44 protein-coding genes (1 of these 44 running past the window's edge) are annotated in these 57,671 nt (G+C 54.2%); 24 read left to right on the top strand and 20 right to left on the bottom strand.

Going from position 1 to position 57,671, the window contains the following annotated elements:
• The 7 genes from F3J44_RS21165 to F3J44_RS21135 form a co-directional block, all read left to right on the top strand.
• Positions 1 to 207, top strand: the end of a protein-coding gene (locus tag F3J44_RS21165; protein ID WP_167275684.1) for an ABC-three component system protein. 1,731 nt of this gene lie to the left of the window's left edge; 207 of the gene's 1,938 nt are visible here — the last part of the coding sequence; its start codon lies off the left edge, out of view; the stop codon is at positions 205 to 207.
• Between the two features lie 2 nt (positions 208 to 209).
• Positions 210 to 803 (top strand): ABC-three component system middle component 1, encoded by a 594-nt coding sequence (locus tag F3J44_RS21160; RefSeq protein ID WP_167275681.1) that lies wholly within the window; start codon positions 210 to 212, stop codon positions 801 to 803.
• Positions 800 to 3,793 (top strand): AAA family ATPase, encoded by a 2,994-nt coding sequence (locus F3J44_RS21155; protein ID WP_167275679.1) that lies wholly within the window; start codon positions 800 to 802, stop codon positions 3,791 to 3,793. The genes F3J44_RS21160 and F3J44_RS21155 overlap by 4 nt, the downstream gene beginning before the upstream one ends.
• A gap of 237 nt (positions 3,794 to 4,030) precedes the next feature.
• Positions 4,031 to 4,486 (top strand): hypothetical protein, encoded by a 456-nt coding sequence (locus tag F3J44_RS21150; RefSeq protein WP_167275676.1) that lies wholly within the window; start codon positions 4,031 to 4,033, stop codon positions 4,484 to 4,486.
• A 68-nt stretch (positions 4,487 to 4,554) separates the two neighbouring features.
• On the top strand, positions 4,555 to 5,307 hold the full coding sequence (locus F3J44_RS21145; RefSeq protein ID WP_167275673.1) for a hypothetical protein: 753 nt from the start codon (positions 4,555 to 4,557) through the stop codon (positions 5,305 to 5,307).
• Complete coding sequence (locus F3J44_RS21140) at positions 5,307 to 5,963, top strand: hypothetical protein (protein ID WP_167275670.1); 657 nt, start codon at positions 5,307 to 5,309, stop codon at positions 5,961 to 5,963. Before F3J44_RS21145 ends, F3J44_RS21140 begins: the two co-directional genes overlap by 1 nt.
• A gap of 447 nt (positions 5,964 to 6,410) precedes the next feature.
• The gene (locus F3J44_RS21135; RefSeq protein ID WP_205300039.1) at positions 6,411 to 6,635 is read left to right on the top strand and encodes a helix-turn-helix domain-containing protein; all 225 of its coding nucleotides are present in this window, start codon (positions 6,411 to 6,413) and stop codon (positions 6,633 to 6,635) included.
• A gap of 70 nt (positions 6,636 to 6,705) precedes the next feature.
• On the opposite strand, the gene F3J44_RS21130 is transcribed toward F3J44_RS21135, so the two are convergent.
• Complete coding sequence (locus F3J44_RS21130; RefSeq protein WP_167275665.1) at positions 6,706 to 7,710, bottom strand: DNA-binding protein; 1,005 nt, start codon at positions 7,708 to 7,710, stop codon at positions 6,706 to 6,708.
• A 178-nt stretch (positions 7,711 to 7,888) separates the two neighbouring features.
• On the opposite strand from F3J44_RS21130, the gene F3J44_RS30405 reads away from it, so the two are divergent.
• Positions 7,889 to 8,836, top strand: a complete 948-nt coding sequence (locus F3J44_RS30405; protein ID WP_167275662.1) for a tyrosine-type recombinase/integrase — start codon at positions 7,889 to 7,891, stop codon at positions 8,834 to 8,836.
• Between the two features lie 42 nt (positions 8,837 to 8,878).
• On the opposite strand, the gene F3J44_RS21120 is transcribed toward F3J44_RS30405, so the two are convergent.
• The gene (locus F3J44_RS21120) at positions 8,879 to 10,294 is read right to left on the bottom strand and encodes a hypothetical protein (protein WP_167275659.1); all 1,416 of its coding nucleotides are present in this window, start codon (positions 10,292 to 10,294) and stop codon (positions 8,879 to 8,881) included.
• 287 nt (positions 10,295 to 10,581) lie between these two features.
• On the opposite strand from F3J44_RS21120, the gene F3J44_RS21115 reads away from it, so the two are divergent.
• The 6 genes from F3J44_RS21115 (at position 10,582) to F3J44_RS21090 (ending at position 20,485) form a co-directional block, all read left to right on the top strand.
• The gene (locus F3J44_RS21115; RefSeq protein WP_167275657.1) at positions 10,582 to 11,082 is read left to right on the top strand and encodes a DUF1353 domain-containing protein; all 501 of its coding nucleotides are present in this window, start codon (positions 10,582 to 10,584) and stop codon (positions 11,080 to 11,082) included.
• 92 nt (positions 11,083 to 11,174) lie between these two features.
• Entirely contained in the window at positions 11,175 to 12,518 is a 1,344-nt protein-coding gene (locus F3J44_RS21110; RefSeq protein WP_167275653.1) for a PIN domain-containing protein, read from the top strand.
• A 467-nt stretch (positions 12,519 to 12,985) separates the two neighbouring features.
• On the top strand, positions 12,986 to 15,295 hold the full coding sequence (locus F3J44_RS21105) for an AAA family ATPase (RefSeq protein ID WP_167275650.1): 2,310 nt from the start codon (positions 12,986 to 12,988) through the stop codon (positions 15,293 to 15,295).
• Entirely contained in the window at positions 15,292 to 17,163 is a 1,872-nt protein-coding gene (locus F3J44_RS21100) for a UvrD-helicase domain-containing protein (protein ID WP_167275647.1), read from the top strand. Before F3J44_RS21105 ends, F3J44_RS21100 begins: the two co-directional genes overlap by 4 nt.
• A gap of 2,035 nt (positions 17,164 to 19,198) precedes the next feature.
• Positions 19,199 to 19,393 (top strand): hypothetical protein, encoded by a 195-nt coding sequence (locus F3J44_RS21095; protein ID WP_167275645.1) that lies wholly within the window; start codon positions 19,199 to 19,201, stop codon positions 19,391 to 19,393.
• A gap of 684 nt (positions 19,394 to 20,077) precedes the next feature.
• Positions 20,078 to 20,485, top strand: a complete 408-nt coding sequence (locus F3J44_RS21090) for a helix-turn-helix domain-containing protein (protein WP_167275643.1) — start codon at positions 20,078 to 20,080, stop codon at positions 20,483 to 20,485.
• Between the two features lie 64 nt (positions 20,486 to 20,549).
• Here the strand turns inward: F3J44_RS21090 and F3J44_RS21085 are convergent, their stop codons facing one another.
• Genes F3J44_RS21085 through F3J44_RS21070 form a run of 4 tightly spaced genes read right to left on the bottom strand, consistent with a single transcriptional unit; the run spans position 20,550 to position 28,028 of the window.
• On the bottom strand, positions 20,550 to 21,542 hold the full coding sequence (locus tag F3J44_RS21085; protein WP_205300038.1) for a hypothetical protein: 993 nt from the start codon (positions 21,540 to 21,542) through the stop codon (positions 20,550 to 20,552).
• A 2-nt stretch (positions 21,543 to 21,544) separates the two neighbouring features.
• A complete protein-coding gene (locus F3J44_RS21080; RefSeq protein WP_167275641.1) occupies positions 21,545 to 25,852 on the bottom strand; it encodes a hypothetical protein in 4,308 nt (1,435 codons plus the stop codon).
• Positions 25,853 to 25,855: 3 nt separating this feature from the next.
• Entirely contained in the window at positions 25,856 to 26,584 is a 729-nt protein-coding gene (locus tag F3J44_RS21075) for a hypothetical protein (RefSeq protein ID WP_167275640.1), read from the bottom strand.
• Complete coding sequence (locus tag F3J44_RS21070) at positions 26,571 to 28,028, bottom strand: hypothetical protein (RefSeq protein WP_167275638.1); 1,458 nt, start codon at positions 28,026 to 28,028, stop codon at positions 26,571 to 26,573. The genes F3J44_RS21075 and F3J44_RS21070 overlap by 14 nt, the downstream gene beginning before the upstream one ends.
• Positions 28,029 to 28,172: 144 nt before the next feature.
• On the opposite strand from F3J44_RS21070, the gene F3J44_RS21065 reads away from it, so the two are divergent.
• Positions 28,173 to 29,060: a YafY family protein gene (locus F3J44_RS21065; RefSeq protein WP_167275636.1), complete on the top strand. Its 888-nt coding sequence runs from the start codon at positions 28,173 to 28,175 to the stop codon at positions 29,058 to 29,060.
• Between the two features lie 37 nt (positions 29,061 to 29,097).
• Here the strand turns inward: F3J44_RS21065 and F3J44_RS21060 are convergent, their stop codons facing one another.
• From F3J44_RS21060 to F3J44_RS21050, 3 genes are all read right to left on the bottom strand, one after another.
• Positions 29,098 to 29,307 (bottom strand): hypothetical protein, encoded by a 210-nt coding sequence (locus F3J44_RS21060; protein ID WP_167275634.1) that lies wholly within the window; start codon positions 29,305 to 29,307, stop codon positions 29,098 to 29,100.
• Between the two features lie 402 nt (positions 29,308 to 29,709).
• Positions 29,710 to 30,051: a hypothetical protein gene (locus F3J44_RS21055; protein ID WP_167275631.1), complete on the bottom strand. Its 342-nt coding sequence runs from the start codon at positions 30,049 to 30,051 to the stop codon at positions 29,710 to 29,712.
• A 479-nt stretch (positions 30,052 to 30,530) separates the two neighbouring features.
• Complete coding sequence (locus F3J44_RS21050; RefSeq protein ID WP_167275628.1) at positions 30,531 to 34,055, bottom strand: NACHT domain-containing NTPase; 3,525 nt, start codon at positions 34,053 to 34,055, stop codon at positions 30,531 to 30,533.
• A gap of 379 nt (positions 34,056 to 34,434) precedes the next feature.
• Here F3J44_RS21050 and F3J44_RS21045 point away from each other — a divergent pair, with 379 nt between their 5' ends.
• From F3J44_RS21045 to F3J44_RS21025, 5 genes are all read left to right on the top strand, one after another.
• The gene (locus F3J44_RS21045; RefSeq protein ID WP_167275626.1) at positions 34,435 to 34,779 is read left to right on the top strand and encodes a hypothetical protein; all 345 of its coding nucleotides are present in this window, start codon (positions 34,435 to 34,437) and stop codon (positions 34,777 to 34,779) included.
• 278 nt (positions 34,780 to 35,057) lie between these two features.
• On the top strand, positions 35,058 to 35,606 hold the full coding sequence (locus F3J44_RS21040) for a VWA domain-containing protein (RefSeq protein ID WP_205300037.1): 549 nt from the start codon (positions 35,058 to 35,060) through the stop codon (positions 35,604 to 35,606).
• 345 nt (positions 35,607 to 35,951) lie between these two features.
• Positions 35,952 to 36,389 (top strand): GNAT family N-acetyltransferase, encoded by a 438-nt coding sequence (locus F3J44_RS21035; RefSeq protein ID WP_167275623.1) that lies wholly within the window; start codon positions 35,952 to 35,954, stop codon positions 36,387 to 36,389.
• 239 nt (positions 36,390 to 36,628) lie between these two features.
• Entirely contained in the window at positions 36,629 to 38,095 is a 1,467-nt protein-coding gene (locus F3J44_RS21030) for a toxin-antitoxin system YwqK family antitoxin (protein WP_167275620.1), read from the top strand.
• Between the two features lie 361 nt (positions 38,096 to 38,456).
• On the top strand, positions 38,457 to 39,002 hold the full coding sequence (locus F3J44_RS21025) for a hypothetical protein (RefSeq protein WP_167275618.1): 546 nt from the start codon (positions 38,457 to 38,459) through the stop codon (positions 39,000 to 39,002).
• Between the two features lie 40 nt (positions 39,003 to 39,042).
• On the opposite strand, the gene F3J44_RS21020 is transcribed toward F3J44_RS21025, so the two are convergent.
• On the bottom strand, positions 39,043 to 39,678 hold the full coding sequence (locus tag F3J44_RS21020; protein WP_167275615.1) for a hypothetical protein: 636 nt from the start codon (positions 39,676 to 39,678) through the stop codon (positions 39,043 to 39,045).
• A gap of 705 nt (positions 39,679 to 40,383) precedes the next feature.
• Here F3J44_RS21020 and F3J44_RS21015 point away from each other — a divergent pair.
• Complete coding sequence (locus tag F3J44_RS21015) at positions 40,384 to 42,009, top strand: AAA family ATPase (RefSeq protein WP_167275612.1); 1,626 nt, start codon at positions 40,384 to 40,386, stop codon at positions 42,007 to 42,009.
• On the top strand, positions 42,002 to 42,835 hold the full coding sequence (locus F3J44_RS21010) for an HNH endonuclease (RefSeq protein ID WP_167275610.1): 834 nt from the start codon (positions 42,002 to 42,004) through the stop codon (positions 42,833 to 42,835). The genes F3J44_RS21015 and F3J44_RS21010 overlap by 8 nt, the downstream gene beginning before the upstream one ends.
• Positions 42,836 to 44,230: 1,395 nt before the next feature.
• Here the strand turns inward: F3J44_RS21010 and F3J44_RS21005 are convergent.
• The 3 genes from F3J44_RS21005 to F3J44_RS20995 all read right to left on the bottom strand — a co-directional run bounded on the left by F3J44_RS21005 (position 44,231) and on the right by F3J44_RS20995 (position 46,179).
• Positions 44,231 to 44,635 carry a hypothetical protein gene (locus F3J44_RS21005; protein WP_167275607.1) on the bottom strand — a complete coding sequence of 135 codons (405 nt, stop codon included), beginning with the start codon at positions 44,633 to 44,635 and terminating at the stop codon, positions 44,231 to 44,233.
• A 441-nt stretch (positions 44,636 to 45,076) separates the two neighbouring features.
• Positions 45,077 to 45,406, bottom strand: coding sequence for a hypothetical protein (locus tag F3J44_RS21000; protein WP_167275604.1), 330 nt, complete (start codon positions 45,404 to 45,406; stop codon positions 45,077 to 45,079).
• Between the two features lie 47 nt (positions 45,407 to 45,453).
• Positions 45,454 to 46,179 carry a metallophosphoesterase gene (locus tag F3J44_RS20995; RefSeq protein WP_167275602.1) on the bottom strand — a complete coding sequence of 242 codons (726 nt, stop codon included), beginning with the start codon at positions 46,177 to 46,179 and terminating at the stop codon, positions 45,454 to 45,456.
• 300 nt (positions 46,180 to 46,479) lie between these two features.
• Between F3J44_RS20995 and F3J44_RS20990 the strand changes: the two genes are divergently transcribed.
• Positions 46,480 to 46,962: a helix-turn-helix domain-containing protein gene (locus F3J44_RS20990; RefSeq protein ID WP_167275599.1), complete on the top strand. Its 483-nt coding sequence runs from the start codon at positions 46,480 to 46,482 to the stop codon at positions 46,960 to 46,962.
• Positions 46,963 to 47,166: 204 nt separating this feature from the next.
• On the opposite strand, the gene F3J44_RS20985 is transcribed toward F3J44_RS20990, so the two are convergent.
• Positions 47,167 to 47,655 (bottom strand): hypothetical protein, encoded by a 489-nt coding sequence (locus tag F3J44_RS20985; RefSeq protein ID WP_167275596.1) that lies wholly within the window; start codon positions 47,653 to 47,655, stop codon positions 47,167 to 47,169.
• Between the two features lie 248 nt (positions 47,656 to 47,903).
• On the opposite strand from F3J44_RS20985, the gene F3J44_RS20980 reads away from it, so the two are divergent.
• Positions 47,904 to 48,380: an XRE family transcriptional regulator gene (locus tag F3J44_RS20980; protein ID WP_167275594.1), complete on the top strand. Its 477-nt coding sequence runs from the start codon at positions 47,904 to 47,906 to the stop codon at positions 48,378 to 48,380.
• A 1,336-nt stretch (positions 48,381 to 49,716) separates the two neighbouring features.
• On the opposite strand, the gene F3J44_RS20975 is transcribed toward F3J44_RS20980, so the two are convergent.
• The 6 genes from F3J44_RS20975 to F3J44_RS20950 all read right to left on the bottom strand — a co-directional run bounded on the left by F3J44_RS20975 (position 49,717) and on the right by F3J44_RS20950 (position 56,996).
• On the bottom strand, positions 49,717 to 50,748 hold the full coding sequence (locus F3J44_RS20975; protein ID WP_167275591.1) for a hypothetical protein: 1,032 nt from the start codon (positions 50,746 to 50,748) through the stop codon (positions 49,717 to 49,719).
• Between the two features lie 26 nt (positions 50,749 to 50,774).
• Entirely contained in the window at positions 50,775 to 51,473 is a 699-nt protein-coding gene (locus tag F3J44_RS20970; protein ID WP_167275589.1) for a hypothetical protein, read from the bottom strand.
• Positions 51,470 to 52,390 (bottom strand): TniB family NTP-binding protein, encoded by a 921-nt coding sequence (locus F3J44_RS20965; RefSeq protein ID WP_167275586.1) that lies wholly within the window; start codon positions 52,388 to 52,390, stop codon positions 51,470 to 51,472. Before F3J44_RS20965 ends, F3J44_RS20970 begins: the two co-directional genes overlap by 4 nt.
• A 6-nt stretch (positions 52,391 to 52,396) precedes the next feature.
• Positions 52,397 to 54,244 (bottom strand): Mu transposase C-terminal domain-containing protein, encoded by a 1,848-nt coding sequence (locus F3J44_RS20960; RefSeq protein ID WP_167275583.1) that lies wholly within the window; start codon positions 54,242 to 54,244, stop codon positions 52,397 to 52,399.
• An 858-nt stretch (positions 54,245 to 55,102) separates the two neighbouring features.
• Complete coding sequence (locus F3J44_RS20955) at positions 55,103 to 56,230, bottom strand: hypothetical protein (RefSeq protein WP_167275581.1); 1,128 nt, start codon at positions 56,228 to 56,230, stop codon at positions 55,103 to 55,105.
• 16 nt (positions 56,231 to 56,246) lie between these two features.
• Positions 56,247 to 56,996 (bottom strand): hypothetical protein, encoded by a 750-nt coding sequence (locus F3J44_RS20950; RefSeq protein WP_167275578.1) that lies wholly within the window; start codon positions 56,994 to 56,996, stop codon positions 56,247 to 56,249.
• Positions 56,997 to 57,671: the final 675 nt, after the last annotated feature.

Genomic DNA, 57,671 nt, shown 5'->3' with positions numbered 1-57,671 from the left:
CTGGATTCCGGGATGGCTGATGATCTTGAAACTGGTAACAGCATGGCGGCTGAGCGCCAGCCCAGGTTGCTGGTGACACGATTTGGGGTGCTCAAGCACCTGCGTACCGGGACGCTCGCCCAGCTACAGCAGCAATTCAGACGTCATTGGGCTGCTTGGCGCGCTGCGCGCGAAGCAGCGATCGAAGCTCATGGGGAAGGACACTAATCATGCTGACACTGCAGGAAGTGGCTAGCGCAATCATTCAGCGTGTGGAAGGTCGGTATGACGTGTGTCCCCGGGACGTAACAGAGCTGATGCTGCCCGAGGTCGACTACAACTCGCAGGTTCTCCGGCTAAAGCGCTCCCACAACGAACGGGCGGGCTGGCGGACGGTTTTGCTGATTGAGCTTCCACTGACGGCCCTGCAGGCAGCCAACCAGTGGGCCGCCGATGTCCGTGATGTGCTGCCGGAGCCCGAGACTGCAGACCTCTATATGTTCCTGATGATCAGTGATATCGCCAAGGATGACGCTGCTCGGATTGAGACGGATGACAGGTTTTGCCGCAAGATTGTTGTGCGCGAATTTGAAACAGCTGGTGATTTTCTAAACCGGACATTCCTGGCGGCCTTGGATCCTGCTGGCGATATCGAGACACTGAGCGATCCTTTGGTGTCGGCACTGAGCACTCTGTCCAATGCACACCCTTGGTCGGCTCCCCACATCGCTACTTGGAAAGCGGAGCTTTTGACCAACCAAAACGGAGCGGATGTGGTGCGTGTTCTTAGTGATTTGCTGGGCAAAGTCGAGGTTCAGTCGTGAGCAAGTTGAATTCCATCACCCTGTCAAACCTGCGCAAATTCGGGTCGGACGTCACCATCGAGCTGAGTCCCGGAGCGACTATTTTGCTCGCACCCAACGGCACTGGCAAAACGACGGTATTCGAGGCGATCGAGTTTGGCCTAACCGGAAAAATTGCGCGTCTCCGTGACGACCTTGCTCACATCATTCGTGATGATCAGGCGGCAGCAACAGTCAGTCTGAATTTTTCTGAGCTAACTGCGACATCATGTGTGACTGCAGCGGGCAAGGTCAGCCGGGACGGAGACTTGAGCAGCGTCTTCCCTAATGTGTCCGCAAATGACATCCCATTCTTGCTGCGTCTAACCCACCTCTTGGATCAGAGGGAGAACGGGTGGATCGTTAATGCTGAAGAAAAGGAAGCCGGTTCCCAGCTGGCGAAGCTGCCGATTGGTCGCGACGGTTCTAAAGCTCGCGCCAACCTCGCTGCAGTAAGACGGTCGCTGACGGAGCAAAAAACCCGTGCGGAAGAGGTGTTGATCGGGCATGAGACTGATTTGAACGAGTGGGCTCGCCTACTTCAGGAGCGTGACATCGCTGCTGCCGGTGCAGTAGGTGCATTACGCCCCCGTGATCGAATTGCTGACATTATCTCTGACGCTGCAAACCAGACGCAAAGCCTTAGCCAGATTCCACCTGGCTTGTTGACCGGGCCTGTAAGCCAAGAGGGGCTGACGATTGCACATTCCGCACTGTCCGAGATTTTGCAAGGGAAGGTCGAGCGGACTCGGGCGCATATTTCAAATCTTGACCTGGTAAACGATCTTGTTGAAAGCTTTGTTGCAGCGCAGGAGCAGCTCGAAAAGCTCAATGAAGACCTCACGGCAGCGAGCCAGACGCTCGATAACCACGCGAACACGAGGGCCAACGGCAATGCCGCATTGCAGGAGCATCAGGCCAGTATTCACTCAGCGCAGCAAGAACTTACCAGCATCGGTCAGCAACTTGAGCGCCTGATTGGAGAAACCACTGCAAAACAGGAAATCACTCACCGAAATGACGCGTTGACGTCAGCGATTGCTGCCCTACGCAAGTCTGAAGATGATTTTCGTGTACTTCGAGAGCAGCATGAGCGCAACCAACGCGTTCGCAACCAGCATGCTCAGATTGACACGCAGCTGCATGGCATTAACCAGTCCGAGCAGCGCCTGGAGACGGGTCATCTAATGCTTGCCGACTGGCAGGCCACTGAACAGCGGATCAGCGAGGTTACTCAGCAAATCACCGCGCTCGAAGTGCTCATCGATAAACAGAGTGTCGATCGGGATGCCAAACGTTCCTCGTTTGAAACATGTAAAGCTGCGGAGGCCGCTGCCCGATCTCATTATGAGATGCTCAGTTCTTCCGCCGACGCAATCCGTCAGGCCGTTGCATCCATAGCGCAGCATCTTCCCGGTGACCAAGATCAATGCCCGCTTTGCCTGGAACCGCATGGTGCAGCCAAGCTTCAGTCCCGCGTGGCTCAAGCCCTTGAAGCGATCAATCCGAGCTTGACTGCAGCTGAGCAGCAATTGCGAGCTGCGGTGGAAGCGTTGACAGCCAGTGAGGGCGAGGCTGGGAAAGCGCAGCAAGCACTAGACGTCAGCCTAGGGGGATTGGGTGCTTTGGAGTCCAGTCTCCAGGATCTGGGACGGCAAGTTACGCAGTTTCGTACCGATCCGGTTTTGGCTAGTGACTCGCTCCCATTGGCCAGGGAGTCGCTCAGGCAGCAACTCGATAGTATCGCTCCAGCCAAAAAGCGTTTGACTGAGCAGCGAGAGGCTTTGGACGCTCTCCCTACCCCTGAAGCTTTTGAGCAAACCGAGGGGGCCTTCAACTCGGCACAGCACATGCTCGACCTGGCCCGAGCTCAACAGAGCGAAGCAGCTACGCGACTGGAACAAGCAGTTGCTGCGCTGGCCGCGCTCACCTCTGGTGAACCGCTGGCTCGTACGCTTGAGCAACTCACTGCGGAAAAAGCGCAGCTGGAACAGCAGATCAGCGATCTGAATGGGAAAGTTGAGACTGTGCAATCCGCCCTAGACACCCAGCAGCATCAGTTGGTTGTGTCATCAACCGCCGTCCAGGGGATCGAGGAAGAAATCAGAAGGGTTCAAACGCTCCTTCTTCAGTTCCGGGCGAGCTGGCAAGAGCAGGAGTTTACCGGCGACCCACTTGCGGAGGCTGCGCAGGCTCGTGAAGCGGCGCTGCGCGCTACGTTGCCCCTCCTCGAAGGGTATGTTTCAGCACTCGAAGGCATTGGGGTGGAGATCTCTGCTTGGGCCAAGCTGAATGAATCACAACTGGCCCAGCGGTTGATTGATGCTCAGCGTCTTGACCGATCAGAAGAGGCCTTCGAAGCGTTCCTCAATGACAGCATCAGCGCGGCACGCTCCAGCTTCTTGCGGTTGTCGACGATCTCGGACGCGATGGACTTGCTGGACGGCTCACTCAAGAAGGAAATTGAGAACGTTCAGAAGCATGTCGGCAAGGTAGTGCCCCGCTGGCAGGCTCTGCTCAAGCGTGTCGTGCGAGAGTCCAGGTTCCACGAGGCAAGCCTGAAGTTTTTCAACTCGTACAACAAGGATCGTGCCGGCGTTTCGGTACCGCTTGGCAATAAGGCGGTACCGGTACCGGACATCGCGAGTGAGGCACAGTTGACGGATCTTCAGCTGACCTTCTTGCTCTCAATGGCGATGAGCCATCAGTGGTCTCCTTGGAAAGCACTGTTGTTGGATGACCCTACTCAGCACCACGACCTGGTTCACGCCTCTGCGGTTTTCGATTTGCTACGTGACTACATCGTTGATCATGGGTTCCAGGTCGTGATTGCTACCCATGATGCTCTGCAGGCGCGTTACTTCCTGCGCAAACTGCAAAACGACGGGATTGAGGCCAAGATCTGGACGCTCGTCCCGACTGAAAATGGGGTCACCGCGCAAGCAGGAAGTTGGAAGCCGCGCATCCAATAGCTCTCAGGCAGCTATTTAAGCGCGAGCCAAGCCGCGGCGGGGGCTTGGTTTCGGGCTGCGTGAGGAGGCTGTCAGTAGCCGCTGAAGTACGAGACGATGTGGCCAGTGCCCCTGCTTTTTTTGTCGGCGCCAGCAGGCTCCGCTGGTTCTGGCAGTGTGCTACATTCCGCCTCGCCGCAACCACGGCCTGCACTTCGTGAGCCCAGGAAATTTCGCCTAATACGACGGATCGTACCAATGTCATTTGTCATACCTATCGTACTCTCACTGCTCACCAAGCCATTCCTTCGAAGTCGTCTCTGCCAGGGGCAGTACGGCTTCGTTGCGACATATTTTGGCTGGGGCGTTTTAGGAACGATTGGTCTTTCGATCGGTGTGTTTTGGCTGCTTGGGCCGATTTTCTTTGAGCAAGACCATGGCAGAGGGGATAGAGCCCTGTCAGTGACGTTCCGTGTCTGGAGCCTCATTACCACGCTTTACATGTTGGGGATCGCCGTAGGACTGAATCACATTCGAAAAGTGAGTAGTTCCTCCCTCCTGAACCTCTACATCATCCTGCTGATCGTCTGCACGGCATTGCTGTTTTTGACCAGCCTGGCAGCTGCAGCGGTCTACTGGATCATCTACGCAGTGACAGTCGTTGTCGTACACAAGATCAGTGACGGGCAACGTGCGCCAGCACCAGAGAAATAGATCGCGGCATCAACCCGGTCTGGATGAATGCAGATCACCCCTTCCCTCCTGCTCAAGACAGTAATGACATGCTGCACTCTTTTCGGCGAAACAAAAGTCACCTCTACAAGCGTTATCTTGGACACCGTGAAGAGGGTGAGAAGCGCGTTTGTGAAGAAGATGAAATCACGGCGCTTATCGCCGGCCCTTTGGACTTCCTGCCTCCAGACGCGAGTGGCGCGTTCTGGGGTGCACTAATCGAAAGTGACGTTGGTGTAGACCTGCCCCTCCCCACTGGTGCAGTCAGCTATCTGCGAATGGATTTCTGGCCGAAACGATCGGTTGAGCCTGATCTGCTGGTTGAGATGGGTTGGTCAGCCGGGGAACGTCGAATCATTGTCGTTGAGTTCAAATGGCGTGCTCCCCTGGGTACCGATCAGCTCCATCGGCAATGGAATGAGTTTCTGACTGACGCTGAGCGCGAAGTCGCTTACCACCTCTTCATTGGGCCCGAATTGAGTGTTGGCCTCAACGCCCTGGGGCAGAAGGATATTTGGAATGGCCGGCTGATCCTGCGGTCGTGGCTGAACGTGCTTCAGATCCTCAACGAGCTGGATTGCTCGACCTACCCCGGATTAAGCAAATGGCGAGCCCAAGTCACCAGCTTCCTTGGCCAGCTAGATATCAAGCGCTTCCAGGGTTTTCATCAACTGGCACCTGCGGCAATAGCTGCACGCACGCACGTGTTCTGGAATCCGCTGAACGGCTTCGACACGAAGGCTCCAGTTGTACCTGTTGTGCTGAACCCCAAGCCTAATCATTTCCTATGGAGTTCTCAGTGATGTCGTCATCCCCCATCAGCATCGGAGCGTCAATTACCGATGCGGTGAAATTCATGTCGAAGGTTGCTGGAGAATGTGAAACCCTGGCTGATCTGGTCAAGCAGGAAATCAGTAAGGCTTTGTTGACGCCTGAGCTTGCTAGGTACGTCAAGCCGAGCGGTACCTGGGTTACCTCCCGAACGAAGGATGAAGACGGCTGGGTATTCACGGGCATAGGTATTTCATTGCCCATTGCATCCAAACCTAAGCGGTCGACCACCAGCCACATTGTTGTTCAGATCAGTCTGGCGGGTGAAGGTATTGAGGCGCTTGATAATCGAGAGCCCTTGGTACACATCGGCCAATGGGGATGGCCGATCGACTTCGTCGAAGTACAGATGGGCTTTCCTTGCGATCCGGTTAGCGGTTACGACCTGAATCTGGAGAGCGGCCAACTGTTTAGGTGGGTGCACGCGGAGTATGACAATGAGTGGTGCTACAGTGTGCGCTTGACGGATATCAACTGTCCGGAAGACGTGAAAATCAACATCATCAATCCACTCAAGTCGCTGCTTTTGGGGGCTGAAGCTTCGCAAGCCCTAGCCGGGACTTGCGCTGTGCGGTATGTCGGGATTGGCGAAAACTCTGGTCAGTATCAAGTGTTGCCTCGTCAGTGAGGACACGCGCAAGCGGGTAACGCCGATCTCCCGCGCCAGCTGCAAAATCGGAGTCGCCTAGACTCGTTGGAGCCCCTCACGGAGTGGATCTGTGACGTTCATGTACAAGCGCCCTCCTTGAGCGACCCATGCGAGATCGCTTAGCGACTAGCGGCATCAGCGAAGGAGTACATTTGTACTCGACTCATAATTTCGCTTCTAAAGGAGGTTTCCATGACTTCCCTGCCCTCCCTCAGATCCTCGTCTAGGTAACGCGCGGTGCCCGATCGCCTATCCGCAACGCAGTGCGCTTAATGGGCGGCAACAAAGCCTCGCCTGGGTCGCAACGACTCTACAACCCTGCGCACGCTGGCAAAAACTAAGCTATGGCTTCGATTTCCTTTCACTTATTAGCGAGTGAATGTATAAACTAAGCTATAACTTAGTTTTCTCATGGAGGTGCCCTGCGTGGCCACATTGATACAACTGCGCACCGCTGGAGACGTTGGAGTCGCGGTTCGGCAGGTTCGAAAGCAGCAGGCAATCATCCAAACCGATCTCGCGGACATTGTCGGCAAGAGCCATGTCCTCCTCAGGGACATCGAAACGGGGAAAGGCACGGTTGCTATCGCCAGCGTGCTAGAAGTGCTGAACGAGCTTGGTATACGGATCTATGCTGAGTTACCTGAATAACAGCCCTTGGCATCTGCGCCAGCTCCTCCTGTGAGCGACGGCAGTCATCGATCGCGACAAATCGGCAGCATCACGAGGGTTTTGCCACAGAGCCAACTCTCTCGGACTCGGCCTCCTTGCAAAGCTTGAGATCGTTTAGTGCCTCATCCCGCTGTTTGGTGAGCTCCGCGGCAGTTGCTGCGAGCTGCGCGATCTCAGCGCTTGCTGTCTCCGCTTCTTTTTTGGCGAGCGTCAGATGCTCCTGGAGCATCTCTTTCGCGCCCTCTGCCCTGGCAGCAGTCATGTTCGCCAGGCTGAGATCCCCTTCCAGTTGCTTCAACGCATCCTGACTCTGATGAGCGAGCTTGCTGTGCTGGCGAGCTTCACCGAGCAAGCGTTCGTTATCGCGATTCAGTCGAGTCAGTTCGTCCTGCCGAACCATCAAGGACTGTTGTACCTGTTTCAGTTCATGCTGGAGCTGCTGAAGCTGCGTTTCGTGGCGACGTTGGTCTTGCTCGCGCTGCTCTTTGATTGCGCCGCGGTAATGCTCCAAGGCATCACGAGCGTGCGCATGCTTCTCTTCCAATGAGCGAATCTGCTCGTCTTTCTCGTGTACTCGCAGCTCCAGGTCTGTACAGCTCTGGCTGATGCGCGCATTGCGGGTCATTTCAGTCTGTAGTGTTGACTGGGTCGTGCTCAGTTCTTCGGCCTGGCTCACCAAGGCGGTGTCCCGGCTCGCCGTCTCTTGCTGGGCCCTCTTTAATTCAGCTTCAAGCCCTTCGATCTGTTTGCTTAGCGCCGCGACGCTCTGTTCATGCGACAGACGCTCTTGGGCCAGGGCAACGTTGCCCTCCTCCAGCAATCGCTTCAAAAGCTGCTCCACGATATCGGTCAGCTCATCGCTAAGGCGACGTGGATCAGCCTGAGGCCGCGGATCGGCGTTATCAAGCTCCTGCAGGTAGCGGGAGATGGTCGTTTTGGAGCCCGTGTTCCCTAGCTCAACGCGCACCGCATCAATGCTTGGATACGCACCCCGGGCAAGCAGCGCGGCGCGCGCTTTCTGCACCAATACCTTGTTTATGCCGCCGCGAGCCATGACCTCCCCTACTATTTCGTACTGTGTTACATGTCATGTAGAAACATATCACGTTACCGAATTTCATACGAACAAAACCATGGTGTCCAATGAATAAATAATGGGGCTTTATATGTTCTTAGCCACAGAAATGAGCCAAAATCGTGTCCAGAACCCGTACGAATGGCAGGAACAAGACGTGGACAAGGCTGAGCGCTACCTAACAGCAGGTACACGCGACAACACCCGCAAGAGTTATCGAGCAGCAATCGAGCACTTTGAGGTGACCTGGGGCGGCTTCCTGCCTGCAACGGGAGAAGGGATCGTGCGCTACCTCGCGGAGTATGCGGAGACCCACGCCTTGAGCACCCTGCGACAGCGCCTGGCAGCGTTAGCGCAATGGCATGTCAGCCAGGGCTTCCCTGATCCGACCAAGACGCCCCAGGTACGGCAAGTCCTCAAGGGCATTCGGGTCTTGCACCCCGCGCAGCAGAAGCAAGCAGCTCCTCTGCAGTTGCGTCACTTGGAAAAAGCCGTAGCCTGGCTCGACAGCAAGGCGCGAGAGGCCATTGAGGCGGGCGACTATCGTGTACTGATGAGATGCCGGCGAGACGCAGCGCTGCTTCTAATCGGATTTTGGCGCGGATTTCGAAGCGATGAGCTGGCGCGCCTCCAGGTGGAGCACACTCAGGCTGAAGCTGGTGTTGGTATTACCTTCTATTTGCCGTACACCAAGGCTGACCGCGCCCATCTCGGCAGTTCCTTCCACACCCCAGCCCTTAAAAAACTGTGTCCGGTCGAGGCCTACGTCAACTGGATCACGGTGGCTGGTGTCAGCAAGGGGCCGGTCTTTCGAAAGCTCGATCGCTGGGGCAACCTCTCCGACAAAGGATTCAAAGCAAGCAGCCTGATACCGTTGCTGCGACGGATCTTGGAAGAGGCAGGGATTCCAGCGGACATCTACAGTAGCCACTCCATGCGCAGGGGGTTCGCTACCTGGGCCTCGGCGAATGGCTGGGATATCAAAGGGCTGATGAGTTACGTCGGGTGGAAAGATATGAAGTCCGCTCTGAGGTACGTCGAAGCGAGTAACTCTTTCGGAGGCTTGGCCGCATACAACGCCGGCGAGATCGGTCGAGACGACTGATCGCATGCTCCCGGGATCGAATCACTACCCCGAGAAGCACGACTAGAAACCTGATTCACAACCACCGTCTTGACCTGGATCTCTGTTTGTACTGAGATCCTCAACCAGGGTTTCAGACCACAGTATCGACGTCTCGTAGAATGCCTGCGCGACCATTTCTCCTTCCTTTTCTACCCAATGCTGAGCCTCAGGCAGCATTTCTCTGGACATGGGGCGCTCAGCTAATGGGTTATGGAAAATTTCCAATTCTTCCGACCAGGGTTCGTACTGCTGCGGCCAGAGGTTTCGGTACTCATCACTGTTCACATTCAGACTGAAGGGCGCGGCTCTGAGGGCGCCCGGCGTGCGATCAAAAAATTGGCCGCTGCGTGTTCGGGTAAAGCCACCCTCTTGACGGGTTTTGGTTGCTATGACGCGGCTGAATTTTGCAACGGTGCAAGCGTTGGTGAAGATGATCGCCGAGATTCCGCTGTTGAGGGGATTGCGAAATAGGCCTGCGGGTATGTCCTGCTCCCCAAGCAGACGATCCACTGGGATGCCCACGGCAGTAGGTACGCCATCTACCACCTGCTTCGTCGCATACACCCCGTAGAGGTAAGTGATCAACGCCTCTCTCGTCCACCTCATTGATCCGGCGGCCTGAAAGTCAGCGATGGCAATTGCGAATGGCTCGTTCCTTACATGCTCGAACCTGTGGTACTGCCGGTCGATCTTGCTCTTCAACGTCTTCGCGAATCGCACCGCTGCAGCGCCCATGCAACGCTCTTGTGACTCAGTAGGAATCGGCGCCAGCGGCGCATTTACGTGTTCGTATCGCGCCTCGTTCGGTGGGTTAGCCGTGACTGCCTCTACCCAAGCGCTCAAGCCGCTCCTGCGTTTGAGGTGGAAGTCTGGGGAAGGATAGTTCTGCGAGACAAAGCAGCCCTGCTCTTTGAAGCACGCGAAAAGCAGGAGCTCCCACATCCTGGTATGTACATGCTCCCCCTGAAACTGCTGGGCGAAATGCGCATCGGGTTTGGGAAGGCAGAGATAAAGGTGGCGAAGCACCCAGGCTGCCCGGCGCCGGGAGGGTGTCGTCAGCAACATGAAAAGCTTCGAGCGTTTTTTGCCGGCACTACCGAAGAGACTCGGTCGTCGCGAAACACATTTAGGCAAGGCTTCGAGGGGGTGGCCCTCCTTCATCTGGAGCAGTACCGTTTCTTTGGCCGTGAGAAAGGTTTCATAACCGGACTGCTCGCAGGTGATCGTCCAGACATCATCTTGTCTGCGGCGAACCACCAATACCCCAAATGCTTGGTCGCTGGGCGAGCACAGCACGACGCCCCATGCCGAACCATCATCTGTAATCCATCCCTCCTCTTGTGCCACGCCTGTGTAGGGATAGTAGCGATCGAAGCTCAAGCCCCAAGGTAGTGCGAGTGCAAACAAATCAAATATTGGAGGTGGCATTGCTTTCATTCAGGGGGCTCTAAGTAAGGCTATCCAACGGAAACAGAGAGAGTCGAGTGGGAACATGGCGGCCTGCCCGCAAGGGTTCATTCATACCACGCTGCTTCAAGGCTTGAGGTACCTGGTCTTCCACCAGTACTGGAACGAGAGCAGCCGCCTCGCCAATGTCTGCTGATGTATAACAGTACTCAGTGCGTCCCGCACATGAGCGCCGCTTCCCACGACTGCGGGCGGCCCTCGCATCGGTGCGCCAACACGTATGCGTGTCAGTGCCTACTTTCCATCAAGGAGTGATTATGATCGACCATCGTTTTCCCCACCCTCTGAAGGCACAGCTATCGATTCAAGGTGGACACGCTCAGCTTTTAACCGAATTTACGTACTACGACCCAAAGTATGGCAAAGTCGATGTTCCCGAGGGTTTTGAGACTGATTTTGCCAGCGTCAAACCGCTAAGGAGCATCGCATGGATCATGCTCGCACTCAGCTTGGCTGTCGGATTCTTCTGGCCGGAAGCTGGAGCTGCAATTGGTTCAGCGGGATACGGCGCTTTCGCGCTGTACGCGAGCGTTGTTGGCTATGGGGATGCAGCGGCGACTATTCATGATTGGCTGTACTCAACTGGCCAATTCAAGCGAAAGGTTGCCGATGAAGTGTTCTTCAACGCATTACGCTCGAGTGAGGTCGCGTACTGGCGAGCTAGCTTGATGTGGTGCGGGGTTCGCATTGGTGGCCATTTCAGGTTCGAGAAGCCCAAACGGCGCCCAGGCAGGCCTCGACAGCCTGCGGCTGAATAAATTGGCTTGATGGTTACAGCGACCCAGCGCCAGCATGGATGGTCAAGCGATCGCAGAGATGCGAAATATTCAAACTGAAAAGGAGAGTACGCGTGGGAAAACCTGAGAATCCAAAATCCAATGATAGTCAGCAAGACGGCTCATCACTCCCCGCATGGGCGCTTGAGGAGTGCTTTCCGGATGCAAGCCTCCTTCTTAAGCCTGCCAAAATCAAAAGTGCAGGCGACCCGGATGTGCTCGTCGTTTTGGACACAAATGTGTTGCTGGTGCCTTACAAGGTAGGTGGGCGCGAGTTTAAGGAAATCAAAAACGCGCTTAAGAGCATAGCCAAAAGCGGGCGACTCAAAGTGCCAGCTCGTGTGATACGTGAGTTCGTCAATAATCGGGATAGCAAATTGTCGAGCATCCTGAAAACTGTGCAGGACAAAGCCAGTTCAGCTCGTAATATCGTTGGTGGGATCCCCCATTGCTTTAAAGAGTTGGAGGAGGCCGCTCCTGCTTTGGAAGCAGCCGAACAATTGCAGGCAGCGGGCGCCGAATATGCGAAGCGACTTCAGGTGCTGATTGATCGTATGAAGGGCTGGCGAGGAGACGATCCAGTCACTCGGGCCTACGATGAAATTTTTTCTGAGGGCGTTATAGTCGATCCAGAGTTCAACCGCGCCAACGTAGACAAGGATTGGAAGCACAGGCGTATTCTGAAGAGGCCACCCGGCTACAAGGATGCTGCCAAAGATGATGGTGGAATCGGTGATTATTTGATCTGGCTAACGATTCTAGAAATTGGCAAAAAGTGTCAGAAGGATCTGATTTTTGTTACAGGGGAAGAAAAGGCCGACTGGTTTGTAAGATCCAACGGGGCTGGTGTCTATCCTCGTCCAGAGCTCCTGGATGAATACCATAGAGCTTCAGGTGGGAGAAATTTGCAGATCATTCACCTGGCAGAGTTGCTGAGTCAAGTTGGGGTAGAACCAGAAGTGGTCGAAGATATCCGAGAGGTTGAGGCATCTGAAGCCGAGGCTAGCAGGAATGCGGCGGCACCTACTATTCAGGATAAGGGCCTTGAGCTCATCTGCTTTGATTACTCCACGCAAAACGGAGAGATCAGAATTTACTCTCAAAAAGGTCAGTATTTTGACCTTAGCTTCAGCAAGGCAAGCAACGAGTCTATCCACATCTACAGCAGCCATGGAACACGAGTGGCGCGCGTCAAAAACGCAAAAAGCAACCAACCATTGTCATTTGATGCTTACGACAGCACTTCACGTAGCTACACAGTTAGGACGGGCGAAGTATTTCTTGCTCGAAACCTAGAAGGCAGCGTCTTGGCTGCGCGGATCTATAGCATCACTGACGATTCTCGCGGCGCAGATAGTGATGAGGTAACGTTTGGCTATTCAACGTTCCAATCTCACGAGCAGGTAATAGCCCCTTAATCGGTGTGACTGTGATTGGGGCAAGCGCTCGTCGCAGGATCGTCGAGCGCGTCATGTTCAGATCGTCACTGGGGAGCCCTTGTCGTTCACCTGCCTAAGGTAGCGGGTTTGGATCAGTGTTTAGCACTGCCGACAAGCCCATGCCTTCGACGTTGACTCCTCCAGGCGTGTAGCCCAGCTTCTCGCTCACGTCTTCCTCGGTGCTTCTGCCGCCCTCGCAGTTCGGGTAGCGCCAGCATGTATAGCCTCCCGCTTTGGCTTTCCGGGGTGAGGGGCTAACCAGGCCAAGATGCCTGTCCTCCCCGCTCGCCTTCTAAAACTGTGGGCAATCCCGACCAGGCCAAGCGCTCCATCCTTTTGTAGTGGCACACCCCCATCATGTCTATTGGAGTCCTGCAGGCGCTGAGCTAGAGTCACGACATCGATAAGCCCGGCAACTCGCCACGAGCCGTCACAAGGAAGAGGCTATGCAGATCCAGTACCTGGAGGTCGCGAACTTCCGCAAACTCCTATCCGTTCGAATCGACCTCGCCAGCACCACTACCCTTCTGGTAGGCGCTAACAACAGCGGTAAGTCATCCGCGATGTTGGCGTTACGCAAGTTCCTGCTTTCAAAAGCGACGGCATTCCGCCTCCAGGATATGACGCTTTCCCACCTCGCGACCATTGATGCCATTGGTGCCGAGTGGGAAGCTGCTGATGAAGCGCTCGAGCCCCCAAAGGCCAATGAGTGGGCGCACTGGTTGCCCACCCTCGATCTGTGGGTGGAAGCCTCTCAAGGTGAGCTGCACTACATCAGAGACCTGATTCCGAATTTCGCTTGGAAAGGCGGCCATGTGGGTATGCGCTTCCGACTGGAGCCAAAGGAGATGTCGAAGCTCTTTACCGATTACCGGAAGGAGCGAACCCGCGTGAAGATGCTCCAGCAGGAGATTGTGAACCAGACTGCGGAAGGAAAAACACCGCCTACCCTTCCGCTCTGGCCACAAAGTCTTCACGACTACCTCAATCGGCGCTTGGGTGCGATGTTCACCGTTCGCTGGTATCGCCTTGATCCTATTCAGCTGCAGGCGCCGGATCCCCAAACTCGCCATGCCAAGTTGCAGGCGCTTTCGTCGACTGCGACACCGCTGGAAGCCAACCCGCTCACAGATCTGATTCGCGTGCATGAAATCAATGCCCAGCGAGGCTTTGGAGACAGCGCTGAAGAATCTGTTACTGAAGGCAGAGGGGGTTCCGGAAAGCGACTTACAGAGCAATTGCGCGCCTACTACAATCGACACCTTGACCCGGGCGACAGTCCAGACATTTCCGATTTAGAGGCGTTGACAGCCATTCAGGCTGCACAATCTGCGTTCGACTCCCGGCTCACCTCAAGCTTCGCCCCTGCTCTGACAGAGGTTGCGGGCCTGGGGTATCCGAACCACTCCGATCCTACCATCAAGGTGGAGACACGGCTGTCGCCTACGGATGGGATGAACCATGAGGCAGCAGTATTGTTCGAGCTGGATTCAGTCGCTGGCGCGCCTGGTGCTCCTTCGATGCGCTTGCCCGAAACCTCCAATGGGTTGGGTTACCAAAACCTGATCTCGATGATCTTCCAGTTGATGGCGTTCCGGGACGACTGGCTGAGAAAGTACAAAAATACCGAGGAGCAAACCGACGCCGGGGTCGAACCAATCCACCTGGTTCTGGTTGAAGAGCCTGAAGCTCACCTTCACGTCCAAGTGCAGCAGGCTTTTATCAAGCATGCGTACCATGTCCTGTGTAATGACCCGCTGCTGAAAAAGTATCCGAGACTGAAAACCCAGATGGTCGTCAGCTCTCACTCAAGCCACGTTGCTCATGAGATGGAATACGCAAATCTTCGCTATTTCCGTAGGCTACCCGCGGGAATGGCCGGTGTGCCAGTGCCAGTATCGACGGTTTCCAACCTGAGTACGGTCTTCGGCCAACGGAACCCGCACAAGCAAACGAAAGAGTTCGTGACGCGGTACCTCAGGGCTCAGCATGCTGATCTCTTCTTTGCCGACGCCGTCATCCTGGTTGAAGGTGCGGCGGAGAGGATGATGCTTCCCCATTTCCTTCGTAGCCACTTCCATTTCCTAGACCGTTGCTACATCACCATCCTTGATATCGGAGGGAGTCATGCGCATCGCTTAAGGCCTCTGGTCGATGCACTGGGCATCGTGACGTTGGTCATCACCGATCTTGATGCCGGCCTGAAGAAGGCAGCGGTACCCGTCAAGCGGAAAGCAAAACAGGAAACCAACAACCCTACCCTGCGCAATTGGGTTAAGGCCCAGAAGGTTGGGCACGATGTCGACACGCTGCTGGATCTGGGTGATGAGCAAAAGTCCCAGCAGATAGACGACCTGTTCTCGATCCGCATCGCGTACCAGACGCCGGTGACCATCCGGTTGCCTAGCAATGAGACCGAAGTCGAAGCGCTACCGAATACCTTTGAGGACAGCCTGGTACTGAGCAATGCGCAGCACTTTGCAAAAAAGAAAGGCCAAGGTCTGACCAAGCCCTTCGCTGCTGCCCTTCGACAGTCTCAGACTGCAGATGAACTTGGCAAAGCCTTGTTCGATGCACTGAGGGAGGGCGACAAAGCGAAGTTCGCGCTACAGGTTTTAGGTGACCCGGACTTTGCCAGCCTGACGGTTCCAGAATACATCCGTGAAGGTCTCGTCTGGTTGGAAACCAAGCTCAAGAAGAAGAGTAAGGAGCTGTTGATTGTTCCAACCGCCAGTATCGAGGTGACTGAAAAATGAGCACGATGACCGAGATCGCTGCTGATCCGAAGCCAAGTGCTGACGACATTATCCAGGCCTGCCTTAACCTGGATAGCCCGCGTAGCTTCTTTCTGTACGCCGGTGCCGGATCTGGCAAAACCCACTCACTCGTCGTCGCGGTGAAGTCGCTCAAGGATCGAGAGCGGGAGCGCTTGACCTTTGAGGGTCGCCAGATCGCCATTATCACCTACACCAACGCAGCCTGTGAGGAAATCGCTCGCCGACTCGAACACGACCCGTTGGTGGAGGTCTCTACGATCCATGCATTCGCCTGGCGGATGATTAAGGGTTTCAACGACGACATTCGTGATTGGTTGCGCATCAAGCTTGCCGAAGACATCAGAGAGTTGGATGACAAACTTGATCGCGCGCGAGGGGTTAACAAAACCTCACGCGCGAACCAAGCGAGTCGTGATAGCAAGGCCCGTCGCCTGGCCAACCTGGATGACATACCTGTCTTCACCTACAGCCCAACCGGTGACAACCGAACCAGGCAGTCGCTGAACCATAGCGAGGTTATCCAGATGGCTGCGGCGTTTATCCCTAAATCGCCGTTGCTTGACGTCATGGCCGATCGACATCCGGTACTGCTCATTGATGAAAGCCAGGATACAAACGGCGCTCTTATGAATGCTTTTTTGCAAGCGCAGGCTGCAATTCCCGAGCGTTTTTGCCTCGGACTGCTGGGCGACACCATGCAACGGATCTACAACGATGGAAAGGTCGGGCTGGATAACGCGATTCCGACGGACTGGGCTAAGCCAGAGAAGCGCATAAACCGTCGCTGCCCGACGCGAGTCGTTGAGCTGATCAACAAGATCCGCGCCAGCGTTGATGATCATGAGCAGATACCCAAGCCAGGCGCAACTCGGGGTACTGTGCGTATGTTCTGCACTCGCCGGGTTGCAGGCGCGGACTTCAACTTGGAAGACCAGATCGCGCAGCGAATGGGAGTTATCACTAAGGATGAACAGTGGTCAGCGGGTGCAAAGGGTCGTAAAACGCTCATTCTGGAGCACAAGATGGCTGGGCGCCGTATGGGGTTCGAAGGCGTCTTTTCCCCCCTGTATGAGGTCGAGCATCTGACTACAGGGCTTCTGGATGGAACGCTGCCCCTCCTTAAGTTGTTCTTCGAGCGTGTAGACCCAATTCTTGAAGCATGGAAAGCAGATGACTTTGCGTTGATGGAGGCGGTGCGACTGCGCTCTCCGCTGCTTGAGCCCCAGCACTTGCAGTCGGTACCTAATCAGCTCGACGTGCTCGAGTCAGTCGGTAAAGCCACCAAGGCGCTGTGCGGGCTCTTCAAAGACAAGGATCCGTTGATAGAGGAAGTTGCACAGATCCTTTTCCAGACCGGCTTGCTCGCGCTGCCGGAACGCCTCGTTGAGGCACTGGCCCAAGGCGCAACCACTGACACTCCACCAGAAACGACTGATCGTGATGCGCTAGAGGTTCATGCCTACCGGATTGTTCTCGGACGCCCATATTCGGAGATGGCCGCATTCGCAGGATATGCAAATGGCCTATCGCCGTTTGATACTCACCAGGGTGTAAAAGGCCTGGAGTTTCCGAGGGTTATGGTGGTGTTAAACGATGAGGAGGCCGGCGGCTTTTTATTCAGTTATGAGAAGCTGTTTGGCGTGGTGCCCGCGTCTCCTAACGACGTGAAAAACCAGCTCGCCGGGAAGGACGACGCCCTGTCTCGCACACGGCGACTGCTGTACGTCACGTGCAGCCGCGCCGAGGAAAGCCTGGCCATCGTTGTCTACACAGCTCAGCCGGAGGTTGCCAAGGCAAGTGCTGTAAAGGCCGGCTGGTTGAAGGAAGAGGAGATTGCGGTGCTTTGACACTGAACTCGGATCGCATGGCGAGGGCGATTTTTCACTCATTTTTCACGGCTTCAGAGGGAGACTTTAGCCATCCCTACGTGATAGACATTGCCCGCCTAGCAGCGGGCTTTTTTTTCAGCGACGATTCGTCAGCGCGAGCCCTCACCTGTGCCCGACCTGGCAAATCCCGTGTGCAGCTTCTTGGCTATTTCGACTTGCGCAGTCGTACTCTGCCTCCGCCCGCGAGGGGTAGTTCAACGCCAGCCGCGTTTTGCCATGGGTATCGTAGAGATCGTACCCGGTGCCAACGGCAGCCGAGACGCCAAAACGGCGAGGGAATTGCTCTTTCTCCAGGGGCATGGCGGGGATTACAACGAAACGTGTCTGCATGACCATCCCTCTTCGTAGCAGTCCTTTAGTATTAGTCCCTCCATGTGAAAGCATCAAGGCAACTCGTAGCGGGCTAGCCCTGAAATGTCTCGAGATGGTTAAAACGCTTGAAGGGAGAGCGCGAGCTAGGCTCCCGTGCTGAAATTAGAACTGGGGAGTAGAACTGGGGGTTGCGGCAAGCCCTCGCCGGGAACCCAAAGAGGCCGAAAAACATGGCAGATCAAATGGCAGAAATGGATGCGTACATGGAGTACATCGATCAGGTAGCCGATGAGCTTGAGCGGCAAGTGGCACCTTGCCCAACGACGCGTCCAATGCTGATTGCCTGGCTGACTGAGCGGGTTCGGAATCCTGATTCAGCGAGGGAGATCCAATGTGAACTCCCTAGCCTTCCACAAGCCCTGGAGTCAGCGTACATAGAGTGGATGCACTTGGGTGGCGGCCAGTAGGTCGCCGCCACCAGCAAAAATACATCAGCCCTAAGCTACCTGCCGTGCAGCAGTCTGCTGATTGGTTGCAAGGCATCTTGCACGTCCCACGCCCCATGCCAGGGCCCGAGTTATCGACTCACCTGGCCGCGAGGGAAATGCTTCTTCATGCAGTGCCATCCCTGTACCGGCATACACCCCGATGAACAGTTGGGTGTTGCCCGTGCGCGACAGTCGCACCTGGATATCCATGGACGTGCCGTCGTCCAGCGTCTCAACGTGAGACATGTGGTGAAGCGTTGGATCTGCCCATTTCGAGAAAACATCACCGCGTATCCGCATGCCGACCTCCTACGACTTTAGTCTTGTTTGTGGGGTGCTCTCACCATAGCGCAGCGAAGCAGCTGAGCTGTTACCGGCGAGCGGATTATCAATCGGTAATGTGACGGGATATGACGTGTGATGCCGATCTGACACGGATGGCTCAGCAAACCTCGGGTTGGCCGACTATCTTGAAAGCCTTTAAAAGATTGCTTCGTAGGGCCGATTTGCACCATTTGGCCATGTTTATGAGGGCTCCGTATGAGCGGAGACGAGTCATATCGAGCGCCATCTGCCGGCCACGTTTCCTCATGACCACGCTTCGAACTGAGCCATTTACCAAAGCGGTAGGCAACAGCACTTCGCCCCCTACGCCTGCTCGACCGTGCACCGAGATTTGCCGGGTACGTAGTGCTAGCTCGGTACACTCCATTACCCTTAGAACGAGGCTTCGGTCTTTCGCAGAACCCCTCTCCTCTTTAGCTAGCAGGCAAGCCGCCGCAAGCACTTCGGCGATCAACTGCTCAGCTTGATCTCTGTTCTGATTAGGCATGACATCCTCTTCCGTGAGGCGAAGCCAGTTGACTGCTTCGCCGAGACAAATGGCAGATCCGTAAGCGTGCACCCTGTCCCGCGTCTTCGTCGCCTTCGTGGATGAGTGGGTCAATTCTTACCATACCACTCCATCGGTCGTCGCCGACAAGCTCACCCAGGCAATCCTAAACATTCCGGACACCCACACCCATCGGTCGGGAGGTTGCCTATGCGTAACACAATGCCATGGCATTGTAGTTGCTTAGCTTGCTAAACTATCTATCTGTTTAGTACTGCAGCGTAAAATGGCACGGCGAAGCGATTCTCGTGCATAAGCCGCATGTTCACCCTTCAAACGATTTCCTTATGCATTTCCTCTCATGACTGAGATCCTGAAAAAAACCGCTGGCCTCATCTACAACATTCGCTATGTCGTACCTGCCCTGGCACTCACGATTTATGTGATTGCTGGCCTCGCGTATTTCTTCGCTTTCAAGTACTGGCCCAGCCTTTCAGCGGACACCCAGTCAGCGATCCTGGAAAACCTGTCTTGGGCGATGAATGCCACGTTCTAACCCGCTCGATCCTCAGCGAGTGGAGCCGTAAGTTGGCTATCAGCAGCTACTGAACACCGCTGCGATTGTCCCCAATGCTTGAGCAGCCGCGCAGCCTCCGTATCATCCTCCTTTAGGTCACTCATCTAGATCGGCATGCGCTTCGCTGCCATTCAAGCGGCCTCGTCGAGCTCCGACGTGCAGGTAGTGAGAACTGGTGGTTTTCTCCTATCTCAGCGCGTACCCAATCGATGCTTGGTATACGCCGTGCGCAGGCAGCGCTGCATTTGGCTGGAATCGTGTCCAACCGGCATGAGTGACCACAAACGGTCGACGGACGAGGCGCCGGTATCTCGCAGTAATGAAGCTGAAATCATGCGGGACAGCGTTGGTCGTGTGGGGCGCTGGTGACATTCAGTACCCGGCGCCAGCCATCAGCCCCACTCTGGAGGCAGTCCAAGGCTCTCGACGTGCGGCAAAAACGCACCAGGAGTACAAATGTACCCTGGAAGAATGATGATGACTTCTGTACATTCGAACAGTGCTTTCGCTGATATGTTGCCCAGGCTGGTGGTGGGCCGGATGCTGCATTTCTTCGCGTCGAGTGTGGCGGATCGAGATCCCAAAGCAGAGTGCGGAGCGCCCACCCACCGCGATGGGCCTAAGAATCATGCCTGATGATCGTCTTGATCCGAGGAAAGCCTTATGGCTCTGAAGTCTTCATTTGCTGTCGTGTTGCGAGCGCTACGCAACAAAAGGAACATATCGCAGCGAGAATTTGCTGATACAACCAGCAGGACATATTTGTCGAAGCTCGAAGGTGCAAAATCCAGCGTTACCTTGGACAAACTGCAGCAACTGAGTGAGCGGCTTGAGCTCTCTCCGCTAGCATTGCTGACATTGACGGTGAGTGAAGAAACGGGTGAGCCAGCCTTAAAGCTTGTTGCCGAGCTAGGGGCCGAGCTACGCGAACTGGCGCGGGATGGAGGTTTGCCGGGCCTCAATGTATTGAAGCCCGCTGAGGGTGATACGATCGCTACGCCCAATAGGCCACGCGGCTCAGCTCAACCACGCCGCCACCCGCCAGCAGGACAAACTGAATTGCCCCTCTGAACGGACACGTGGCCGTACTCAGGTCATATCCGATCATGGATGGCGTTCCGGCTGCGACGATGTTTCAGTCGTTGCTGTGCGCCATGAGCTGCTCTAGCCCAACACCCTCCTGAGGTAGCCACAGTCCATCACTCCACAGCCCATTGATCTTCGTGGCGAGATGAGGCAACCATGCAGCTGCCAGATTCTCATACCCTGTCGGCAGGATGACCGCGTCCCGCCGGCGCCCCATGTCCAACAGCATTTCGTAAAAAAACAGGCTCGGTGTGAGCTGAGTTTCGTGGAGCTTGTTGAACTTGAGTGGGATGCTGAGGCCTTCGGGATCCACATCGCCGAAATATTCGGCTTGCAGAGCCTCACGCTCACGCATGACCTCTTTGAGTGCCAAGCCCGACGCGCAGATGGTGTTGCCGGATCCGTAGACGATGGCGCTGTAACGCTTGGCGTGCTCATTCCACTCCCCGATGCTCCAAAACGTATGGTGGTTCTCAACGACCAGGACTGGGAGCCCAACAGCATCGGCTGGGCGATAAGCCAATGGATGCTCGACACGCATCGCCCCGATGACGCTCAACGGCATTCGCCCGCTGAACAGCGCCCCGTTGCGGACTCTGTTATCCAGAAATTTTTCATCACCGAAAATCTCCAGGGAGCGCTCACGCAACGGGACTTGCATAAAAATGCCGCGGCGCTGGATCAACCACTCGTTGATCGTGAAGGCAATCGCGCGATCGCCAAGCGATAGGCTCGGCCAGAAGCCGATCTCAGGTAGCCAGGATAGACTCGCGTAGTTGGGTCTATCACTCTGCACGGCCTCTCGAATCAAAATGATGGACTTGGGCATGGGAGGATTACCCAACTTTTCGAAGCCTAGCGGCCCTGGAAGCTGAAGCCTGCCCTCCCCCTCACCCTGCTGCAATGCCCTGAGAAGCTGATGATCCCTGTCCGGCGTTGAAACCTGCTCGGGGAATGTGTCCAGCCATAAGGTACGCAACGCGGACAACACGATGCGCTTCCCTGTTTGTTGAACGAGTCTGTCCAGGAAGATCTCGTTCATAACTATCCTGCGAACGTGGCCTTGGCCATCTCGATATGCGTCCGGTTGGTCTTGCTATTCACCCCGGCTTTGCGCAGGCGGATGATGCGCCGGAAACCTTCAAGAATGTTGGCGTCGGCGTTGGCAGTGAAGCAGATCAGCTGAATGCCCAGGCTAGCGGCGAGGATCCGTTGCGCGTCGATAAGCGCTCGGGTCTGTACGTTTGCAAAGGGATTATCAAGGAGCAGCGGGCCGCCGCCACCCCGCTTGGCCTGAGTCTGAGTGTTCACCCGCATATGGCTGACCAGCATGTAGAGGAAGGTTGCGATCACTGTGCCCTGCCCACCTGATTTCTTCATGTCGTTAACGGATTGGTACTGGAACGCCGCGTTCTGCTCCATCTTCAACATCTGTAGGCCGAACGACCGGTGACTTGTGAAGCTCAGCAGGCATTGAGTGATGATGTCAGCACCCGTCCTGGGTACAACGCCGCTCTCGATTTGACTGTTGAGGTAGTGGCGAATCTCGATCTTGCGCTGGTCTGGCGTCTTGCCCGTCAGGTTGGCCGCCATCCTCAGTATGGGCTTGCCACTGACATACGGGGTACCGAGTGGCATGCTGATGCCCACGGCGTGTTTGACCAGCGAGCTGGCGGATGTTGCCTGGTTGTAGACTTCCGTGACGCAACTCTCAAAATCGGGCGTCATCTTGTCCAACTGATCGGTGACCGAAGCCACCCGATCATCAACCATCTCAACCAGGCGCTGGTGATCCAAGCAAGCTTTCTCAAAGTCGTCCTGGCTGATGTACGCGGAAACCTCACCCTCTACAACTATAAAATCGACATTCGTCGCGACCTTGAGCAGGTCACGATGCGCTTTGTCCGTCTTGGAGCGGAGCACGCTCACTGATTCGCCCCGCCGCCGCCAGGTGGACAGTAGATCAGCGACGCGGTCACCCACCTCGTCGCCAAGGTCGATCAGTTTTGGCACTAGGTTGTTCGCAGTGAATGACGAAGTCAGCAGCTTGATGTGGGTTTCCAAGGTCGCCTTCTGCTTTATGTCGTCCGCGACATCGGCCCGTTTTTGGGTAACCTGACGATTGATCGACTCCGTCTCTTCAGTCTTCGCCTGTGAGCGCGATAGCTCCCGCGCTGCCAGCGCTGGCAACTCATCGTCTTCAAGCGCCAGCATCTCAGGGGTAGGTTGAACCAACGGATGCTCATCCCGGAAAGTTTGCAGTTGGGCGCTCGCGACACCGAGAGAGTGGGCTGCGTGATCTTTCTCATCCGCTGTTTGAGCATTCAACCGTTTCTGGCTTTCTATCTCCTCCTCGATGTCAGTTGAGACAAGCGCGTCGACAAGGGTAACGTCGAGACGACCGAAATCGCTTTGATACTGCTCTGTCAATCGCGCGACCTGTCGACGCTGCATTTCAAGCTGAGCACCGATCACACCAAGCTTGTCTTTCTCTTGCGTGGTGAGCATTGCAAACGCGTGTGCGTACAGATCGCGCAATGCCTTGAGGTCGTAGCCCTTCTCAAGTACTTCGGCACTGGCATCGTGCGCGGTGTCGTAGCGTGAAACCTGTTCGAATTCGTTTTGAAGAAGATCGACAGCCCTTATGCAGCTGCTCTGTTCTGTTCGGATGCTGTCGAGGCGGTCTTTCCCTGCGCCTTCGTCAGTTTTCATCTGAAGCAAAGATGCCTCGACCTGGCCCAACTCACGACTGATCTCGGCAAGCTCCTTACGACCCGAATCAATCCTGGGCTCCCAGTTTGCGGCGTAATCCGACAGCCGCTGCAAGCCATCCCCCAGCGTGCTTATTTCACCAGGAAGCGTTTCGATCGGGCCGTTGAGCTCCTCAATCTCCCTGTCAATACGTCGCGCGATCTGACTGTGTTCGGCATGCTTCGCTTCAGCCGATTCTGCATCTCTCTCCAGCTGCTCCAAGGCATCGACGGTTTGCTGGATAGATTCGCGGGAGTACTCACGCTGGAAGGCCTGTAGGCCTGCCAGGGACGCCTGTGCCTTCATCTCACGCTCGGCAAATGCATCGTACTCTGCCTCGACTGCGCGGATCAGGTTCTCGCATTCAGCTAGCACCTCTTGCGCGGCAGCTTTGTTGAAGACGGCGTCCTTCTCCGGCCCAAATACATAGCGATCGTCCGCTGTAGGTTCAATGTCCAGGCTAGCTATGGCCAATGTTACGGGAAGCGACAATGACAGCTGCATCGAACGAGCAGCGCGGACTGCCTTGGGCCACTCGTCCTTCGCGACGTTGACGCCCAAAAAACGCCCTGGATCTGATAGGACGAGCGCTCGCGCATCAGGCGCATCGGGTCGCAGATCTGCCACGTAGGTATTGGCCGCTCTTGCAGAGCGGATTCCTGCCCCATGAAGCGCGCGTACGACCAGATCGACGTCATGGCTTTGCCCTGCCAGGCCCGATTGCTCAATTGAAAGTTGCTGTTCTTCGAGCTGCTTCAGCCGAATCGTACAGTCTGACATTTGCGTACGAGTCGACTCGATAAAATGCTGTACCTGCGTCACCAGCGCTGTGGAGTGTGGGTCGCACAGACCCTCCACCAAGGCCGCTAGGGTAGGATCGTTCTGAAGCGCTTCAACACGATGATCATAGTTGCGCAGCCACTGATTCAGCGGCACCTGTTCCGCACGGGCTTGAGTCAGCTGTTGCTTCGCATCGGCAGCAACAGTTTGAGCCTGGGCTAACGCTGCTTTTTTCGTTGCGCGCTGTTCCTTCAGATCGTCAAGCCGAGCTTCAAGCTCTGCGATCGACCTGTTCAACCGCTCGATGGCGGCTGCGACGTCAATGTCTGTCGGCAGCAACCACCCGCCCGCGACCAGCCCTTCTTGGAACTGGATGGCGCTCTTGATGCTCTCTTCAATTGCTCCTTTGCTGCCTTTAAGCGTTGCTATCCGATCATTGGCCCCCTGGCGCTGCTGGGCAATCCTATCCAGCGCGGCAATGCCCTCACGCGCTTGCCCGACCAGGTCATCGGCTTTGGCCCGGTGCTTAGCAATATGCTGGCCAATGACATAGCGAAGCATGGCGCCCATGCGATCAGCGTCATCTTCAAACGGTTTCAACTCCGCTTTCAGGGCTTGCGCCTGTTGCATGAGCTCCTGGATGAGCTTTTCGACACTTGCGATCTCACGTTTGATCAGCGCTCCGTTCAAACACTCAAGCCTTGCCTGCCCTGCTTGCAATGCCTTCTGGAGGTGCCGTGATTTTTCCTTTGCGGCCTCATCCGCACGGGACAACTTGAGGCCAACAACCGCATGGTGATTGTGCCGGGATGCCGCCGCCTCTTCGGCAGCAAGGTCAGCCATTTGCTGAAGTTGACTGATGGCGGTGTTTGCATTGGCGAGGCGCACGTCCAGGCCATTCACCTGGTCGCGCATTGTGAACGTGGTATCTGCTGCCTGCTGCTCGACCTCCAGCAATGCTGCCTTGGCGCCGAGAAGCTCAGCGGCGCCTTCGGAGAACGGCTTCATCCACTGCTGCAGCAACTTCAGCTGGTGAAGCCTGGCTTCATGCTTGGGCTTTGCCTTCAAACGATCCATGGTCTGCGCGACCATATCCCGCAATGCATCTGTATGTTCCTGGTTCATCGACAGGTGTAGGAGCTTGGTAACCAGATCGCTTTCCGAACTGAACGACAGAAAACCTTCTTCACTGCCGCCCTCGCGGCTATTGAAGGACAGCTGCATCTTCAGCAGCTCCACGTCGATCAACCGACGCTGCTCCAAGTGCGTGACCCAATCGCCCTGGTTGATGGTCATATGGAAGTCACCCTGGCTTTGCACCCGAGCGGTTTGATGCCCCCAATTCAGAAACTCTTGCAGCGACTGAACCGGTGCCATCGATATCCCCGGTACCGGAAGGTGTTCCCATGCCAGCGCCGGACTGGACTCGAACGCGAAAAAGCGACGATCAACCTCTGATGCCCGGTCTGCGGACTCCTTGAGCTGCACAGCCTGACCGATGACGAGGCGGTAACTCTGGCCGTTCGGACTGCGCGAGGGCATGATCCACTCGATGACCATGAACGATGGCCTGATATCGCGGGCGAAGTAATCCCTGAACGCGTGGGAGCTGGATTGCAGGTGCTGCAGCCAACGATCTTGCTTTGGCTCAAAGCAGCTGAAGATGTAGGACAGCAGAGACGTCTTGCCTCCCGCGTTCTCCAAGTTCATGCAGCTATCGATGGCCTCGCCTGTGACAGGCTCGCACAGGTCAAAAGTCATCTCCTCATACCAACTGGTGGGCGATCCAAACCGGTCAACGTAGATTCTGGAAATGCGCATGGTTCACCCCTGATTGGCTTCAACAACTGCCGATTCGGCAGTCACTCGGTAAAGGTTGGGGAGCGTCAACTCGCGCAACTGGATGCGCAGTTGATGGGTCGGGGTGAGCACGGTCTTGTCACCTATCTCTTCACGCCCCTCTTTTCTCACCAATCCGTAGGTCAGCATGCGCATCAGACAGACCTTCACGATCCCGTGCACCGAGCTCATGGAAGCTCGCGACGCATCCGGCATCACCTCCTGCAGATCCAGCAACAGGCTCCACCCAGGACGGAGCTCTTCGGCTGGATAGCTGTCTCCTTCCGCGGCCACACGCAACTGGTTAGCGATGCCGACCACCTTTTCTCTGATGTCGATGAGGCTGCTGGGGAACGGGGTGCGCCCTTCATCCTCCAGATGATCTGTGGTTGGATAGAACACGGTGCCGATAGCCATGTGTACCAGCACCATGGCCACTTTTTCACGTTCGCTCAGGTTAAGGCGCAAGTCGCCGATCTTGATTGAAAAGCGGCTTTTCTTGCCGCTGGGCGCGATGACTAGACCTCGTTCGCTGACGTCGAGGATGGCCAGCTCCATACCAGCTGCGATTCCGTTGACCACTTCTGAAAAGGCGCTGTCAGCACGGTACCTGGCAAGCAGATGTCGGTACTCGACATCAGAGCCCGGGCTTGCGTAAGCCCCCATGGCCTTGTAAAGCAGCGCTGCGGCGTCCCGGCTTTCACTGTTGCTCATCCTGCCCCTCCTCTGTGCTCACGTAGCGCAGGTTGTCCCCTGAAACGACCGATGTCTCAAACTCTCCATCCACCACTGCATGAAGATGGGGGTATCGCGATTCGCTGTCGGCGTACGCCCTGAACAGCTCGTAGGCAATGGCTTTGCGTTCCAGAAAGGTCAGCCCTTCTGCCTGCGCCAGCTGAATCAGTCGATCGATTGTCCACTCGCTACCGGAGTGCATCTTTGCGTCCAGCCAGTCGAGAATCTTCCCAATCAGCTCATCCGGGAAAGGATTCGGAATCTCAGGAAACTCTTCGATTTCTCCACCGTCATCGTCGTCACTGTCGAACTCGTAGCTGCCTCGGCGCTCAAGCAGCAGCTCAAACAAACTCGACAGGTCAAACACCTTGGGAGGTACCGCGGGGTAAAAGCTCAGCAAGAGCTCCTCTGCGTGGCTAGCAATTTCGCCGGCTGGTTTCTGCATGAGTTTGGGGAACAGTTCGTGATCGAGGTCGGGAAGACCTGTACGTCGGCGTGCGCGGAAGCCTGCAGCCTGCCCTTTCAGGAAATCATCACCCGCAGCCCCGATATCAGTCAGTAGTCGCATCCGCTGCAGGTTCGCACTCTGAAGCTGGCGCAGAAGCCGCTGCAGGGATGCGACGGCACTCTCGTTATCCAGGCTCCGGATCTTCACTGACAGTGACTCCATCATCGCGTGGTCGACGGTCTGGCGCTCCTCCACGTGGCGGCGCGCATCGCTCAGTTGCGGGTAGATGTCGTCACGCCAGTTGACCGTCCCCGGCGATCGTGCCGCACGCCGAATCAGGTCGCGAATCTTCTGCCTGTGCTCAATGGACAACAGGCGAGCGCGGTTGGCCAGTTCCAGTGCCTGCTCAAAGCGTCCGTTTTCGATGAGGTGAACCAGCATCTTCTCGATGAGGATCTGATAATCCTCAACCTCAAGGTCAAGCATGCCCATCAACACGACATATCCAGCTTCCGTGGGCGTAAATCGGAAAATATCCTCGTGATCTGGCTCATAGCGAATGAGCTTGAATTTGATGTAGCGGGTCTCACCGGAGGGGGCGTGGAAAAATGCCTCTTCAAACGAGGCGTACTTGTTCGGCGCATTGCTGAGCGCGTCGATCACAATCCCAGCAACCCGCAGCCGATTCGCATCAGTCAGTCCTTCCCGCATCGACGCTACCAACGCCATGACGTGTTCTTGGACATCGGTGCGCGTATACCCTTGGTTGATCGCGGCACCTTCCATCATGAAAAACAGCGCAGCAAGACAGAGGTAATTGGTGTCGAGCCCTTCAAGGAGGGACACGTTATCCTCGGTCGAATGTGCCATCTTGTTGAGGTCGAGCCGCAAGATAGGCTTAAGGAGCAGCAGATTGCGCTGGTGGGCCGTCAGGTCGACCAGGTCAATGCTCCTCGCACTCGGAGGCTCTGACATGCTTATAAAATCGTTCATAATCAGCTCACAGAGCCCTTGCCGAGCTGTTGATCCCAGTCGATCTAAAACCGACTCATTTTGAGGTGGTCTGCAGGATAGTAGTTCTATACCCCTAAAGCGCAACCTAAAAACGAAAAGAATTTAATGACCAACGAAACCTCGGATCACTCACAAGCGCAGCATGAGCGTCTCGCCTATATCGAGCTCAACCTGTGGTTTTTGGGGGAGGTGCGGCGCCAAGCGCTCGTGCGTCGATTCCAGATCAAAGCCGCGTCGGCAACCCGGGATCTTGCGCTCTATGCGAGCCTCAACCCGAACAACCTGAACTACGACGTCAGCGCTAAGACGTTCTACATCGGCCCAGCCTTCGAGCCCATGTACAGCTTCAGCTCCGAGCGCGTGATTGCCTGGCTGACGCAAGGATTCGCTGACGGTTTTCCAGGCGTGTGGTCAGCCGGTGTGCCGGCGCTGCAGCCTGCACGGCTGGGTAATCCGAATCTCCAAACGCTTGGCCTTGTTACCCGAGCTGTTTTTCAGCGCCAGCCGCTGCGAATTCGTTATGAGTCCTTGAACGCGACCAGTGAGCGCGTGATCGTGCCCCATGTGCTCGTGGATAATGGCCTGCGCTGGCACGTCCGAGGTTTTGATCGCAAATCGGGTGAGTTCAGGGACTTTGTGATTACACGGATTCTTGAACCGCAGCTGCTTGATGAGGCCGTGGATCACGCGATTGAGGGGAGACAGGCCGATAGCCAATGGAACCAGCAGGTGACTCTGGAGTTGGTGCACCATCCTGACCAGCCTCGTCCAGAGGTAACGCATTTGGACTATGGCATGGAGGATGGGCTGATGAAGATGACTATTCAGGCCCTGACTGCAGGTTATACCCTGCGACAATGGAGTGTGGACTGCTCTCCTGATCATCGGCTTCGGGGCCCGGAGTACAGGCTGTGGCTACGCAATCATGAGGTACTTGCTGGCGTCAGCAATGCCCTACTCGCTCCTGGATTTTCAGCAGATCTTAGCGATTGAGAATTGGGTGATCAGGATCTGGTGGCAGCGATGCGTATCACTGCAGGGTTGGTGACGGAAGGCCCATAGCCCTTAGCTGGAAGTCTGAGACAGTCTTGAAGAGAAACTCCGCCTGCGCCTTGAGACGTTCGACTTCCTCGGCAGGAAGTCCCGCCATTCTGCCTTCATGGTATCGCCGAAGAGCTTCTGCAGCCTGTCGCGAGAGCGGTTGGCTGTCTTCGTAAATTTTCAGGAAATCTCGTCCCATGCTTTGGCTCCGCAGACTGAGAAATAGTGCATCTTTAGACTCGCCAGCAGCGCTCGCATCGCAGAACCAGTGGTGACACCAACTGGATGCCTGGACTACGGCGCCTTGCAGACACGTTCGGTATAGCCGACTCAAGATCACTTAACAGATGGGCGTGAAGGAGATCATTCTCCGGCATCCGGAAGAAACCGTGCAGCGTTTTACGCCTCGCTGCGTCATGATGAACGCACTCCCGCCATGCACCGGCTTGACTGGCCAACCGTCTGAGTCATTCGGAACGCGCAGCGTCTCAGCACAGGATGAATCTGATGATGCAGGCCTCGCTCATGGCCCCAGCCAATGCTATGAAAATGCCCCGGCATACCTCGCTGACGGGGCTTGCGAGCAAGTGGTTTTGAACGCCTATTTCGCAGCGTAGACCTTGCACGTCCCTTTCTCGACCAGTAGCGCAGATAACGGAGAGGCAGAAAGCCGTTTGGCCATATCGTCGATTTGAATGTTGCTTCCTGGTGCCGACCTTACAGCCTGAATTTCGACCTTCAGCGCTTCGTCCATGGGCTCATTTGCCAGGGCGTTGTCGACTGTGCCGTTCAATCCAGGAACAGCTTTGTTGCAGACCTTCTCCATAGCGAGAAAGGTCACCGCTGTCTTGTAGTTCTCGCTGTCAGCGTTGGCCACAGCCGTACCGGCCATCACTAGTGTTGCAAGGCAGAGGGAAGCACCAGTCACTCGTCGTAGGGGCATAGAAAGATCCTTTTCATCGATAGAGGGCCGAATCTCAAGCTGAGTGCCCGCGTCGGCATCGAACTCGGACAGTGAAAGCGAACGAAAGTTGAAGGGCGGTCTAAAAATTACGCGTCCACCGGGTGACCGTGCTCACGCCTGTGAACCGGCGGGCGTGAGGTCTAAGCGATGCGATTCCGCTCCTGATTGAAGACGACTACACCGCCCGGGGTGTGAGTGCGCAGCAGTTAAGATGGGTTTTGCACTTCTGAGATGAACCCTGGTGACACTTGCGCTGGCCGCTGAGGCCCCTCTCGATGAACCTCAGGATCATCTTGACGACAGATGAAGAAAGGTCAGGGGGCTCGGCTTTGGTGATCGAAAGCATCTACAACAAGCTTTGCCCTGCAGATTAGAAAAAATGGCAAAGGTGATACGGAGAGACCCCCGGCAGGTCTGTTCAGTACGCGGGGGAGCCGCTTTAAATCGCGCGCTGGGGCTCATCGATCAGATTGCCCATCAGCGTTATCGGCCAACTCAATGATGAAATGCAGTGGGCTAAACCACTGTTCGAAGAGGGAATGCGCACTCCGCCCACCCCAGTGATCCACAGCTCGTTCCAGCCTATCCTTGTCCAGGTGGATACCTTTTTTCATCCAAAATTGCAAAAGCTCTGTGGCTGTTCTCGCCGTTTTCTCACTGTCGGAACATAAACACGTCAGCGTCACGTTCATCATCTCAGGAGACGGCATAACACTTTTTTGTTTGAACATCACAAAGACCGCGCTCACATCCCCGGAGCAGTTTAGACGCAGCCGGCGCGAGGCTGAGTCGATCAACGCCTCCCTGTGGTTCAGCTCAATCAGGTACAGCAAATAATGCATTGAAGCGCCGGTCGACTCACTCAACAATGCTTCAAGCTCCGCAAGGGCCATAGGAAAGGGCTCGCAGATGCATGCTGCTAACTTTGAGAGCCATGCTGAGGGATGAAGGATCGCTCGCTTTATTGCCGGCAGTTCCGGCGGGGCAACGACATTGGCGGCCCAGCAAATCTCCTGGATGTCCACGTGCGTGATGATCTCGAAAAAGGAGTGAGCTACCTCCCCATTCAACCTGAGGAGATTGCAGCACTCATCCTGCAGCGCTTCAAGATCGAGCGGAAGCAGCGAGGCCACATACCGCAATGCACTGCGAGCAGCTACTTCCTCGAAATGGCTGCTCCATAGGATGTTTCCTAGGGGCGCATCCATGTACCCAGAAGCTCTCAAGAGACCCGTAATCTGCGGAAATGCGAGCTTGCGTGGGGCGTCGAATGAGCAGGCAGGATCCTCGGGTACAAATGCTCTCGCAACAGCCAGAATCCCACCCATGCTGACTTCGTTGAGGCCTGGCACGCCGTATCTCACATTTGGCGCTGCGGTTTTTTTGTCCGCTTGATCAAACGCCGTTGTTAGGCGCTCAAGGCCTCGCGCTTCAAGATGCTCATTGACCTGCAGAATAAATCCGAGACTACTGAACACGCTGTTGCGCAGGTCATGCTCAGCAAAAGCCCACGCCAGATGGTCTGGTTGAGCCTTGAGAACACACATGGCGAGTCGCTGCAAAAGTACGAGATCACTTCGCTCCTCCCTGTCTTCCCCGAACACTCGCATTTGCGCAGGAGCAACACCCTGGGCCAGTTGATTGAGCGCGGCAGCCAAATCGTCCCGGTTTACACATGCCTGAGCCTCGGCCACGAGCGTCCATGCCAGCAGTCTGATAGCGGAATCGCCGGATGATAAGCGACGGACAGCCTCGGCCTTCACAAAGTTCGCAGCTTGCTCGCCGATACCGCACAACGCTAAGGCGATCGCAAACCTGTCTTTTGATGTGTCATCGATCGATTCGAAAGCCTTTTGGATGAGTTTCATCAACCGTTCTGTTGAGACCACGCGCTCTGGTTTGGCGAGCAGTTCAAGTGCAAGTAGGAGCTGACCGTCTTCACCGCAAGCATGCCGATGCAGGTAAAGGTCGAGCAGTTTGTCGGTCAGTCCGAGAGCCACACCAAAGTTCACCACCTCCGCTAGATCGCCACGATCCACCGCCCTTTCGACAACAGCCAGGGGCTGACTGCTGAGGTAGCGTGCAGCGACAAACTCACAAAAGGTTTTATGGATGAACGTTACCAGCCGAGTGCCATCGTAATGGAGTGTTTCGATCAGCCCCAGCCGCTCCCAGTGCTCCAGCGAGCCTCTCACGTGGCCTTTGCATAGTACTAACGGCTTCTCAATCAGAGGCGCCAGCTCCAGTGCTACACTATTCACCAATTGATCCAGGGGCTGCAGCGGATCTTGGAAAAGCAACCATCCTGTTAAGTCAAGGACAACGATCGCGATATCAGTCAACTCTGCAGCGTTAAACGCCCCTGGTTTGACCTTATTCTCTTCGAACAGTTTGATCAGTTCAGCGTACAGCTTCACCCGCGTACTTGGCAGTGCACGGCCCCGCTGAATCAGAACGGCAGACATTCCTAGCAACTGAGGACTGATTGCAAAACCACGGGTTGGTGCACCACGCCCGCCAAAACCTTCGAACAACGTAGGAAGGTGTTGCTGATCAGGTGCGATTACGCTGAGCAATCGCCTGAGGCTTCTTACCCCATCCTCTGGGGGTAACAAGTTGTAGTGCTGCCAGTCAAGCAAAGCGTTAGAGGTGTAGCCAATCGGCCTGGTTGTTACCACGATCCTGGCATTAGGGTGCCCCTGTGAAAAGCAGCGGATTTCCTCAGCAATGGCTGCGTGATCCTGCCCACACTCATCAAGGGCATCCAAAAGCACCACCCAATGAAATTGCTTGTCATGGATGATTTCTGAGGCGGAAACCCCCGAGCCATCAAAGGATTTGGTGAAGAGCCTATCGCTAAACGTCCTACCCTCTCTCATGCCTGCCGCGATCCATGCCAGCGAAGCGCTCAGTACTGTGAAACCGTCTAAGGCATACTGATGGGCCAGCTCTCTGAGCATGGTGGACTTGCCAAGCCCCGGGCCTGCAACCACCACCGCGAGTTTTTTGAAGCGAGCCGTCCAGATCGAATCGAAAACGTTGCTCCCGAAAGGCCTAGAAGGAATTGATTGATACCGCTCCAATGCTGCCAGCGCATCGGCTGCTTCCTCGACTTCAAATGGCCGGTGCTCCAACTGCATGGGGAGCAAGTGCTCAATGGACAGCCTCTGAGTGACGCCAATAATGACGTAATCATTGTGAGTGCTACACACCCATTTTGCGTGTCGATTCAGCAACGCTGCAGGGCTTCCATCGTTTCTAAGCTGGATCCCCTTGCTCCTCAGTAGAAGCACCAGGTCTCGCAACGCCCACCGCCCCCGGTTCTCGATAAGGCGCAGTGCACGATAGCCCAGGATGTCGAATGCGGATGAAGCCCCCGCTTCATCCTCACAAACCTCTCGAAGAACGCTCATCGCAACATTAACGTCACGGTTGTTTGCAATCAGCGTTTCGACTTCCCGGATTCGCAGAGACGAGCATATGCCTATGGCTGGGGTGCCTTGTTTGTCTAAGCGAGAAAGCAGATCAGCCCCGATAACAGATAGGCGATCTGTACGGCCTTGACCAATGCGCTCGATATCGTCTGCAAGATTTTTTCTAATCGTAGCGCTGGTGTCCGAAGCAACCACCAGGATCCCGTAGGCAATTTGATTTTCGTGAATCGCTTTGGCAAGCCTCAAGAGCGGCGCCCACAATTTATCTCCCCGCTCCAGGCCTTTTTTGGCCTGCACTTCGATCGAGCTGCCATCTAACAGCTCGATGCGCAGATCATCACCTGGGCCCTCGCTTTCAGCCCAAACAGCAACTGGTCGGTCATCGCAAATGCCCTCCAACCATCCAAGCGGTTTGCCGCCAAGGACATGCGCTGCAACAATAGCAGTAAGCTGAGCCTGAAAATTTGCCCCTCCTCCGAATGCTGCTCCACCCCCTGCTTTCTTGCTTCGTACATCTAGCTGGGAGGTGATGTTCCCCGGTTCCGTCATTGTCTATCCGCTCGATCTGGCATCAGCACTGCATGTTCAGATTCTACTGGAAAGTACCGTGCCAAAGTCAGGATCCCCCCTCGAAGCCGTAGATTTGGACGTCGAGCCGGGCGCATCAGTTAAAGCAGCCACGATCACTGTTCTCGAACGGGACTCCCTGGCTCACCTCACAACTCGCGATTAGGCCTGAAGCAGCCGCTGAACAAAGCGCGGGGATGAGAGCCGACTAACGATCCACAAGGTGCCGTACGGATCCATCAGATGCAGTAACTGGAATCAATTCACAGATACGAGAATGATCTATCACCACTCTTGATCTAGAGGCCTTTTGCCACCAAATCTCCCGAGCCCAATCCAGGGCATCGTTGAGCAAGAGATCATGACAGAATTGACCCGGCAAGACCTGCAGTATGAATATGACTGGAAAGCCAGTAATGGCGATAATCCCAAGTTGATCCATGATGACGGGCATCATCTCAGCCGCAAGGAAGGGTACGAGATGCTTCGTTTTCTGAACAACCTAGGCATAGCCGCCGATGGGTCAGAAATTCTCTACGGGAGCGGTAATCCGCTCAAGAAGGAAGCCCGTCTGCGCATCGAGCGATTGGTAAAGGACGACCTGAAATCGACCTCTCCTGGCCGCGGCACCGTCGTTAAATGGATCAATGCCAACTGGAACACTTTGGTCAAAGAGTTTGCTCCTCTTAAACCCAAGGCCAAGTAAAGATGACCTAAGCCGGTGCTGATGAGGCACCGGCTTTTCCTGTGACAACGTACGGAAACTACCCGTCTGGTTTCGCAACCTGCCGCCCCCGAGATGCCCGTCACAACCGCTGGCGACTGTTCTACAACCAATTCATGGCCCCGCAGTCGCGTGGACGCCGAGATCATCATGCAGTTCTCAAACCTCTTCAGAGTCCGGCCATGCCGGTGGGGGGTTGCTGCCCGCGCCAGATGCTGCAGTGACACCCTTACGAATCAACTATTTTCAGGAGCTCACGCTTGAACGATGACTACCTCTTCAGCCAAGAGGATCTGGTGAACAACCCGACCGCCAGGGTGCCCATCTGCTTGGTACTCGACGTGAGCGGATCGATGGCTGGATCTCCGATTGAGGAGCTCCAGGAAGGCGTTCACATTTTTCACGACGCTATCCGCGAAGATGAGGTGGCGCGCTATGCGGCAGAAATCAGCATTGTGACCTTTGGACGTGACGCAAAGCGGATTGTGGACTTCATGCCAGTTGAGCGCCAAGACATCCCGGTGTTGGTCGCCGGTGGTACGACCCCGATGGGTCGCGGCGTGAACCTGGCACTGGATCTACTCGATGCGCGGAAAAGCGATTACCGACGCGCAGGGGTCGATTGCTATCAGCCTTGGATGGTAGTGATGACAGACGGTGAGCCAACAGACGATATCAGCCACGCCAGCGAACGCATCCGCGAACTCTATGCAAACAGAGAATTGACGGTTTTCCGATCGCCATTGGCCCCGGAGCCAATCTCGATACGCTGGCATTACTCTCGCCTGGCCGCCCTCCTCTGCGCCTGAAAGGTCTGAACTTCAAGGAGTTCTTCCTCTGGCTCAGCCGCAGTGTTTCGCGCGTGTCCCTATCCAAACCGGGCGACTCGATCATCCTGAATAATGCAGAGCTCGACGCCTGGTGCAGAACGTAACGCGTGACGCAAAGGGATCACATAGTCTTACAGGCTGTTTGCAGCCAGATCCCCAGGCGATCGCATCGGGTCACGAGCACTTCGTACCAACACCATGACGCGACCATCACTGAGCGTAACGTAAATGATGGTTACGCCAGTACACGGATGGGGCTATCTTTGGTTACGGCCTATATGCAAGGATGCCCCCTCTCGGTGATGGAACACAACGGAGTGCGTCATGGAAAAGGCTACAAGACCCGCCAGCCTGGCAGACATCAATGCCATTTTTTACATCAGAACCAACGTTCAGGAAAATCACTTATCCCATTATCAATTAGCGGAGATGGGCATTACCCCCGAAGCTATACGACAGGCCATTTCAGCTTCTCCATGCGCTTGGATAGCCGAAGTCGATGGCACTCCCGTAGGTTTTTCCATGGCTGATGCTGAAGATGGCTGTGTTTTCGCAGCTTTCGTTCTGCCTCAGTTTGAGGGCCTTGGATTGGGGCGCCGCCTGATGAATGAGGCAGAGGCGTTCCTATCTAAAACCCACCAGACGATATGGCTCGAAACCGCTGAAGGAAGTCGCGCGAGTGGTTTTTATCGAAATCTCGGCTGGCGGGTCGTGGATAACTTGTCATCAGGTGATGTTCGCTTTGAAAAACACCTGAAATAACTCCCAATGATTCATCGCCCAGTTTGCTGAGTTGATATCCGTATAATTGCGGCTGTCTTAATCTTTACTTGGCATGCGCTCTGTAAAAATCCCATTCGTCAGCAACTGTCCCGCCTGGGAGGCGGGGGAAGGATCTGGCGGCTGCGAACACTTGGCGCGCACAATGGCACATTGGAATCACTGCCGTGGTTTGCTTTACAATTCCTTCTACACATTTTGACATCGGCAGGTGCCGGTACGTGGATAAGGAGATTCTGGTGCATTCGAAAACCCGCCGCTGTTTTGCATTGAGCGCCATTGCCGCTGCATCCCTCAGCCTTTCGGGGTGTTTCACCGAGGAGGTCGACAATCGTCAAACCCACGAAATTCAGGGTTTGATTTACAAAATTCACGCTGACGAGCCCTTCACAGGCAGGATCGTGAACTATCCCGTTTCGGTACTCGGGTTGTTCAGCGTTGGCTCCTGTGCAGTCGACATCAAAAAGGGGTTGCCAGATGGTGAGATGCGCTGCTCCGACAACGCAGGTCAGCTACTGGGCGTGATCCATTTTAAAGCTGGTAAGCGCGATGGTGAAGAAGAGAAATACGATGCCAAGACCGGCAACCAAATTGCGGAGGGGAACTGGAAACAAGGGCTTATGGACGGCCTGCAGGAGCAGTTTAATCCTGAAAACAGTGAGCGCATTGCCCAAGTGAACTACATCGCCGGCAACAAGGTCGGGAGTGAACGCGCCTGGGACAGCCAAGGGAAAACCCTCATTGCTGATCTCGAGTGGGAGGATGGCAAGCAGACAGGATTCGACAATCGCGGGCCTGATCACCACTCGTACTTGGCAGGAAAGTACCACGGCATCCAGAAAACACTCGGCCTTGATGGCAACCGATTCTACATTTCGGGAGAACAAAATTACGATAATGGCCAGCTCCACGGCACGCAGAAACGAATCAATGCCCGGGGCAATGTGACGGAGCTAAGTGAGTTCGAGCAGGGCGTGCTGCGCTCGCGCACCGTGGATGAGTACAGCTACGATGGCCAGCACGTTCACCACGTCAGTCGACTTGCAATCAAAGCGGACGTGAATCAGTACATCGCCAGCGATCTTAGCAATGATGGCCTGGAGCAGTATTGGGACAACGAGGGGAATCTGCTCAGCGAGCTTCAATGGAACAAAGGACGTTTGATCAACGCGACCGCGTACACTTGGGTGAACGGCAAACAGGTGAACCAGTATCAAGGTGTAGCCCGCGGTGGGGAGGATCATCAAGACGAGGTCGTGAAGCATGGCCAAGAGCGGATTTATGATCGGAATGGTGAGCTCCAGGCTGTAGTGCAGTGGAACTCAGGCGAGGTCGTCAACACCCTAGTCAATCTGCCAGCTGATCGCCGCAGTCAGCATCCTGGAAAGATGGCAATGCTTGATCGAATGGGCGGTTGGGGAAACCCGGTGGAGGAAATTGCCGATTTCGAGCGCCCTAGCCGCTTCGAGGGTGGTGGTTATGCGATCAACGATGTAACCATCGTCGATATTCCTGCTCCAGGCCAAACGGTACCGGAGGCGCCGTCCCCTGCTCCGCTGCTAACGAGCGCTCCAGCAAACGACCTGGACAACTGCGTTCAGCGCAGAGTCGACGCCGTTCATGCAGAAAATCCTGATGCCTTGATCAGGGCGGACATGCTTGAGGAGTTTGAGCAAGACTGTCAGTAAGGCTATCCGAGCTGCTTTCTGGAGTTCGAATGGGGCATCTGAATGATGCCCCGACCGACGTTAAACGACAGCAATCGCCCATCGAGTTCAGATCACCGTGCGGGGAGTACGCAGACGCGCATTGCCTCAGCCGACCTCCTCCGGCTCGAAGGCGAGCGGCGAAACCACCCGCTCCATTCAGGTTCGTACTCAATTACGGGGGTTGCCCTGTTGCTTGCTCCTGACGAAACCGCTGCGTGAGGCCTTCACCGGAAAGAGCACATTTGTATCCCTTGTGGTATTTAGCAGCCGGCATTTCGCTTGAAGACATCCTGCGCAGAATTGATAATCTCGCCCCCACCGACTCACGCAAGGATCTGCCGTGAAGAAGCTCTACCTAGCCCTCCCCCTATCTGCACTTCTGTTGCAAGGTTGCGGTGTGACCATGGCCCGCTACGAACCCAGTTACCAGAACGTTCAGCAGCTAAAACAGAATGCTCCCATGCAGTCGTTACGTGACGCGCAGGTTAAGGCTGATTCTGGACAAGACTCGCTGATGGTTCGCTTAAATCCGATTTCCTCGCCCGAAGGTAGCGTTCCACTGCACATTCAGGCGGCGATCAACGAGGAACTGCGTCATGCCGGGTTGCTTGATCCGCAGGCTGACCGTCAGCTGCAAATTCAGGTGATCAAAAGCCGGCTCAATACTGGCGTGGCCAACGGTCATGGCGAGCTGGCCGCACGCTTCACCGTACGCAAAGGTGACCAGGTACTGTACGAGACGACCAAGGACGTTGAGCGGGACTGGGACAGTAGCTTTTTCGGGCCCATTGCCATTCCTGCGGCAGCGAACAACTACAACCCTATGCTACAGCAGCTACTCAAAAGCCTGTACAGCGACCCTCAGTTCGTCCAAGCCTTGAAGTGATCAGAAAAAAGAGCCGCGATTGCGGCTCTTTGCTTGTTGATCAGATGCGCGGTACACGCAAATCAACAGCGGAATATTTCGTGCGGTTGGCATCCACCCAGTTCTTCAGCAGCGCATTGACTTGCCGGCTGAAGGTATCGGTTACAGCGGCTTTAGGCGTGTTGCCCACCAGCGGCAGGAACCATATTCCCATCCAGGTGTTTACTGCGTCGTGATTGCTGGTCTTGCCCAAGGACTGGCCACGCTCGTCCAGGGTCTCCAAGCTCATGGTGTATTGATCGGTAGCGAGTGCGGGAATGATCGTAAATGTCAGACCGCTTAGGAAAGCCAGTGCCATCTGTCCACCACCGGGTGCATGGTTGTAGACCTTCAGCCGGAGGCTGTAATCGCCTGGTTGTTTCTCGAACTCGTCAAAGGTGACGCGCCCGAACAGACCAGATTCGTTGAATGCACGCTTGAGCTCAGGCTTAAGCATGTCACGCGCCTGTGGCATTTCGTTGGCCTTGGAGCTGCTGGGGTCGCCCTGCAGGAAATCGAAGTCCACGTAGACGTTCGGCTTGTTCGAGTAGCTAGCCATCGATGGCAGATCCACTGGTGCCACTTCATCCTTAGTGAAGCTTGCACATCCACCTAGGCTCAACGCCAAAAGTAGGCCTAGGGCTTTTCCAAACTGCATGTCGACTTCCTTGCTTGATTACGGAGATGTCCTTCTCATGGAAGGCGCGGCTGATTCTAGTGCGAACCGTCCACCATCAAAAGACCATGGCCTAGGAAATAGGGAATAACGCCGCGTGCTTGAGCAAGCCTGACCCAACGCCCGACACTCTCCCACTCCCCACCCCGGGGCTATCAGTGACGGGGCCTTGCTGGATGTGCAGGTAAGGCTATCTCGGTGCGGGGCCACTCAGCTATTTCTTAGGGCCTAGGAGCCGTCAGGGCTTGTTGGCCTGCACAGCCTCATGCCTTCAGCTGATCACCGACCTAGATGACGGGATAAAAAACGCTTCGGACATCACTCAAGCCGAACGGAGCCCGCCCACCGTGCCGATAGCGTTGATGTCGGCATACACAGCTTGGAGTCGCGAGTGAATGGTACCTAGCCAATCGACACAACGACCACCGGATCTCCGACCATTGGCCGCACTGTTTCGCCCTGAAGCTAATAGACCGAGGTTTACCCGAAGGCCAACGATCGGAGCCTCATTCTCCTGAGCCTCCACATTTCAGTGATCGATTGATGCATATCAGGTTGAGCTTGAAGCACCTCGGTGGAGGCCTCGATGTTCGTGATATCATATCGCCACATGCGCATCTGGTTTTTGCATAGCACCCAGAGATGTGCCGAACTATTCTGACCTCGTAATAGAAATTGATCTTGAAGATGAAACAGCCATCCCCGATAGACCTGATCACAGTACGGTTTGCACATCAGTCGTTCGAAGAAAACGATACAGAGCATGCAGATATTTACATCATAGCCAAAACCAAATACGTAAGAGAAAAAAATCTTAAAATGGGCTGCGCTATCGCCTTCAAAATAGGCGACGGTGAATACGAAATACTCGACGGCTTTTGCGCAGTGCCAGATACCCAAAACCTAGCATTCTTCGTGAGCACCTCACTGGGCGGTGAAGGATCAATTGATGCACGCTCAATAAAAGTCCCATTCAGAACATTGCTCAGCGATAGCAAGTCTTACAACATCCTGTACAACCGATTCGGCGCAAAACGTGCAAAGGAGCTATTGACAGCCGCTCAAGACATTGCTGTCAGTTCTACATTTTTCATACCCTGGCAAGGCTTCACATCTTCCTCTGAATTCTCTCTGGGCTTCATCAGATCGAGCGAAGCTTATTTTGCCTATCGCCGCGCCAAGAGGATTATCCAGGGACTAAGCATCAGGGCAGCAGACGCACGGCAGACTTTTAGTGCCGAACTGAAAGGCAAAGGGCCAAAAGTGACCTTCGACTTTCTTTTCGACCAATCAAATTTCTTCCGGGGACGGATCTCTGTCATCATCGGCCAAAACGGATCAGGAAAAACGGCTTCGCTGGCGAAGCTTGCACGTGGTCTAGCGGATACCAAAAGCCAGAACGTAGCAATCACCAATCGCCCAGACCTCAATCAGGTTCTAGCCTTCATCCACACGTCATCCCGCCGCCAGTTCACTCCCGCCTCTGAGGAAGGCATGGGACGGGCCCGGATCTTCACGTTCAACCCCGCTACGCCTAAAAAGTACGACTCGGTACCCACGACCCAGCTACTGGTGGATATCGCGAGAAGCGTAGACCCTATGTACCGATCACTGGACATTCTTAGAGAAGTAATTAACTACGAGTTCCCGAGTCTCCAGCTCTACATTCCAGTCAAGCGCTCTGATACTGACCAAGCAACCCCCCAAGCACGTGACGGCTATGTCAATCTTGAACATTGGATGGAAGGGGGAGAGTTCAGTCAGCTTGAACAGGTCGCGCAGGTTGATCATTCCCGCTTCATTAAATTTGTCGACGGGCAGAACAACGAACGCACATTAAGTTTGGGGCAGCAGTCCTTCCTAAACTTTTGCTTGATAGCGCTATCAAACGCAGGCCCATCGTCCGCATTCATTATCGACGAGCCTGAAAATTTCTTGCACCCGAATCTCATCTCAAGATTCATGCGTACCCTTAATAAAATCCTGGAAGCGACAAAATCGATCGCCATCATTGCAACTCACTCTCCATTTGTAGTTCGTGAAGTCCAGAGCGCTCAAGTTCATGTAATGTGGGAATCTGAGGGCGCGATAAATGTGAGCCACCCTCGCCTGCAAACTTTGGGCGCCAACGTAGCCTCCATTTCTGATGAGGTGTTTGGCGATGACCTTCCCCAACACCTATACGAAGAGCTCGTCACCCACGCAAAGAATCAGAGCAGCTCCTTCACAGAGGCCTTGAAGAAGTATTCAGGAGAGTTGAGCACGGAGGCTCTGATGTTGCTCCACAAGAAAATGGAAGGCGACAATGCGTAAAATCGCCCCACCCATTGTCAATGACATCGAGAATCTAGAGCTCCTCGAAGCCTCCAAGTCCGATAACGCACAGGCCATTGTTGCGCACATGCCAGCGATGAGAGAGCGGTTTTCGGAGTACGATCGAGGCTGCGGTAATCCTTGGGTCGTGGATGTGGATCTGCAATTCGAGGGTACGAAAGCCCATTTGCAACACCTCTACGCAAGCCCACCCGTGGCCTTGGGCTTTATTGCTCAACTGAGAACCTCGCTGGCCGGCGCCTGCCCGGTCTGCGGAGGAAGAGGCATCGCCACGCTCGATCACTACTTACCCAAGAGCTTCTACGCTGAGTTCTCTTTCTACTCAAAAAATTTGGTGCCTGCGTGCTACAACTGCAACACAAAGAGAGGCAACCTCACGAAAGGCGACCTCGACGGCGAAAGGCCCGTACACCCCTATTTTGACGTCTTCGCTGAGCGCAGAATCATGCTCATAGAGATATCACCTCCTTGGGAAGCGCCTGAAGTCAATGCAATCCCTTTCGATGTAACCGGACCGGAGCTGGTAACGGCCAGGTGGCATATCGACAACATCATTGTGCCGGCAGGCTTCGACCGAGAAATCCGTCACCTGTGGGCCGCCATCCTCCTCAAGCCGAACACATATTTCCAAGATACAACCGACATCAATGCCATGATCAGAGACTTGCAGCGCTGGCAAGAAATCGAGGAAGCATCAGACTCCTCGCTCAATGGGTGGCGATCATGTTTCATACACGGCCTAAGCAGAAATCAAGCTGCGCTTCGGTACATCGCTGAACGACCCATCGTAATCCCGCCTACCTGACCTCTGAATCGCAGCGGGAGCATCTCCCGCTGCGTACAAGTACGTCCCTTGCTCGGCAATGCTGGTTTTGACGCTCACGAGGGTTTCGGTGAGTCACAGTAGCGCTCCCCCACAACCAACCGGTCTGCAATGCTCTCTCATTGCGCCGTCGAATGCCTCAAAAATGACAGGAGGTCGAGGTTATCAAAGTGGTGTTGGGGGCTGGGTCGAAGGACTCTCCTCGATAAATAAACCTGGAGACAGCCAACAAATCGGCCATATTTTGTGATGCGCTTCACACTTCTGCATATTTCCCGAATGTCAACCCTATAAAAGCAAAAAATAAAACGGAGTTGTTATATTTGAGGGACAAAGAAAAAGCGGGATCTCCTTCCCATCCACTTTCTCGGTTTTTTCTCCGATCTATGCCACACGCTTTTCGGCTTATCAGCTCTGCATCGATACCCGGTTTAAGCCTTATGGAGAACACGCCTCGTGTGGGTATGGGGGAAGTCGCCCTTCTTCAGCCGCAAGGCTGCTGCTTTTCATCTTGGTTTCAAACAACGGGAGCGAAGCGAAAAAAAGGAGTGGTCTAATTGCACTCAGTCAAAATTTCCGGTTGATGACAGACAACAAAAGGACGGCCATTCGCCCTTTCGTTAAAGCTTCGCTCTTCAGATAAATCACTGGTGAGCAGCAATGAATTTTAATGCGTTGGTCTTGAGGTTCGCCTGGCCTCAGACTCCTACATCATGAGCTAACAGATCCTCTGCAAGCGCTTCTGACCCTTGGCCGTTCGCGAGGATCTGCCGTTGTAGCCTTCGCAGAAGGTAGCCCAGCAACCTCTGACGCAGCTCCAGATGCCAGCCATGGTCGTGGTACCATACGTGTTTCCTAGGCTTCTCCAGCAGCGCCTCACGCAATGCCGTATAGGCACCCTTTCCAACACAGTCCGGCGTAACTCTCACCAGGTCATCCATACCCGACCTGCGGACGTAGCTGTCTAGCCAGGTACTCAGTGTCGGCGTCAGAGATTCCATCTCGCCAGCAGTTCGCCAGACCTCCTGATCAACCGATTGCATCCGGACGCCCTCTCTTGACACACGTACCTTGACTGACAGCCCTACGGGGCAATTGGCCACCAATATACCCGCAACTCATCACCTCATCATGCTTGCTAGAGAATGCGGTGGTCGGGTGCCAGCAGTTGACCGAGGCTATAGGGAAGCCGCAGGTCGCCGGGAGAGGAGGCAAATGGGGAGCGCGTTGTACCCCGTAGGCGATGAGTCGCGAGCGATTACAGCAGCCCACCTACCAGGATCACTCATCGTCGCTAGCCACTGCGACGATCACTTCATTCAGGATCCCAATGCGGGTCTTGCCTTCAGCGTGGTGAGGCTGCCTTCAAGAGAGGACTCAGCCTACATGATCACGCAGGGCATTGATGGCTGGCAGACTGACGTATTTCCGGCCACCAGGGCCGGCCAGGATGTAAGTGGTGTCATCCGCTCGAAAGAGCCAACCGTAGGATTCAGACTCGTACCCCGAGATGAGGCCCTTTGTAACTCCCATGTTTGTAGAACTGTGATGCACAACACTGTGAGCATAGAGAACCGTTGCCCGCAGCCCCTCACGCTCTAGCTGGGACTGTTCAGCCTCGGGTAGCAGGACATCAAGCAAAAGCCAATGCCTCACGACACAGAAATCCTGCCTGGCGTACTCCTCTGCAGCAACGCGCACAAGATTTTCATCACTAAGCCCTGATCCACCCAGGCTTTGCGCTGGCCCATACAAAATATCTGAGATCAGATGTTCGTCCACTTGCTTGCCCCACTCGACTAACGTTGCTGCACAGCATAGCGCTGGCGTGAAAATGTCACGTTTCAGCTGACCCTTCACAGGAACAGCCCTTCAATCCGAATCCATCCGCGGCGTGCTGCAGTGATTCCCTTAGAGATAACCCGTCAGCTCGCTTCCGGAGAAGGCCTTTGCGAATGTAATCCATGTACGCGTACATACCGACCGTATCCACGTCAGCCCAGGTATCGAACCGCCGAAGTTTCTGATGACACGTTACGAGCTTCGCGGCGTGCCTTCGCGCTTCGAGGTAACCCGGCTGGCCAAGCACCTCTAGCGGGCTGATCGATACCCTCCCCTCGTGAACCTCCAGGGTTTTAAGTGCCTTGATTGAATCCGTTATCTCTTGCTCTGCTTCGCTCAAGCGTGACTGCCGCCAAAAAATCCACATGCGCCACCTCCAGGCTATTGCAATGAGTACAGCGGGCCAATCTCACCGTTTTCGTGATACCAGTGCGCGACGACAAACAGCCCACCAGTTTCAGCCTGTACCACCAGATAGCCCTTGCGGTGAAAGCGGTTTACGATTGGCGGACTACGCATGGGGAGTCCTTCTGGAAAGGTATGCCTGTGATCGCAGAAAATCAGACCGGTCATGCGCGGAGGCCGCTCCAGCGCACAAGCCAGAAAGCCGACAATGTCCTCTGATGGAATCGCCTCTCTGGCTCTCTGGATAACCTTGGGTAGCCGATAGAACTGACAGGCATCCAGTGAGGCACCAAAGGTCTTGATCATGTAGTCCGCGTACCCTGGAGCGCGTGTACCTCCACCGCCATCTTTCATCAGATTTCGACAACCAAGGCCGGATCGAATCCGCACTTCTCTCCAGGGTAACCCCTGGGGTTCGAGACGATTCGGCACTTGCCCACGACCGTATCGATCCGACGATGCGTATGACCGAAAACCCAAAGGTCTGCCAGCTCTACCTGCTCGCCCCACTCGTTGGTATATGCCGCCGTCAGGTGGCTATCAAGCTTGTCACCCGCGACCTTGCTGATCGGGCAGTGATGAGTGATGACCACTGTTTTTCCTGGGAAGGGCTTTTTCAACTCTTGCTCAAGCCACTCGCGCGCAACAAGGTTACGTAGGACGAGATCACCCGGGTTCAAACGACGATAGCTGTCGCCTGCGCGGATCGCTCTGAAGTCATTCATCCACTCCAGCGCCATGCGCTTAGCGGCGACCACGTCACCCGTGCTGGAAAAATCAGTCCATGCCGTCGTTCCCAGGAACCGCGTGTTGTTCAATACGAAAACTTCGTTCTCAAGCACATGTACATACTGAGCCTGGATTGCCTTCATTTTTCTGAGCGTACTTTCTACATGGCCGCCGTAAAATTCGTGGTTACCGGCAATGTAGAGCACCGGGCATTCAAATGACTCATCTGCCCACTGTACACCCCTCTTTCTGGCAATATCCCCAGCCAAGATAACGACATCGGCATCGCATGGCGGCGGCATGAAAGGGGCGAACTCAAGATGTAAGTCAGAGAAAATACGTAGCTTCATCATCTGGTTCCACGCACTAGCTGAACGATTTTGAGCAAGGTTCGAGTCCTCACCTGCTACAGCGACGGCCTCGAATCCACGCTCCTGTACCCGCCCGAGCGAGCAAATTTACAAATGCCCTCGATTTAGATCTAAATTGATCTGCATCCGGAGCAGCGATGAAAGCGCTTCCGCACCCAACTCTTCACCCGGCTCGCAAATCGACATCCTGCGACCCGTAATTCCGGGTGGAAAGACTATACAATGTAGAACCGGAATACTCAACATGGCTACATGCTTGGCTTTGGGCGCTGATAACGCATGAGTCTCAAGCTGGCACTGGCAGCCGTTTTACGAGCGCTTCGAGCGGCTAAGGGGTTGAAGCAGGAGGAATTGGCGGATGCCGTGAGTGCTGACTATCTCAGCACGCTGGAAAAAGGGGCCGCCACTCCCACCCTGGACAAGCTTCATGCTCTCAGCCGGGCGCTGGGCGTCAGTCCGACAGCCCTCCTGGCACTGACACAAAGCATGGAAGCTAACGAACCGCCGTCGGCGATTCTCGAGCGGGCCCATCAGGAAATCCTCGAGCTTCAGCAGCTTGGTCTTGCTGACCTTTTGCAGCAGCAGGTAGTGGCTGGCGAGCTGATCAAGCGGCCTCCCGGCAAGCGGTTTGATGAAGCCAAACTCAAGAACGTGTTGACGTGCAAGGCCGAGGGCCTGACTCAAACCCAAACAGCGAAAAGACTGGGCCTGAGCACCTCAACGGTTCACGACCTTTGGCGGCGAACGCCTGATGGGGATTAGCTACCTCTCTTGAGATCAGGACGGCAAACTCCGACACCAGCACTTTTCTCGAGACAAAAAAAGGCCCGCGATGGGGGAAGCGGGCCGGATGAAATCTGCTAGGAGCTCTGTGACCCTACGCCACCCGATGTGAAAATCGCGTGATGATCACCTCAGCAACAACGATCAACCCCTGCTTCTTATGGAACAGTGGCGCTACTGAGGTCAGACATTGAAGCCGCTTGCAGCGAGCTGGCCTCGTAGATAACTGTCTTTAAGCACCCTGGGAAACCCGACAATCAGTTTCCACATCACGTACACGAACACGATTGGCACAACGATACCGAAGTACCCCCCGAACAAAAGACCTACCAAGCTAAGCGGCACGAACAGCAGGGCCAGAACGCCTCCGCTGATCCGCATTTTTCTGATCCAACTGTTGAACCCGTCGGCTTCGTAGAGCTTCTCACCTGCCTCGGTTTTGATGGCGTACAGGATGAACCCTAGCCGCCCAAGCTTCACAAAGTGAAATTCACCCGCCAAACCAGGCTTAAGGTAGGAAGCGATGTAATGCCCTACCCCTACTTTTTTCATCATTCGAACGGCGCCACCCGGCTCTTTAAAGCGCAGGTAGGTGTACTCACTGCCCTCGGGTAAATTGTTGTGAGGGCCAACGACCTCAAGCACGCCTTTCATGACACTCGCGTCCGACATAATCACCTCTCCTTTCGTGCTCGCGAACCCTCGGCTGCGAGCTGACCTGTCCATGCGGACTACGCTTCACCTTGGTAAAAACGCCCAGTGAATTCAGCAAACCTACCCCTACCTCAAACGGGCGATGGGCATTCAGGTCTGCTCTGGTTGTGTCGCGATATCAATCTGACATCCCGATAGAGGCACTATATTGCATAGTGTGAGACTGATCAACGTGGCTTCATCCTCGCATTTGCGAGGTAAGAACAATGGCGTTGATGCCCGCGCTGGCAGCCTTGGTTCGCGGGATCAGGCACGCTAAAGCGTTCACGCAAGAACAGATGTCCGGTAGCGTAGAAGCGCGCCATTTGCACAATATTGAGAACGCGCGCTCCAGCATCACCCTCGACAAGCTTGAAGCAGTAGCGCTAAGGCTCGAAATCGACCCTGCCGCGCTGGTTGTGCTGGCGTCTGCGCTCACTAGCGGGCTGACTGATGATCAAATGCTTGACCACCTGCGCACTGAGTTCAAGAAGCTGGATGCTCTAGGGCCAAGGGAAAATCTCACGAAGCACTTTGAACAGGGGAAGGTCACCCGGGTGAAACCAGGTCGTCAGATCGACCCTGACAAGCTTGAGGCTATCCGCCAGGCCAAGGCAGCCGGTGAGACGCAGAAATCAGTCAGCTTAAGACTTGGCGTACCCAAATCGACGGTTGGCCGGCTCTGGCATTCACTCGAAGATTGATATCCCCTTCTCACCACATTTCGAAGCCACCGGAACCTAAAGCGGGTTCTGCCTGGCTCGCACCGTGGAGCAAACGCCCTTAAGAGAATGGATGATGGAAAGCGCTGAGTTTACTTACCAATTAGCCTAGCGGCGTTGAGCAGCCTCGCTCGCGCAATCAACATGGTCAGATTCGCGAGAAACGCAGCGACGCCGGTAAACCGCCCAAGCAGTCCCTTGCCGGCGGGCACCGTAAATCCCAGCTGTCACCAGTTCCTACCTCTCTGCTACACCCCTTTTAATGATCGCCCTACAAATTTGAAGACGAGCTTTGGCACTCAACTCTCATCATTGGTCTCACGTCCGAGGAGCTCGCGCAGGCTCTGAACAATCATCCATGATTGCGAAGTGAGCGCCACGACGATCGCGCAGCCGGCAGCGTGACTGCTCCGCTCCACCGCGAGGCTCTGTATTACGCGTATCAAACGCCACAAATCGTTTGTGGCCTGGAGCGAACACCGCGGCAAGAATCCCCAAGTACCAAGCGCTTGGCAAGGCCGTTTCCAATGACTTTGCGAGGAATGGTCTTCTTCGGATGAGTGCTCCTATCAGCATTCGGATGGAACAACCGTACTTCCATGGCGGATGACGCACTGCCCCCCCAAAAAGCTGGGGCTCAGAGTACACAGCTCCCGCATTGAGGTTGCGGCCACTACTATCTCGTGACTGCACGAATCAAGTCCAGGGTTGCCATTATCGGAAAACGCGTAAGCGCCGCACTATGAAGGTGGGACAATTATTATCATTCAGACGCGGCCATTGATTTGAGCATGAGCTGATCGTCCGATGCGTCGGATCGAGAGTTAAGGCCTAGGAGATCGATCGTTGTGCAGTGTTGAACCGCGCGACGGCTGAAGAGGCGATGGCCAAAACGCGCGCTCTACTAAGTTCGTGTACATTAGCCCGCCCGCCGTAAGCTTGAACTGGAAAATCATAAAAAAACGTTAGGAAAGAATCAGCAAATACCCGAACTTCCTCCTCCGCGTATGTGCTGGCATGATACGCGTAATTCTGCTGTAGTGAAAGATTGTAGCGATTATGGATAAAATGAAAACGCGATCTCAAACCGAATGCTTCCCCTGGGTTCGACAAGCGCCAACTCGAATTAGGTTGGCCAGCCATTCCGGTAGGCTTTCCGCACCACAGTTCGTAGTAAAGGATGGACTGGGTTGCGAAGGAAAAGACACAACGCATCCAAATCATGGAAAATTGCGCAGGGTAAAAATCAGTCCTGTTAAAGTACTGGTCATCAAGATGTACACCGAGCGGCATATCGAGCGCTATTAAGAATCCATAATTAATCATCTGACCATCCCGATTTTATTTTTCTGCCCTGGATGAAGCCTGCGACGAACTCAACTGCTGATGGGATTCCGAGATCCCCAACGTAGCGCTTCAACTGACCTGCAACAACTGAAGACTGAGAGGGACTGAAGACGTTGGAGAACCTTCCCACATCCCTGACGTCTTTGAGACGGAGTCGTGATATCGGGCTCAAGGCTAGGTATTGCTCTAGGGCTGCAATTTGATCGGAGCGGTACACTGACATAACATACCCTAACATAATCATCGCAGCCCTTCGCTGTAGAACATTTGCCGTAATAGCTCCCATGTGAAACCGATACCGAAATGGTCTACTATCTCCAGAATAATGTGGCAAACCCTGAAACTGATAAATAAGCCCGTACCGCGCGTACAGGAAAATTTCCAGCAATAGCTTACAAAACGCCCAGCGTGCACGAGCATCTCGGGAGCCCGAACCCAGAGCCTCATGTTCTGCGCAATGAAGATACGTCTGAGCATGTGCAGCTAGTCCCAGCACCTCATCCGGATGCTGGAAAGCACCATGTAAACTTGCCTTAAGGCGAGCACCCTGTGCATGGTAGTACTTGAATAACTCGATAGCGCCATCGAGCTTATAGCCATACTCACCAGCGCTATCATACATGGGGAATTGATGGAGGGTGCAGACTGTATAGCATGTACGACTCCAATCCTTCAGCAGTGCCGGATGCGCATACCCATCTATATGAGAACAAAAACACTCATAACAAAACGACCGGCGATAGAAACGTGGGATGCGCCACTCGCCATTCGCTGCAAACATACTTGAAAACATCAGACTCGACACATTTAGACGCTGACAGCACTCAAGGACGAATGGATCACTCGAATCAAAGTCGAAGTCACCAATATGCACGTGTGATGACCGCAAGAAGCACTCAGAAACCTGATCCAATGAAAAGCATGTGCCAGGATCAAAAATCGACTGCCGATAGAGCCATGAAGCGAATGTTTCGCCTGGAACCAAATTAAACCTGGAAGACATGCTTCACCTCCAAAGTAGGCATACCTCTACCTAAGCTCATAAAATGGAAATGTGAGGTAACTAACAGTCAGATCCAAGTTTCCCCCAGTCAATGCTAGCAAATCGATAGCGTAGCGCGCGTCAAGTTGATCCACTGAAACCCGAGGATTATCCGCATTTTCAACCAAATCACGGACAAAGGCCATGTACTCCTTTAAATCGGAAAAAGGTTGAAGCTGAATTATTTCACGAGCATGTGAAGTTTGGATTTCCGACTGCCATTCTGAGATGTGAGGAAAAGCTTCAGAGACAATAAAATCTACCTCAGGAAGCATGGCCATGACGTGATTGAACTCTGACATGAGCCTCTGATAAGGTTTATCTTGACCCTCATGAAAAAAATGCGCATCTTCCAAGAGCACTACTCGAATTCGGCGAAGGCGAATAAAATCCACTAAAAACGGTGGCGCCAGGTGCAAATATGACTTCACCTCCGGCCTCAACCCTAGCGCTTGGTAGAAAAGCTCGTGGAATATACATGTGGATGATAAGTAATCAGGCGCGACAATCAAAGAACGACAATTCAAGCGTTGGACGATTGAGTTCACGCAGGTTGTTAAGCCCCCTCCGCCGTAGGCTCGAATGATTTTAAAATGCGAAACGCGAGCCCCGTTGGGGCTCGCGTCTTGCTGGAGAGAACTCAAGACTGAGTCGCAGATTTCTCGCTGAGAAACAGTAAGTTTCATCTAGTGTACCTAGCGCGCTTGAGCAGTTCAGGCTTTTCCCCCTTTTGATGAACAGTCATAGCGTAGCCGTATAGGGAGACTATGTCCTCCATCCTATCAAACTGATCGGGAGTGATTTTTTCAGCACCAGTAGCGATAGCATCCATGGCAAAGGATTTGATGATCTTAACGACATTATCCATGATCCCATTGGACTTGGTGAAAATCAGCGTCCGCAGCTTAACATCTGCGAGATTCGATGGAAGCCGAAGTGGTAGATTGGCTACATAGGTACTGATAAAATTCACGAAGTCCTCCCCCATTTCCCAGAGTGGAAAAGTATAATCAACATATCGACGACCAATCGCCGGATCAATGCTCATAATGTCAAAGGCAGCGTCGTTACCAAGCGCGATCACGCACAGCTTAAGTTTTTTGGCAGAGAGGTTCTTCAGTAACGACAACATTGTTCTCTTCACTGAGTAAGCCTTCAACAACGCATCATTAAGCTCATCAAGGACAAGTGCTTTGATATTTCCAGCTCTCATTACTCGAGCAATTGCCTCAGTCAGGCTGGCTGCGGATCTGTTCCTTCTCAAAGGCAAACCAAATGCTACAAGAATCGCTTCATGGAGGGTATATCGATCAACACTCTCGGTTAGCTCCACGAAAATCATTTTTTCAGATGAAAAACTACTCATAACCTGAAGGCGCTCATAAACAGCTGTCTTTCCATCACCTCCTAATCCATGAGCAAACATACAAGAGACTTGGTGTTGACCATCGGTGTATAGTATATTTTTCAACCGCTCAAAAAATGGCTTGAGTCGCTCTGTTTCAATCCAAAAGTCATGCCTGCAAATATTGATACGATCCTGACTCGGCAGGTCAGCCAGATGGCGTTTGCTTTCTATGATATGTTCATACCTTTCCATCATTCGCCCTCAGATATCTAAAGGATCAATGAAGATTTTCGGGGTATACGCGACCTCCTCCGTAGGTGTACTATCTTTCTTAGGCTCACTGGGTTTCTGTAGTTGTTTATCCTTATGGCCCTCTTCATCCCTATCTAACACTAACAACACATTAGGAAATGACTCAACCACTTCACCTTCTATAAAGTCTCCCTGCAAGTCATTTTTAATCTTGGCAGTGCTGCGCTGCCATTTGGCTTTTGAGGCTTTGGCTTCAGCTGTAAGCTGATCTTGCCGCTCCATGGCCTGATGTGCGAACGGATCATCTATATCGCCGACCGAAGCATTTTTTATTACCGTGTTCATGCTTGCCAGTTTGGAATTGAAGGAATACGACTCCCAATTGTTTGACAAGTGTGGCTTTGTGTAGGTGGCCGGAACTTCCAAAAATTGATTGCCAAGCAAGCAGTAGACAGAGTTCAAGTCAACAGGGTTGTAGCGAATATCGACTTTCTCCCCTCTGTATAAATTCAAAGCATCGTGGTTAAACCTCCTAGCTGCGAAATTTACACCATAGTTATGGACATGGCAGTTATCTTTAGATGGCATGAAGTCGATCAGTAGCTCTCGCACCGCATCCCCCTCAACTACGCGAGATGGATCGATCATGCCTTTCCTCTCATAGTATTCCCAGGCTTGTCTAGGAGTGCATCCTAAAGACTGGTGGACGGTACCGTGATACCTAGTAACTTCTTCCATGAACCACTCGCAAAACGTTGGGAAGTCGTAGCAAGCATTTTTTTCACTATCGAATTTCTCACGCTCTAGAACGTTACTACCTGTCGTACCGGGCAGGAAGTGAACCGCGGTTGTCATAAATGTCCCGATCACCCGTTCAACAATACCACCGTACCACTTTTTATCTACGGGCCGATGATTCCAGGTCATTCCCCAGCGCGCACACTTCAGGATTAGCTGCTGACTTAGGAACTCCGCAGCATTGTCTGTATAAATTTCCCAAGGTATCCCAAAAAAAGGATATTCTTCTGGGCTCTTCGAGTAATACTCCATATGGGGGGTCTTACGGAGAACAGCAAATGCAAGAGCAGCTGACACTGTTCGAACATTGGGCCTGAACAACGACAAGTAAAAGCCCAGTATCACCCGAGTGAGTGCACAGATGATCATCGTTACCCAAGGGCGGCCAATAATGATATCCTTTCTGAACTCGTGAACCAGCAACAGGTCTACTTGAGTGTGATCCATCTGAACTTGGCGAAGGGCCAAGTCCATAATCTTTTTCTTTGGCTTTGGTTTGTAAATCTGATCAGCTTTTTCCTTCCCTAGCGTTCTGTAGTCCCTTTCCTTTTTAGGTTTCGCAAGCACGAAGGTTCTCACCATGTGCTTGGTCACCTTAACCTCACTCATTTTTTTGCAGAGCCTTTCAGCCTCCGCATAGACAGCAGCAATTGTGCCACCTAATTGATATTTGTCGTCATAGGCCAACTGCATCAACCCTTTCTGACCTGGAGTGCACCGGACAGAACCTTTCTTTGTTCCTCTTTTTTCCCGCAACAGGGCGGTGTAGTCAGTGGCCTGTTTGAATTGTTCAAGCAACTTATAAAACTGCGATTTCCCAAGCTCTAACTCCACCATCGCTTGCTTTCGCGTCACCATTCCTTTCGCAAACTGCTTAAGAATGTTAAATCTAAAGTCCGCAAGAAACTGCTCATAGTGATTAGCTGGAGGTTCTGGATTCGCGATTGGTTTGTCAAGCTCTTTACTAGGTGCTTCCTCCCATTGCAAGGGAATCCTCAAGGGCTCCGAAACTTGTGAAAGAATCTTATAGCACGCAACATCACCTTTAGTTGTTTTCATATACAATCCTTCGCGCCTCACTCGTCCTGAATGAAGAGCGCATTAACGGTTGCTACCGAGTTATTAAAGAGCGATATGCAGCCGATTAAAGCCGCAATAGAATCGTGAGGCAGATTGAAAAGCAATCAGGGGTGGTAGGGTGCCACCAAAGAAAATGTAGGTCGCCTAGAAAGGAAGTGCAACTACCCTGATGCTCAAGGGAGCAACTTCACACACGCCACTTTAACAGTATATTGATTAAATTCAGATAAATAAAAATAACACCAAATAATTTCAGTGCATTCAGCGCCCTTAAAAATCAGACACTTAAAAATGCCGCCAAACAATAAAAAAATATAAATATCAATATAAGTAAAACCTAAGGCGGAAGCTTTTACTACCGCCCGCTATATGGACAAAGCTCATTATTTAAAAATGTATTAAAAAATCTTCTTCGCATGCCGCATGACAAGATTTTGATAATAATTGGATTTTTTGCGTCTGGACGACCTATGGAAAAAATCGGAAGATTTCTCTTTTGATTGACCATTGAGTGGACGATTGCTTTTTTTGCCCATCAATAGACCGGACAATTTCTAAAAATTTTCCGATCTATGATTGTACGAGGCTGAAATAACCTTTGAGATCAACAAGCTACAGTCGTCCGGCTAACTATCAACGTTTACAGAAGCCAACCTGCGCTTAACGCCAATTTGTTGGACTCAAAGTAAACGTCCGGCGAACTCACCTTCCGAACTCCAGCATTTGGTGCACGACGAACTGGGAGTTGGGTCGAGATAGTCACCACCTCAACTCCTCTGCGTCGTGTCTTCAATCCGAATCAGCACCGGTTATAAGGATCAACAGCGGCTGAGCTCTTCAATGCTGGTAAGCCCCGACCAGTTCACCGTCGCGCATTTCGATGGTAAGGGTCACGTTCGCCTCTCGTTCAAGCAGCAAAGTACTCGCCCCTTGAATATCGGATTGAGCATCAGTCTTCAGTTTCGGCAACCTCTCCTCGTTCCATTGGCGTAACTTGATACGGTTGATCTGGATAGTGGACTGCCACTCCCAGACAGAGCTAAGTGTGTCGATCCGACCGTCCAAGGCAGTGTTGAATCTCTCCAACGGCCCCTGGTTTGAGAAGAATGCGTGCACTTCAGAGTTGAGATCCTCCTCGCGTTTCGTTAAGAGCGATGTCTGACCGGTAATTTGTCTGAGCAAACTACACGCGACCCATCGCGCGCTCATACATAGCTTCCATTCTTCCACCAAGCGTTCGGCAGCTCCCTGCTTAACGCCAAGCTTCGAGACCAGCCCAGACGAACCGTCAAACAACCCTGGACTATCAAATCCATCGACTTCCTTTTTTAGCGCCTCCAATGAAAGCACGAGATGATCATTGATACCGCCAAGCTCGCGCTCAATGAACTCCAGCTGGGCGCGGGCGGCATCATCCATTTCACCATGGTGAAGCATGACGGCAACCTGGCCGAGATACTTCAACGCCCCAGTAATCTCAGATCTGCGTTTATCCGAGAGGTAAGCGTTGATCGCATCGATACCAGCTTTGATGTCATCTAGCTTGGCGCTGATATCCGCCAAGTGTTTCTGCGCTACTACGACTGAGGCAATCTGGAATAGCGCAGCGGAGTTCACGAGGTTCTGAAGGCGTTCTGGTTCGAACAGAGTCGCGTGTTCGCGGATTCGTCCACCCTCAATGTTGAAGGCGCGAAACCCTTCACCGTTGGCGACCTTGGCCAGCGGGCCATTGATCACTACTTCCATCAGTCGAGTCTGTGCGACCTCGGAGGCCACGGCTGCGCTTGGGATGGCCTGCAGCAGAGGCGAAAGTCTGTCGATCCCTGAGGTCGTTCGGTCGACGGCAGTTGAGTTCTTTGGATACACACTCACCGGTTTGACCGTCACCAAAGGCTTATCGCCAGTGACTCCAATGATCAGAGTACCTGACAGTTCCCGACCCTTTGATTCGTTGAAGACGTCCATGCGAACTTCCCCTTAGTCAGCGCGCGTCAGCGGCGCCTCGATGCTTTTGGCGAATGTAGGCAATCTGAGCGACACATGGCAATGTCACTCTATAAGCCTCTTTTGCAGCCATGTGCACGCCGGCGGCGCTGGCAATGGCAATACCCACAACGCCCAGTAGAGCAGTTGCTGCCCTCCCACCAACTGCAACCGCCCCCGCATTGAATGCACCTTCAGCCAACAAAGGGGCCACTGCTGCGACTCCCATTACCCCTGCTCTCGCTGCACCGAGTCCACCAGAGCCGATCGCCGAAAGTACTGCCGCCAATCCGACGTCGATGACACCGTTGTCGGCATGAACCTTCCCCGCAAACTCAGCGCGTTCCTGTTCGGTCATTTTTTCCCAAAGCTTAGTGACTAGCTTTTGAAGAATCTTGAGTTCCAACACCTCTATGGCTTCTTTGCCCGTCACCTCGGCGTGCACGTATTTCGCAACGTCTCGCACGATTTCGGCGTAGGGAACACCAGTGCGACGCACAAGATTCGCGACACTGTTTCCTCCAAAGAGCTGGAGCTCCCGTATGAGCAGAAGCAAGGTATCGCGCGAATATTTGGCCTTCTGCTTTGCAGAAAGCAAAACCTGCTGAACGTCGGAGCTCATTGCCAATCGCCCGCTACCAAAATCTGTGAGGAAGTCGACCAAAGCCCCCACATCCAGGGCATCCGCCGCTGACAGCAGCGTCAGTAATTCTTTATCACCGTTGATGACGTCTTTTTCATACGACATTGCCGACCCCTTCTTAATACTCGTCCATTCTTGTGCCACCCCTCATCGACAACGTCAAGGCAGTACTGCGAGCAATCACCATAACGTGTCGCACGGGATGAGGTGCGGAAACACAGCCCACGATGGGCAGAAATCAGTTCGTTCAGTTTTCGATTTATCGACTCATAAAGCAATGTCAGGGGCGCCATAGCGGGCGTTGAGCTTGGACTGGGCATCGGCTTTCATGAGTGTGCTCCAAAAGGGCTGAAGGCTATCAAATTGATGCCCGCGCAACACGCTCAACACGCAAGGTTTCATTTAACATTCGGTCAGCCCAGGTCGGCCACGGACAGACCGACAACACCCAGATACAGGTACCGTCCTTTTGGAAGCAAAACCCCTGACAGCCCGCGAGGCTTATCAAATCCTACGGGACATCGCTCTCGGGGTTCGTAGCATGCGCCGACTAGGCCAGCAGTCGTGGGCTGAAATCTACTGCGGTTTGATGACGCTGGAGGCCGATGGCTGGGTGCTCACGTTCTATAACGACTGTGACACGCTCGACTATTGTAAGCGCTCCATGAACCCCACCTATCCAAAGATGGGCGAGCGCTTAGCTATGCAAATGAGGCGTGCAGTTCCACGGCAGCAAGGCTTCGTAATCATCCACTGAGCACGCCTGCGGCAGGCGTTCCA

The sequence above is a fragment of the Pantoea sp. Tr-811 genome (assembly GCF_011752535.1).
Taxonomy (GTDB): domain Bacteria; phylum Pseudomonadota; class Gammaproteobacteria; order Pseudomonadales; family Pseudomonadaceae; genus Aquipseudomonas.
The sequence above is the reverse complement of the archived record's forward strand: the minus strand, read 5'-3'. Positions and strand labels throughout refer to the sequence as shown.

Bases quoted from the DNA above. Each gene is read 5' to 3' on its own strand.
- F3J44_RS21145 (WP_167275673.1), top strand. From the start codon at position 4,555: ATGCTGCACTCTTTTCGGCGAAACAAAAGTCACCTCTACAAGCGTTAT.
- F3J44_RS20980 (WP_167275594.1), top strand. From the start codon at position 47,904: ATGGCGTTGATGCCCGCGCTGGCAGCCTTGGTTCGCGGGATCAGGCAC.
- F3J44_RS20970 (WP_167275589.1), bottom strand. From the start codon at position 51,473: ATGAAACTTACTGTTTCTCAGCGAGAAATCTGCGACTCAGTCTTGAGT.
- F3J44_RS20950 (WP_167275578.1), bottom strand. From the start codon at position 56,996: ATGTCGTATGAAAAAGACGTCATCAACGGTGATAAAGAATTACTGACG.
- F3J44_RS20985 (WP_167275596.1), bottom strand. From the start codon at position 47,655: ATGTCGGACGCGAGTGTCATGAAAGGCGTGCTTGAGGTCGTTGGCCCT.
- F3J44_RS21060 (WP_167275634.1), bottom strand. From the start codon at position 29,307: ATGGGACGAGATTTCCTGAAAATTTACGAAGACAGCCAACCGCTCTCG.
- F3J44_RS21105 (WP_167275650.1), top strand. From the start codon at position 12,986: ATGCAGATCCAGTACCTGGAGGTCGCGAACTTCCGCAAACTCCTATCC.
- F3J44_RS21130 (WP_167275665.1), bottom strand. From the start codon at position 7,710: ATGGCTCGCGGCGGCATAAACAAGGTATTGGTGCAGAAAGCGCGCGCC.
- F3J44_RS21085 (WP_205300038.1), bottom strand. From the start codon at position 21,542: ATGAACGAGATCTTCCTGGACAGACTCGTTCAACAAACAGGGAAGCGC.
- F3J44_RS21100 (WP_167275647.1), top strand. From the start codon at position 15,292: ATGAGCACGATGACCGAGATCGCTGCTGATCCGAAGCCAAGTGCTGAC.
- F3J44_RS21080 (WP_167275641.1), bottom strand. From the start codon at position 25,852: ATGCGCATTTCCAGAATCTACGTTGACCGGTTTGGATCGCCCACCAGT.
- F3J44_RS21095 (WP_167275645.1), top strand. From the start codon at position 19,199: ATGACTGAGATCCTGAAAAAAACCGCTGGCCTCATCTACAACATTCGC.
- F3J44_RS21000 (WP_167275604.1), bottom strand. From the start codon at position 45,406: ATGATCAAGACCTTTGGTGCCTCACTGGATGCCTGTCAGTTCTATCGG.
- F3J44_RS21065 (WP_167275636.1), top strand. From the start codon at position 28,173: ATGACCAACGAAACCTCGGATCACTCACAAGCGCAGCATGAGCGTCTC.
- F3J44_RS21050 (WP_167275628.1), bottom strand. From the start codon at position 34,055: ATGACGGAACCGGGGAACATCACCTCCCAGCTAGATGTACGAAGCAAG.
- F3J44_RS21035 (WP_167275623.1), top strand. From the start codon at position 35,952: ATGGAAAAGGCTACAAGACCCGCCAGCCTGGCAGACATCAATGCCATT.
- F3J44_RS21150 (WP_167275676.1), top strand. From the start codon at position 4,031: ATGTCATTTGTCATACCTATCGTACTCTCACTGCTCACCAAGCCATTC.
- F3J44_RS20960 (WP_167275583.1), bottom strand. From the start codon at position 54,244: ATGAAAACAACTAAAGGTGATGTTGCGTGCTATAAGATTCTTTCACAA.
- F3J44_RS21055 (WP_167275631.1), bottom strand. From the start codon at position 30,051: ATGCCCCTACGACGAGTGACTGGTGCTTCCCTCTGCCTTGCAACACTA.
- F3J44_RS21010 (WP_167275610.1), top strand. From the start codon at position 42,002: ATGCGTAAAATCGCCCCACCCATTGTCAATGACATCGAGAATCTAGAG.
- F3J44_RS20965 (WP_167275586.1), bottom strand. From the start codon at position 52,390: ATGATGGAAAGGTATGAACATATCATAGAAAGCAAACGCCATCTGGCT.
- F3J44_RS21090 (WP_167275643.1), top strand. From the start codon at position 20,078: ATGGCTCTGAAGTCTTCATTTGCTGTCGTGTTGCGAGCGCTACGCAAC.
- F3J44_RS21070 (WP_167275638.1), bottom strand. From the start codon at position 28,028: ATGTCAGAGCCTCCGAGTGCGAGGAGCATTGACCTGGTCGACCTGACG.
- F3J44_RS21045 (WP_167275626.1), top strand. From the start codon at position 34,435: ATGACAGAATTGACCCGGCAAGACCTGCAGTATGAATATGACTGGAAA.
- F3J44_RS20995 (WP_167275602.1), bottom strand. From the start codon at position 46,179: ATGAAGCTACGTATTTTCTCTGACTTACATCTTGAGTTCGCCCCTTTC.
- F3J44_RS20955 (WP_167275581.1), bottom strand. From the start codon at position 56,230: ATGGACGTCTTCAACGAATCAAAGGGTCGGGAACTGTCAGGTACTCTG.
- F3J44_RS21115 (WP_167275657.1), top strand. From the start codon at position 10,582: ATGATCGACCATCGTTTTCCCCACCCTCTGAAGGCACAGCTATCGATT.
- F3J44_RS21160 (WP_167275681.1), top strand. From the start codon at position 210: ATGCTGACACTGCAGGAAGTGGCTAGCGCAATCATTCAGCGTGTGGAA.
- F3J44_RS20990 (WP_167275599.1), top strand. From the start codon at position 46,480: ATGAGTCTCAAGCTGGCACTGGCAGCCGTTTTACGAGCGCTTCGAGCG.
- F3J44_RS21020 (WP_167275615.1), bottom strand. From the start codon at position 39,678: ATGCAGTTTGGAAAAGCCCTAGGCCTACTTTTGGCGTTGAGCCTAGGT.
- F3J44_RS21075 (WP_167275640.1), bottom strand. From the start codon at position 26,584: ATGAGCAACAGTGAAAGCCGGGACGCCGCAGCGCTGCTTTACAAGGCC.
- F3J44_RS21120 (WP_167275659.1), bottom strand. From the start codon at position 10,294: ATGAAAGCAATGCCACCTCCAATATTTGATTTGTTTGCACTCGCACTA.
- F3J44_RS21140 (WP_167275670.1), top strand. From the start codon at position 5,307: ATGTCGTCATCCCCCATCAGCATCGGAGCGTCAATTACCGATGCGGTG.
- F3J44_RS21015 (WP_167275612.1), top strand. From the start codon at position 40,384: ATGAAACAGCCATCCCCGATAGACCTGATCACAGTACGGTTTGCACAT.
- F3J44_RS20975 (WP_167275591.1), bottom strand. From the start codon at position 50,748: ATGTCTTCCAGGTTTAATTTGGTTCCAGGCGAAACATTCGCTTCATGG.